Raw genomic sequence first — 57,671 nt, forward strand, 5'->3', positions numbered from 1 at the left:
TCAGTTGGTGAACATGGGCAAGCTGCAAGGCTACCTGGCGCTCAACCAACTGGTGAGCCTGCCAGCTGAGCAGCAACAACTGCGTGATGCGCTGAACAACCTCGCACAGCACTGGCAGCCGCTGCTGGACCTGGGCGTGCCGGCCAGCGCGCTGCAAGCCGAAGTCACGCAACTGCAAGCGCTGCCCACCGAAGACATCGATGCCGCACTGATCGGCCCATTGGCTGAGCCATGGCGCACCTTGTGGCTGGGGCCGGTGGACGGCGGCGTGGCGGCGATGGTCAGCCTGCAAGGCCTGAACAACCCGGCGCTGTTGCGCGTGCAAGCGCTGGATTTACCCGGCGTGCAACTGGTCGACCGGCTGGGTGATTTGAACCGGGTGTTTGCCGACACGCAGATCAGCGCGGCGCAATTGAAGTTGATGTCGTGTGTGCTGATTGTGCTGTTATTGATCATGCCGTTCGGCTTTGGCGGTGCGTTGCGCATCGTCGCCCTGCCGTTGCTCGCGGCCTTGTGCAGCCTCGCCAGCCTCGGTTGGCTGGGCCAGCCGCTGACCTTGTTCAGTCTGTTCGGCCTGCTGTTGGTCACCGCCATCAGCGTCGACTATGCGATCTTGATGCGCGAGCAGATCGGCGGCGCGGCCGTGAGTCTTTTAGGTACGCTGCTGGCGGCGCTGACGACCTGGTTGTCGTTTGGCCTGCTGGCGGTGTCGAGTACACCCGCCGTGAGTAATTTCGGCCTGTCGGTCAGCCTTGGCCTGGCGTTCAGCTTTATGCTGGCGCCTTGGGCCGGGCATCAGAAGCACGCCTTATGAATGTGTTAATCGCCAAAGTGGCAAGGAGCCCTCGTGCCCACAGTTGAAATGGAACGTCGCCAGGTGGTGGTGATCGGTGCCGGGCCATCCGGCGCCATCGCCGCCGCGCTGTTAAAGCGCAACGGGCATGATGTATTGATTATCGAGCGCGAGCATTTCCCGCGTTTCTCGATTGGCGAAAGCCTGCTGTCGCACTGCATCGACTTTATCGAAGAGGCCGGCATGCTCGACGCCGTGCAGGCTGCGGGTTTCCAGGTAAAAACCGGCGCGGCGTTCGCCTGGGGCGAGCGCTACAGTGCGTTTGATTTCAGTGACACCTTCAGCAACGGCAAGCCCACCACCTTCCAGGTGCAGCGCGGCGAGTTCGACAAGTTGCTGGCCGATCAGGCGGCCTTGCAGGGCGTAGAGATTCGCTACGGCGAAAGCATCGTCGGCGTGGATTTCGCCGGTGAAAGCCGCTACCTGCATGTGCGCCGCGAGAACGGCAGCGACTATCACCTCAAGGCCAAGTTCGTGCTCGATGCCAGCGGCTACGGCCGCGTGTTGTCGCGCCTGCTGGACCTGGAAGCGCCGTCGAATTTCCCGGTGCGCCAGGCGGTGTTTACCCACGTTGAAGATCACATCACACACCCAGGTTTTGATCGCAGCAAAATCCTTGTCACCACTCACCCGACCCAGCGCGATATCTGGTTCTGGACCATCCCGTTCAACAATGGCCGCTGCTCGGTGGGCGTGGTCGCAGCCAAGGAGCATTTCGACGGTCTCGACAGCGACCTCAACGCCTGCCTGCGCGGTTTCATCGCTGAGACGCCAAGCCTCGCCGGCGTGTTGCAAAACGCCGTGTGGGATACGCCCGCACGCACCCTCGGCGGCTATTCGGCCAACGTCAAAACCCTGCATGGCCCATGCTTTGCGCTGCTGGGCAATGCGGCGGAGTTTCTCGACCCGGTGTTCTCTTCCGGCGTGACCATCGCCATGCGCTCGGCGAGCATGGCCGCAGGTGTGCTCAGCCGCCAACTCAAGGGCGAAACCGTCGACTGGCAAACCGAGTTCGCCGAGCCGCTCAAACGCGGGGTCGACACCTTCCGTTGCTATGTCGAAGGCTGGTATGCCGGCACCTTCCAGGACGTGATTTTTCACCCAGGCAGCTCACCCGAGATTCGCCGGATGATCAGTTCGATCCTCGCCGGTTACGCCTGGGATGAGCGCAACCCATTTGTCAGCGAGCCCAAGCGGCGGCTGCGGATGCTCTCGGAAATTTGCGCGGGGGAGCCGGTATGAGTAGCCAATACCTGAGTAAAAACTACGTCGAAGAAACCAGGTTCGGCTTCTGGTTCCTCCGCAGCCACACCTGGCAGCATCACGTGTTGCGCGTGGCGATCAATGACCTGCGCAGCTTGTTCACCGACCCGCTGCCCGTGGCGCCGGTGTTGCTGGATGCCGGTTGCGGCCAGGGCAAGTCGTTCCAGTATTTGCAGCAGGTGTTCGCGCCACAGCGCTTGATCGGCCTGGATGCCGACCCGCACAGCCTGGAGCTGAGCCAGGCGGAAGCCAAGCGCCAAGGCTTGGCCATCGAGCTGATCGGCAGCGACTGCGCCACGCTCCAGGTGCCGGACGCAAGCGTCGACATCCTGTTCTGCCACCAGACCTTTCACCATCTGGTGGAACAGCATCGCGCCTTGAAAGAGTTCTATCGCGTACTCAAGCCGGGCGGCTATCTGCTGTTTGCCGAATCCACCGAAGCCTATATCGACACTTGGGTGATTCGCTGGCTGTTCCGCCACCCGATGCACGTGCAGAAAAGCGCTGAAGAATACCTGGAGATGCTGCGCGAGCAGGGTTTTGAGTTCGGCCCGCAGAACGTGTCGTACCCGTATTTGTGGTGGAGCCGCTCCAGCGATTTCGGCCTGCTGGAGCGCTGGGGCCTGCGCAGCCCACCGCCGGTTGGCCAGCGCGAAGAAACCCTGGTCAACTGCGTGGCGCGTAAACCTTTAGCGAGCGCCGAAACATGATTCGTATGCTGTTGATGGGTTGCCTGTTGCTGCTGAGCGCCTGCGTCAGCCAGCCGCCACTGCCCGAAAAAACCCCGGCCCTGGCCTTGCCCATGCAATTGCACGTGCAGCGCCGCGCCGACGGCCAAACCCAGGATTGGCTGCTGGTGATCCAGCGCGAAGGCACGGCCATTCGTTGGTCGATGATGGACCCGTTGGGTATTCCCCAGGCCCGGCAAAAGCTGATCAATGGCCAGTGGCAAGCCGACGGCTTGCTGCCGCCCAATCCGCAGGCGCGTGAGCTGTTTGCGGCGCTGTTGTTTGCGCTGACCTCGGCCGATGACGTGCCCACGCTGTACCCGCGTGCCCAGGCCATGGACCTGACGCGCACGCTGCCAGGGCATTGGCAGATTGTCTATCAGTCCTCCGAGGTGTTCAGCGTGAACATGGCCGACCAGCCGTTGAGCTACCGCATCACCCCACTGGGGGCGGCGCGATGACGGCTTACCTGAATGCCCTGGGCGTGATCTGCGCCCTGGGGCGGGGCCAGGCTGAGGTCAGCCGCAACCTGTTTGCCGGCGATTGCTCCGGCATGCGCGCCGAAAGCGGTTGGGTGCCGGAGCGTGTGCTGCCAGTGGGCGGCGTGCGCAGTGAGCTGGTGGCAATCCCGGCTGAGCTACGCCCGCAGAGCAGCCGCAATAACCAATTGCTGCTGGAAGCGGCCGTGCAGATTGAAAGCGAGCTGCGCCGGGCGATCCACACCTACGGCGCCTCGCGGGTCGGCATTGTGCTGGGCACCAGCACCTCGGGCATCGATGAAGCCAGTCGCGGCATCGCGCATTACCTGCGTGGGCAGCAGTTCCCGGGCGACTATGACTACCAGCAACAGGAACTCAGCGCACCGGCGAATTTTCTCGCCGACTGGTTGCACGTCAGCGGCCCGGCCTATGTGATTTCTACTGCTTGCACTTCCAGCGCCCGTGCGTTGATGAGCGCCCAGCGCCTGCTCGACCTGGGTGTGTGTGATGCGGTGATCTGCGGTGGCGTCGACAGCCTGTGCAAGCTGACGCTGAACGGCTTTACCGCGCTGGAAGCGGTCTCCAGCGAGCGTTGCAATCCGTTTTCGGTTAACCGCAACGGCATCAATATCGGCGAAGCGGCGGTGCTGTTCCTGATGACTAAAACGCCTGCGCCGATTGCCTTGCTCGGCAGCGGCGCCAGTTGCGATGCGCACCATATCTCCGCGCCCGAGCCCACCGGCAAAGGTGCGTTGCAGTCGATGCGCAAGGCCTTGGCCAGTGCCAAACTTGAACCGGAACACATCGGTTACCTGAACCTGCACGGCACCGCGACCCAACACAACGACGCCATGGAAAGCCTGGCCGTCGCCAGCCTGTTTCCTCAAGGCGTAGCCTGTTCGTCGACCAAGCCCATGAGCGGTCACACCCTCGGTGCCGCAGGCGCGCTGGAAGCGGCGTTCTGCTGGTTGAGCCTGATCCATGACCGTGTACCGCCGCATGTGTGGGACGGCCAAGCCGACCCGGCGCTGCCCGCGTTGCAGTGGGCACAGACCGGCGACACCTTGAAAAAACGCTGCCTGATGAGCAACTCGTTTGCCTTCGGCGGCAATAACGTCAGCCTGATAATCGCGGAGGCCCCATGATCGATTGGCCACTCGCCGAGCTGCTGCCCCACGCGGGCGACATGATCCTGATCGACCAAGTGCTGTCGTTCGATGAAGAGCAGGTTCACACCCGCGCCACCGTCAAGCCCGGCGGCCTGTTCAACCGGCCGGACGGCAGCCTGCCCGCCTGGGTCGGCATCGAGCTGATGGCGCAGAGCGTCGCCGCCTATGCCGGCTGCCGCGCGCGCCGGAACGGCGAGGCAGTGGAACTGGGTTTCCTGCTCGGCACGCGCAAGTTTGAATGCAACGTGGAGCATTTCCCGGCCGGTGCCGAGCTGCGCATCCACGGCCTGCGCTCGCTGGAAGACGACAACGGCATGGGTGTGTTCGAATGCCACCTGACCGGCGACGGTATCCAGGCCAGCGCACGCTTGAACGTATTTCGACCGCCCCAGGCGGCCAACTATTTAGAAGAACCGAAGGACGCAACGCCATGACTGAATCCGTACTGGTCACCGGCTCCAGCCGTGGCATCGGCCGCGCCATTGCCCTGCGCCTGGCCCAGGCCGGGCATGACATCGTGCTGCATTGCCGCAGTGGCCGCGCTGAAGCGGACGCGGTAAAAGTCGAGGTCGAGGCATTGGGCCGCAAGGCGCGGGTGCTGCAATTCGATGTGGCGGATCGCGCCAGCTGCAAGGAGATCCTTGAGGCCGACGTGGAGCAATATGGCGCCTATTACGGCGTGGTGCTCAACGCCGGCCTGACCCGCGACGGCGCTTTCCCGGCCCTCTCGGAAGACGATTGGGATGTGGTGATGCGCACCAACCTGGATGGTTTCTACAACGTGCTGCACCCGGTGATGATGCCGATGATTCGTCGTCGCGCGGCCGGACGCATTGTGTGCATCACCTCGGTTTCCGGCTTGATCGGCAACCGTGGCCAGGTCAACTACAGTGCCTCCAAAGCCGGGTTGATCGGCGCAGCCAAGGCCCTGGCGATTGAACTGGGCAAGCGCAAGATCACCGTCAACTGCGTGGCCCCCGGCTTGATCGACACGGCGATGCTGGATGAAAACGTGCCGGTCGAAGAACTGATGAAGATGATTCCGGCGCAGCGCATGGGCACCCCGGAAGAGGTCGCCGGTGCAGTGAACTTCCTGATGTCGGCCGAGGCCGGCTATATCACGCGCCAAGTGCTGGCCGTGAATGGGGGCTTGTGCTGATGAAGCGCGTCGTCGTCACCGGCATGGCCGGCATGACCTCCCTGGGCAGCGATTGGGACACCATCGCCGCCAACTTTCGCGCCAACCACAGCGGCATCCGGCGCATGGATGAGTGGGACCGTTTTACTGAATTGAACACGCGTCTGGCCGGGCCGATCGACGATTTCGTCGTGCCTGCGCACTGGACGCGCAAGCAACTGCGCAGCATGGGCCGCGTCTCACGCCTGGCGGTATGGGCGGCGGAACAGGCGTTGCAGGACGCCGGGTTGCTCGGCGATGAATCGATCAAGGACGGGCGCATGGGCGTGGCCTGTGGCTCATCTACCGGCAGCACCGATGAGATCAAGGCGTTCGGCAATATGCTGCTGAACTCGGTGGCCGAGGGGCTGAATGCCAACTCCTATGTGCGCATGATGCCGCACACCACGGCGGCAAATATCAGCATCTTCTTTGGCCTCACCGGGCGGCTGATCCCCACCTCCAGCGCCTGCACCAGCGGCAGCCAGGGCATTGGTTACGCCTACGAGGCGATCAAGTTCGGCCGCTTGCCGTTGATGCTTGCCGGCGGCGCCGAAGAGCTGTGCCCCACCGAAGCCATGGTGTTCGACGCGCTGTACGCCACCAGCCTGAAAAACGACGCGCCGCAGACCAGCCCGCGCCCTTACGACAGCGGCCGTGACGGCCTGGTGATCGGCGAAGGCGGTGGCATGCTGGTGCTCGAAGAGCTGGAACACGCCTTGGCACGCGGTGCGCATATCCACGCCGAACTGGTGGGTTTTGGCAGCAACGCCGACGGCCAGCACACCACGCGCCCGGAGCAGAAAACCATGCGCCGCGCCATGGAGCTGGCGCTGGAAGATGCCGGGCTTGAGCCATCCGCCATCGGCTACGTCAACGGCCACGGCACCGCCACCGACCAGGGCGACATCGCCGAAACGCTGGCCACCAGCAGCCTGTTCGGCAGCCGCATGCCGATCAGTTCGCAGAAGAGCTTTCTGGGCCACACCTTGGGCGCGTGCGGCGCGCTGGAGTCGTGGTTCAGCATCGAAATGATGAACCGCGACCAGTACGTACACACCTTCAATCTGGATGCTGTCGACCCGCAATGCGGCGAACTGGATTACCTGCAAGGTGGGTTTCGCGAGATGCACAACGACTATGTGATGAACAACAATTTTGCCTTCGGCGGCGTCAACACTTCGCTGATCTTTCGCCGCTGGTCCTGATTTTTTAATTGATTGGAGAAAACGGAATGTCTTCCTTGCTACGCGCCACCCTGATCACTCTGGCCCTGCTAACCACCGCCGGTTGCACCAGCAAACCCGTGCTTAACACCCAGCACGATTTGCCGGCCACGGCCCAGCTCAGCGAAGAGAAAATCAAACAGGTGATCGTCGCGGCCCTGCAAAAACGCGAGTGGACCGTGCAACGCCTGAGCCCGCAACTGGTGCAGGCCGAAATCACCGTGCGTAACCAATTCCACGCCGAAATCGATATCCGCTACACCCGCACCAGCTACGCCATCACCTACCGCGACAGCCGCGACCTGGGCTACAAGGACGGCAAGATCCATCGCAACTACAACCGCTGGGTGAGCATGCTGGACCGCGACATCATGGCGGGCTTGCAGAGTGCGGGTATCAATGGCGTGGAGGCGTTGAAGCAGAACTGAGGCTTTGCGTTCTGCAGAAACGACAAAGGGCGCCTTTCGGCGCCCTCTTCACAAACAGGTCGGCTTGTCATCGCCACTTCCTGCCCGGCTCTGCGATGGCTGGTTACCCAGGATCCTCAGAGTCTCACAAGCCCCTTTCGGGAACCTGGCCAGTATGCCTGAAAACAGGTCACCTGCAATCGGTGGCAAAGCGCCGCCGTCCTTACGACTGGTACAGTACATGTGGCGAGCGGGCTTGCCCCGCGTTGGGTTGCGCAGCAGCCCCAATAAAATCACCGCGTTATTTCATGCAGATCACGGTGTCAGGTTTTGGGGCTGCTTCGCAACCCAACGCGGGGCAAGCCCGCTCGCCACAACAAGCCCGCTCGCCACTAGCAACTCCACAAAAGCTTTGGCCATCGGCGTTTGCGCCCCCTTGCGTTGCACCAGCCACACCGCCGTCACGGCCTCCCGATCAAGCAAGGTGCGATAGACCACGCCATCAATGCGGATGCGCTGGTAAGACGCCGGCAGTACCGACACCCCCAACCCCGCCGCCACCAGGCCGATGATGGTCATCGCCTCCCCGGCCTCCTGGGCGAAGTGCGGGCTGAAGCCGGCATCGCGGGCCAGGTTGAGCAACTGAGCGTAGAGGCCGCTGCCGTAGGTGCGTGGGAAAAATACAAACGGTTCCTCAGCCAGTTGCGCCAGGTGCAGGCCGCGCTCGCTGCCTTCCACCAACGGATGGCCAGCGTTCAATACCGCGACCAAAGGCTCGCGCATCAACTCGATCACGCTTAGAGAATCCGGCAACGGCAGCGGGCGCATCAGGCCCACCTGAATCGACTCATCCACCAGCGACTCGGCCACCTCGGTGCTGCTCATTTCCTGCAAATTCAGGTGCACCGCCGGGAAGGCTTTACGAAACGCAAAGATCGCCTGTGGAATGCCGGAGTTGAATGGCGCCGACGAGGTGAAGCCGATCTTCAATTCGCCTAACTCGCCCAGTTGCGCGCGGCGCGCCACGTCGGCGGCTTTATCCACCTGCTCCAACACCAAACGCGCCTCGTGCAGGAACAATCGGCCGGCCTCGCTCAGCTCAACCCGACGATTGGTGCGCTCAAACAAGCGTGCGCCTACCTCCTGTTCCAGCGCCTGGATCTGCTGGCTCAACGGCGGTTGAGAGATGCCCAGCACCTGCGCGGCGCGGCCAAAATGCAGCTCTTCGGCGACGGCAATGAAGTACCGCAAGTGACGCAATTCCATGCAAACCTCATTAGGTCGTAAAACCTCTTAAACAGGTCGAACAATATATTGGAAAGAATCATTAGGCAGCTATATTCTTTTTCGTATTGCCAGTCCTGGCAGGCTTTTCCTCCCCGAGGTCCCCGTGAAATCTGCTGTCGCGCCATTCGCTCAAGAAGTCCCGCCCACCGCCTTGGATGAGGTGGTCGCTCAGCTCAATGACGCGTACATCGAAAAAGGCACGCCGATGTTCATGCGCACGGTGCTGGCGCTGTTCTCCGGCGGGTTTGCCACCTTTGCCCTGCTGTACTGCGTGCAGCCGATGATGCCGGCGCTGTCCCACGAGTTCTCCATCAATGCGGCGCAAAGCAGCCTGATCCTCTCTGTCGCTACAGCGATGCTGGCGCTGGGCCTGCTGATCACCGGGCCGATTTCCGACCGTTTGGGACGCAAGCCGGTGATGGTTGCTGCATTGTTCTGTGCCGCGCTGGCCACCATCGTCAGCGGCTTGATGCCGACCTGGGAAGGCATTCTGCTGATGCGTGCGCTGGTGGGCTTGTCGCTAAGCGGCCTGGCGGCCGTGGCGATGACTTACCTGAGCGAAGAGATCCACCCGCAGCACATCGGCCTGGCAATGGGCTTGTACATCGGCGGCAACGCGATTGGCGGCATGAGCGGGCGCCTGATCATCGGCGTGTTGATCGACTTTGTGAGCTGGCACACCGCAATGCTGATCATCGGCGCGCTGGCCCTGATCGCGGCCACGGTGTTCTGGAAAATCCTCCCCGAATCGCGCAACTTCCGCGCCAGCAGCCTCAAGCCGCGCAACTTGGTGGACGGTTTTGTCATGCATTTCAAGGACGCGGGCCTGCCGTGGTTGTTCCTCGAAGCCTTCCTGCTGATGGGCGCGTTCGTGACGATGTTCAACTACATCGGCTATCGCCTGCTGGCTTCACCCTACGAGCTGAGCCAGGCCGTGGTCGGCCTGCTGTCGCTGGTGTACCTGTCGGGCATCTACAGCTCGGCCAAAATCGGCTCCCTGGCTGACCGCCTCGGTCGCCGTCGCGTGCTGTGGGGCACCATCGTCTTGATGCTGTCGGGGATGCTGCTGACCCTGTTCTCCCCGCTGTGGCTGGTGGTGCCGGGCATGCTGATTTTCACCTTCGGCTTCTTCGGCGCGCATTCGGTGGCCAGCAGCTGGATTGGGCGGCGGGCAGTGAAGGCCAAAGGGCAGGCGTCGTCGCTGTACCTGTTTTGCTACTACGTAGGGTCGAGTGTCGCGGGGACGGCGGGCGGGTTCTTCTGGCACTTTGCCGGGTGGAACGGGATTGGCGGGTTTATCGTGGCGCTGTTGATTGGCGCGCTGCTGGTGGCGCTGAGGCTGGCGAAGTTGCCGCCGCTGGGGCACGCTAAAAGCGCGTAACACCTGCGCCTCTGGCGGTTCTGGCGGGCCAAGGTACACTGACGGCATTCGTCAGTCTTGGTAAAGGAAAGCCAGAATGCGCCTGGACCAGCTTCATATTCAAAATTTTCGTTGCTACGAAGATGCCACTTTTGAATTCCAGCCGGGGTTTAACCTGGTGGTGGGGGTTAATGGGAGTGGTAAGACTTCGTTGTTGCAGGCGGTGGCGGCGAGCTTTATCGACGTGGGGAACGCCACTGGTAACTACACCTCCGAGAAGTCAGATGACTATGTACGATTTGTAATAGATACCTTTGAGAACAGAACGCGCTTTGAGCGCCGATATCCAATGCGCCTTGAGGCACAAGGAGATGTCTTTTCCCATACCTCTTGGGCATCACAAAAGCTAAGAGTAGACGAAATTGTTTTTCCTGATTCGGAACTCGTTGGAGCGGTAAGAGAAGGAATTGAAGGCCTTAATACAGGGATAGAAACGGACCTTCCAGTTCTAGCCTTCTATCGTGCGGACCGCCGCTGGATTGCTCCCAACACTTCCGCAACGGAAGCTATAACTGATCGACTGTCGAGGTTAGACGGTTATAAAGCATGGTCCGATGCGGCAGCAGATCTACGCGACCTAGAAAGCTGGATTATCGGAAAGACGCTAGAGCAACTTCAAAAAGCTTATCGTGCTGGAGGCCCGCCAGAGAACGGCTTTGATGACGAATTACGATGGGTCAACTCTGCACTTAGATTTGCCATTCCGCAATCCGTAGGCATTTACTACGACATAGAGCTTCGAACTTTATTGGTCGATTTCGGTGACGGAAAAATACTTCCATTTAATAATCTTAGCGATGGCCAGCGGGGGATGATTGCCCTGTTTTCAGATATCGCCCGTCGCATCTGTATTCTTAACCCGCATATGGGAAGTGAGGTTCTAAAGAATACTTCCGGCGTCATCATCATCGACGAGCTGGATATTCACCTACACCCTGCCTGGCAACGCACTATTGTTCCAGCGTTGAGAGGTGCGTTCCCGAGAGTCCAATTCATTGCAGCCAGTCATTCTCCACAAATTATTGGCAGCCTTCAGACAGAAGAAGTCATCCTCCTGAACGACGGCAACGCCTCTCATCCCAAGGTTACCTATGGTCTCGACTCCAGTGGTGTACTTGAAGAGGTAATGGGCGTTAGCAAGCGCGTCCCCGAGATTGCTACCGATCTTTCAGTGTTGTTCTCAACTTTAGAAGACAACGAACTTGAGAAAGCCAAGGTCCAACTTCAGGCCCTGAGAGAAAAAGCCCCCGATCTCCCAGAGTTCGTGAGAGCTGAAGCTCTCTTGCGGCGTAAGGAGATAATTGGCCGATGAAGCGCATTATCAAAGGAACTGAGCCCGCTTCATTTACCGAGTGGAAGGCCTTAGCCAATGAAGAATGGACCCCCACCTATTCAGAACTTCGGCATCCGCAGAAACAAGAACTGCATACCAGCCTGCTAACTGAGCAGGGTCATGCCTGTTGTTATTGCGGAGACAAAATCAGCCAGGGCTCAAGCCACATCGAACACTTTCGTCCCCAGAAAAACTTTGAGCATCTGGACTTGGAGTACACCAACCTCCACGCGTCCTGCCAGGGTGAAACCGAAACGCCCACGCCAGCCCATTGTGGACATCGTAAAGGGAGCGACTTTTACGAAGAGTCACATGTGTCTCCACTGGAAGAGGGCTGCGAAAGTCGCTTCAGATTTACTTTACTAGGTGAGATTGAAGGCAACAACCACGACGCGCCTGCCGAAGCCATGATCAAGCTGCTCGCACTCGATATCGAGTTCTTGAACAGCCGCCGCAAGGAAAAACTGGAAGGTATTTTCGACAACAATTTTCTAGCTGATTTCACGATTGATGAGTTGGAGAAAATCATCCAGCGATCCCGTCAGCCTGTCGGCGGGCAACACGAAGCTTTCGACCATATCGTTGCACGCTACGCGGAGCAGTTACTCGGACATTGATGTAAACAAAAAACGCCCGGCATATACCGGGCGTTTTTATTGGACAACAATCACTCGTGGTATTGCGCCGACAGCTCATGCACTGCGCGCAGGAACGCGCCAGCGTGCTCCGGGTTCACTTCCGGGGTGATGCCATGGCCAAGGTTGAACACGTGCCCGCTGCCCTTGCCATAGCTGGCCAGGATGCGGCCGACTTCGGTGCGGATCGCTTCCGGGTTGGCGTAGAGCACGGTTGGGTCCATGTTGCCTTGCAGCGCCACGCGGTTGCCCACGCGCTGGCGGGCTTCGCCGAGGTCGCAGGTCCAGTCCAGGCCCAGTGCATCGGCACCGGCATCAGCAATGCTTTCCAGCCACAGGCCGCCGCCTTTGGTGAACATGATGACCGGCACTTTGCGGCCTTCGTGTTCGCGGATCAGGCCACTGACGATTTTGCGCATGTAGGCCAGGGAGAACTCCTGGTAAGCCGCCGACGACAGGTTGCCGCCCCAGGTGTCGAAGATCTGCACCGCTTGCGCGCCGGCCATGATCTGGCCGTTGAGGTAGCTGGTTACCGACTGCGCGAGCTTGTCCAGCAGCAGGTGCATGGCTTGCGGGTTGTCGTAGAGCATGGCCTTGGTTTTTCGGAAGTCTTTCGACGAACCGCCTTCGACCATGTAGGTAGCCAGTGTCCACGGGCTGCCGGAGAAGCCGATCAGCGGCACACGGCCGTTAAGCTCGCGGCGGATGGTACTCACGGCGTCCATCACGTAGCCGAGGTCTTTGTGCGGGTCCGGGATCGGCAGGGCTTCGATATCAGCCAGGGTGCTGACGACTTTTTTGAAACGCGGGCCTTCGCCGGTTTCGAAATACAGGCCTTGGCCCATGGCGTCAGGGATGGTGAGGATGTCGGAGAAGAGGATGGCAGCATCCAGTTGTGGGTAGCGGTCCAGCGGCTGCATCGTGACTTCGCAGGCGAACTCCGGGTTCATGCACAGGCTCATGAAGTCGCCGGCATTGGCGCGACTGGCGCGGTATTCCGGCAGGTAGCGACCGGCCTGACGCATCATCCACACGGGCGTGACGTCTACGGGTTGCTTGAGCAGGGCGCGAAGGAAACGGTCGTTCTTGAGGGCAGTCATGTCGGCATCCGCAAAAAAAGTGCGGGCATTTTCTCAGAGCGCGACGCAAAAGGCACGGAGTGAGCCGTGCCTTTTGTCTATCGGGTCAATTTGTCGCGGTAATGCCGTCGCAAGATCGTTCCCACGCTCCGCGTGGTAACGCCTCCTGTGACGCTCCGCGTCGCGCCAGTCGGGACGCAGAGCGTCCCTGGCTGCATGCCCACGCAGAGCGTGGGAACGATCATCAGACCTGCAGGTAATCCAGGATGCCTTCGGCGGCGTTGCGGCCTTCGAAGATCGCGGTCACTACCAGGTCAGAGCCGCGCACCATATCGCCACCGGCAAAGATTTTCGGGTTGCTGGTCTGGTGCTTGTACTGGCCTTGTTCCGGGGCGACTACGCGGCCCTGGCTGTCGGTCTGGATTTCGAACTGCTCGAACCACGGCGCCGGGCTTGGGCGGAAACCGAAGGCGATGACCACGGCGTCAGCCGGAATGATCTCTTCGGAACCCGGGATCGGCTCGGGGCTGCGACGGCCACGGGCGTCCGGCTCGCCAAGACGAGTCTCGACCACCTTCACGCCTTCGACACGGTCTTCACCGACGATGGCGATCGGCTGGCGGTTGTAGAGGAATTTCACGCCTTCTTCCTTGGCGTTCTTCACCTCTTTGCGCGAACCGGGCATGTTGGCTTCGTCACGGCGATAAGCACAGGTCACCGACTTGGCGCCCTGGCGGATCGAGGTGCGGTTGCAGTCCATCGCGGTGTCACCACCGCCCAGCACCACGACTTTCTTGCCTTTCATGTCGACGAAATCTTCCGGCGACTTTTCAAAGCCCAGGTTGCGGTTGACGTTGGCGATCAGGAAGTCGAGCGCGTCATACACGCCCGGCAGGTCCTCACCGGCAAAGCCGCCCTTCATGTAGGTGTAGGTGCCCATGCCCATGAACACGGCGTCGTATTCGGCGAGCAGTTGCTCCATGGTGATGTCTTTGCCGATTTCGGTATTGAGACGGAACTCGATACCCATGCCGGTGAAGACTTCACGACGGTGGCTCAGCACGGTTTTTTCCAGCTTGAACTCGGGGATGCCGAAGGTCAGCAGGCCGCCGATTTCCGGGTTCTTGTCGAACACCACCGGGGTCACGCCGCCGCGCACCAGCACGTCGGCACAGCCCAGGCCCGCCGGGCCTGCGCCGATGATCGCAACGCGTTTGCCGGTCGGCTTGACCTTGGACATGTCCGGGCGCCAGCCCATGGCGAACGCGGTGTCGGTGATGTACTTCTCCACCGAACCGATGGTCACCGCGCCGAAGCCGTCGTTAAGGGTGCAGGCACCCTCGCACAGACGGTCTTGCGGGCACACCCTGCCGCAGACTTCCGGCAGGGTGTTGGTCTGGTGCGACAGCTCGGCGGCGGCGAGGATGTTGCCCTCGGCCACCAGCTTGAGCCAGTTGGGAATGAAGTTGTGCACCGGGCACTTCCATTCGCAATACGGGTTACCGCACCCCAGGCAGCGGTGGGCCTGGTCGGCCGAGTGCTGGGGTTTGAAGGGTTCGTAGATTTCCACGAACTCTTTCTTGCGTTGACGCAACAGTTTCTTCTTCGGATCTTTGCGCCCGACATCGATGAACTGGAAGTCGTTATTCAGACGTTCAGCCATGTTAAAACCTCATCAAACTCTTCAGGCGCATATCACTGCGGGTTGGCACGGATGCTGGAAAGCAACGATTTCAGGTTGGCAGCCTTGGGCTTGACCAGCCAGAAACGACGCAGGTAATCATCGAGGTTTTCGGCGAGGTTACGGCCCCATTCGCTGCCGGTCTCCTCGACGTACTCGTCCAGCACGTGCTGCAAGTGGTTCCGGTAGGATTCCATGGCTTCGCCGCTGATCCGCTGGATCTCGACCAACTCGTGGTTGACCTTGTCGACGAAGGTGTTGTCCTGGTCGAGCACGTAGGCGAAACCGCCGGTCATGCCCGAACCGAAGTTGTAACCGGTCTTGCCCAGTACCGCGACAAAGCCACCGGTCATGTACTCGCAGCAGTGATCGCCAGTGCCTTCCACCACGGTGTGGGCACCGGAGTTACGCACGGCGAAACGCTCACCGGCAGTACCGGCAGCGAACAGCTTGCCACCGGTGGCACCGTACAAGCAGGTGTTGCCGATGATGGCACTGTCCTGAGTCTTGTAAATGCTGCCTTTAGGCGGAACGATCACCAGCTTGCCACCGGTCATGCCCTTGCCCACATAGTCGTTGGCGTCGCCTTCGAGGTACATGTGCAGGCCGCCGGCGTTCCACACGCCAAAGCTCTGGCCGGCAGTGCCGTTGAAGCGGAAGGTGATCGGCGCTTTCGCCATGCCTTGGTTGCCGTGCTTGCGCGCGATTTCGCCGGAGATGCGTGCGCCGATCGAACGGTCGCAGTTGCAGATATCCAGGGCAAAGTCGCCACCGCTGGCGTCATTGATCGAGGAACTGGCCAGCTCGACCATCTTCTCGGCCAACAGGCCTTTGTCGAACGGCGGGTTGCGGTCCACCTGGCAGAATTGTGGCTTGTCTGCCGGGATGTGATCGCTGCCCAACAGCGGCGTCAGGTCCAGGTGCTGTTGCTTGGCGGTCTGGCCTTCGAGGATGTCGAGCAGGTCGGTACGACCGATCAGTTCTTCCAGCGAACGCACGCCCAGCTTGGCCAGCCACTCACGGGTCTCTTCGGCGACGTAGGTGAAGAAGTTCACCACCATGTCGACGGTGCCGATGTAGTGATCCTTGCGCAGCTTCTCGTTCTGAGTGGCGACGCCGGTGGCGCAGTTGTTCAGGTGGCAGATGCGCAGGTATTTGCAACCCAGGGCGATCATGGGCGCAGTACCGAAGCCGAAGCTTTCGGCGCCGAGGATCGCGGCCTTGATCACGTCCAGGCCGGTTTTCAGGCCGCCGTCGGTCTGTACCCGCACCTTGCCGCGCAGGTCGTTGCCGCGCAGGGTCTGGTGGGTTTCGGCCAGGCCGAGCTCCCACGGCGCGCCGGCATACTTGATGGACGTCAGCGGCGAAGCGCCGGTGCCGCCGTCATAACCGGAGATGGTGATCAGGTCGGCATAGGCCTTGGCCACACCGGCGGCAATGGTGCCTACGCCGGCTTCTGCGACGAGTTTCACCGAGACCAGCGCCTGCGGGTTGACTTGTTTCAAGTCGAAAATCAGTTGCGACAAGTCTTCAATCGAATAGATGTCGTGGTGCGGCGGCGGCGAAATCAGGGTGACGCCCGGCACTGCGTAACGCAGCTTGGCGATCAGACCGTTGACCTTGCCGCCAGGCAGCTGGCCGCCTTCGCCGGGCTTGGCGCCCTGGGCAACCTTGATCTGCAGCACTTCAGCGTTGACCAGGTATTCCGGGGTCACACCAAAGCGGCCAGTGGCGACCTGCTTGATTTTCGAGCTTTTGATGGTGCCGTAGCGCGCCGGGTCTTCGCCGCCTTCGCCGGAGTTGGAACGCGCACCCAGGCGGTTCATGGCTTCGGCCAGGGCTTCGTGGGCTTCAGGCGACAAGGCGCCCAAAGAGATACCGGCGGAGTCGAAGCGCTTGAGGATCGATTCCAATGGCTCGATTTCGCTGATGGCCAGCGGCGTATCCAGGGTCTTCACCTTGAACAAATCGCGGATCATCGACACCGGGCGGTTATCCACCAGCGCGGTGTATTCCTTGAACTTGGCGTAGTCGCCCTGCTGCACAGCGGCTTGCAGGGTGCTGACCACGTCCGGGTTGTACGCGTGGTATTCGCCGCCGTGCACGAACTTGAGCAGGCCGCCTTGCTGGATCGGCTTGCGCGCGCTCCAGGCTTCGGCTGCCAGGGCTTTCTGTTCGGCTTCGATGTCGACGAAACGTGCGCCCTTGATACGGCTCGGCACACCACGGAAGCTCAGTTCGCAAACCTCTTCGGACAGGCCGATGGCTTCGAACAGCTGTGCGCCACGGTAAGACGTGACCGTGGAGATGCCCATCTTCGACAGGATCTTCAGCAAGCCCTTGGTGATGCCCTTACGGTAGTTCTTGAACACCTCATAGAGGTCGCCCAGCACTTCACCGGTACGGATCAGGTCACCGAGCACTTCGTAGGCCAGGAACGGGTAAACCGCCGAGGCGCCGAAACCGATCAAAACGGCGAAGTGATGCGGGTCGCGGGCAGTAGCCGTTTCCACGAGGATGTTGGAGTCGCAACGCAGGCCTTTTTCGGTCAGGCGGTGGTGCACCGCGCCGGTGGCCAAGGAGGCGTGGATCGGCAGCTTGCCCGGCGCGATGTGGCGGTCGGTCAGCACGATCTGGGTACGACCGGCGCGCACAGCTTCTTCGGCCTGATCGGCGACGTTGCGCACAGCGGCTTCAAGGCCGAGGCTCTCGTCGTAGTTCAGGTCGATGATCTGGCGGTCGAAGCCTGGGCGATCCAGGGTCATCAACGAGCGCCATTTAGCCGGAGAAACGACCGGCGAGCTGAGGATCACACGGGAGGCGTGCTCAGGCGATTCCTGGAAGATGTTGCGCTCGGCACCGAGGCACACTTCCAACGACATCACGATGGCTTCGCGCAGCGGGTCGATCGGCGGGTTGGTGACCTGCGCAAACTGCTGACGGAAATAGTCGTACGGCGTGCGCACGCGCTGGGACAGCACGGCCATTGGCGTGTCATCGCCCATGGAGCCGACCGCCTCATAGCCTTGCTCGCCGAGCGGACGCAGCACTTGGTCGCGCTCTTCGAACGTGACCTGGTACATCTTCATGTACTGCTTGAGCTGGTCGACGTCGTAGAAAGCCGAACCGTGGTCGTTGTCTTCCATGGTCGCCTGGATGCGCAGGGCGTTCTTGCGCAGCCATTGCTTGTACGGGTGACGCGACTTCAAGCGGTTATCGATGGCGTCGGTGTCGAGGATCTGCCCGGTTTCAGTGTCCACGGCCAGGATCTGGCCTGGGCCTACACGGCCCTTGGCGATCACGTCTTCAGGCTTGTAGTCCCACACGCCGATTTCCGACGCCAGGGTGATAAAACCGTTGGTGGTGGTAACCCAACGCGCCGGGCGCAGGCCGTTACGGTCGAGCAGGCACACCGCGTAGCGGCCGTCGGTCATGACCACGCCAGCCGGGCCGTCCCACGGTTCCATGTGCATCGAGTTGTACTCGTAGAATGCACGCAGGTCCGGGTCCATGGTCTCGACGTTCTGCCACGCTGGCGGAATGATCATGCGCACGCCACGGAACAGGTCGATGCCGCCGGTGACCATCAGTTCGAGCATGTTGTCCATGCTGGAGGAGTCGGAGCCCACGCGGTTGACCAGCGGGCCGAGCTCTTCGAGGTCCATCAAATCGTTGGCGAACTTGGTGCGACGGGCCACAGCCCAGTTGCGGTTGCCGGTGATGGTGTTGATCTCGCCGTTGTGGGCGAGGAAGCGGAATGGCTGAGCCAGCGGCCATTTCGGCAGGGTGTTGGTGGAGAAGCGCTGGTGGAACACGCAGATTGCGGTTTGCAGGCGCTCGTCGCTCAGGTCCGGATAGAAGGCGGTCAGATCCGCCGGCATCATCAGGCCTTTATAAATGATGGTCTTGTGCGAAAAGCTGCAGATGTAGTGGTCGGTGTCAGCGGCGTTGGAGACCGACGAACGACGACGCGACGTGAACAGCTTGATCGCCATGTCCTGATCGCTGAGGCCATCGCCTGCGATGAACACTTGTTCGATCTGCGGCAGGCGCTCCAGGGCCAGGCGGCCGAGCACGCTGGTGTCGATCGGCACTTTGCGCCAGCCAACCAGTTGCAGGCCGGCGGCCAGGATCTCGCGGTTCATGTTCTCGCGAGCGGCTTCGGCTTTCACCGGGTCCTGGTTGAAGAACACCATGCCCACGGCGTACTGCTTGGGCAGGTCGACCGCAAATTGCTCTTTTGCGACAGCGCGCAGGAACTGGTCGGGCTTTTGAATCAGCAAGCCGCAACCGTCACCGGTCTTGCCGTCGGCGTTGATCCCACCGCGGTGGGTCATGCAGGTCAGGGCCTCGATGGCCGTTTGCAAAAGGGTATGACTGGGCTCGCCCTGCATGTGGGCTATCAGGCCGAAACCGCAGTTATCCTTGAATTCATCGGGTTGGTACAGACCTGCTTTCATAGACACTTTCTCACCAGGCTGCCTCTTATACCGAGGCAAATTTCTTTTCAATTCAACCGGTTACCTTCCACGCCGAACGTACGCCGGCTTAGCGGGGGCAAAAGGGAGGTCATTGTACACACCGACACGAACGCTCACAAATTTAGCGACGAAATGTCGCAAATCTATGTCGCATTTATGAAAGGTTTAAAGCGATATGCTGTGCTAGTCAAAACTTTTTTAATTCTGACTGCTACGACTCAAAAGCTACGTGACGCAGACACCACAAAGCGCGCGGCCTTCAGGGCTGCACGCTATGTTGTTTTTTTGAGGTGCTGAGAGAGCGGCCTGGGTAAGGCCGCCGGGTCTTCAGCGAGCTGTTGCGAGTTCTTGTTGAACGCTGCCGACAGTGCGAGGCCAAGGTTTACCAGCCTGAACCTTCGCTGGCAAGGCCTTGATCGCAGAATCAGCTGCGGCACGGCTTGGGAAGCTGCCGTAGGTGATCACGTAGAGAGGCTTGCCGTTGAGCACTTTCTTGAAATAACGGTACTGGCCGCCCTGCTCTTTCACGAACGCCTGGGCGTTGGCTTCGGAGCTGGTGCCCAGGATCTGCACCACGAAATTACCCGTTGGCTGGCTGGTGTACCAGCTGCTACCGGCGGCGGCAGGCGCAGCGGCCTTGGCAACGGCGGCAGGTTTTTCAGCAGGCTTGGCGGCCGGTGCCGGCTTGGCCACTGGCGCAGGCACAACAGGCTTGGCAACTGGAGCAGGCTTGGCAGTGGCGACGGTCGGCGCCGGCGTCGGCTTGGCGACCGGAGCGGCTGCCGGGCCAGCCGGGACGCCGGCAGGCGGTGCGGTGGTGGTCACGGTGGGCGGCGTGGCGCTGGAGCCTTCCACCGGCACACCGTCATCACCTTCGGAGATACCACCGGCGGCTTCAGCGAGCGGGCCGCGCATGACCGGCTGGCCGACCATCGGCAGGTTGGTCGGTTGGCCGGAGTTGGCGAATTCGACATTTGGCGTGGGCTTGCCCAGTGGCAACTGCGCCTGTTCGGTTGGCGCGCCGGCAGTGGCGGGTGCCTTGCTGCGACCCGGGATCAACCAGGCAGCAGCGACAGCGACCACGACAACGGCAGAAATCGCCAATACGTGCTTCTTAGGCATAGTAAACCCCATCTTTGGACGCTTAACCGCAGAGCGGCTGGCAATCATGGCTTCGATCAAGGCATCGCGGGCAACCTGGTTGATGGTGCCAGGCCAGCCGTCGGAGCTTTCGTGAATATCAGAGATCTGATTTGCCGTGAAAAGTTCGATACCGGCACCGGCGCCTTCGAGGCGTTGAGCCAGGTATTCGCGGGTTTCTTCCTCTTCGTAAGGCTGCAGCTCGATGACGTGGAACAGCTCCTGCTCGCCACTGATCTGCTCCAGATCAGCGATCAGCGACGACTCGCCAAACAGGAACACATGCGGGCGACCTTCCGGCGTACCGGCAGCCAGCGCCAGCAGCGCTTCCAGGGCAGATTCGTCGAGCTGCTCGGCATCGTCCACCAGCAAGTAGACTTCCTGGCCGGTCAGACCCAACTGCACAACCTGCTTGAGGATCGCGTTCGGCTCGGCATTGGCAACGTTCAGCGCCTGGGCCACTTGACGCAGTACGCCGGCCGCATCACCGGCACCACGGGCCGATACCACCACGCTCTGTACCGATTGCTTGTTGGTGCTGGCAACCAGCGCCTGGCGCAGCAGGGTCTTGCCGCTGCCCAACGGGCCGGTCACTACCAGCAACAGTTGGCTGTAGCGCGCCAGGTGGTGCAACTGACCGAGCACCGGCTTGCGCTGGGCCGGGAAGAATTTGAAGCCCGGCACCCGTGGAGCAAAAGGGTCGTGGCTTAACTGGTAGTGGCCGAGGAACGCCTCGTCGGCATGCAAACTAGTCATCGGGATCTTATTAACCTTTAAGCTGGGCCAGGGCGCGGTAATCCGCTCCCAGCGTGGCCTGTAAAATCTCTTTCGGATAATCGTCGGTCACTACCGCTTCACCCATATGGCGCAGCAGCACCAGTCGCAGGCGACCGTCGATCACTTTCTTGTCGATTGCCATATGTTCGAGGAAATCCGCCTCGGTCATCTCTTCCGGCGGAATAACCGGCAAACCGGCGCGCTGGAACAGATGGATGCCGCGATCACGCTCCTGGGCGCTGATCCAGCCCAGGCGCTGCGACATTTCCAGTGCCATTACTGTGCCAGCCGCCACGGCTTCCCCGTGCAACCACACACCATAGCCCATGTGCGTTTCGATCGCATGGCCGAAGGTGTGGCCAAGGTTCAGGGTGGCGCGCACACCGGACTCCCGTTCGTCGGCATTCACCACCAGCGCCTTGGCGGCGCATGAGCGGGAAATCGCTTCGGTCAGTGCCACCTGGTCCAGGGCACGCAGGGCGTCCATGTGTTCTTCGAGCCAGGTCAGGAACGGCTCGTCACAAATCAGCCCGTACTTGATGACTTCCGCCAAGCCGGCCGACAGCTCGCGCGGCGGCAAGGTGTTGAGGGTCGCGGTGTCGATCAGCACGGCTTGTGGTTGGTAGAACGCACCCACCATGTTCTTGCCCAGCGGGTGGTTGATGCCGGTCTTGCCGCCCACCGACGAATCGACCTGGGACAACAAGGTGGTCGGCACCTGGATAAAGTCCACGCCGCGCTGGTAGCACGCTGCGGCAAAGCCGGCCATGTCGCCGATCACACCGCCGCCCAGGGCGACCACCGTGGTACGCCGGTCATGCCGTGCAGTCAGCAGGCCGTCAAAGATCAGTTGCAGGGTTTCCCAGTTCTTGTGGGCCTCACCGTCAGGCAGGATCACCGAAATCACCGAGTAGGCCGCAAGGCTGCGGCTCAGACGCTCAAGATACAGCGGCGCGACCGTTTCATTGGAGATGATCGCCACTTGCCGACCGGCAATGTGCGGTGCGAGCAACTCGGGCAGGTCCAACAGACCTTCGCCAATATGGATTGGGTAGCTGCGCTCGCCTAGATCGACCTTAAGTGTCTGCATGTGTCCCCGCGTGAAGAAATATGTACGATCGGCAACGCTCGGAATTTCGTCGCCTGATGGCTCTGCGCCATACCCCGGAGGTTGATGGCGCGCCGCCGAGAATAGCGCATTTCGGGCCTGGCTTTAACGGGGTGGCAACTGCTGCAAACGCTCAAGAATGTCGAGAACCACCATTCGAGGCGGCCGCTCATCGGTTTCGACCACCAGATCGGCGATTTCCCGATACAGCGGATCGCGCAGCGTGAGCAAGTCCCGCAAGGTTTTTGCCGGGTCTGCGGTGCGCAGCAATGGGCGATTGCGATCGCGGGCGGTACGCCCTACCTGCTGCTCGACCGATGCATGCAAATAGACCACGCGACCACCGGCATGCAGCGCCCGGCGGTTTTCATCGCGCATCACTGCACCGCCGCCGGTGGCCAATACCACGCCATCGCAGCCGCACAGCTCGGCAATCATCGCCTGCTCGCGGTCGCGAAAGCCCAGTTCGCCTTCCTTATCGAAGATCCATGGGATATTGGCACCCGTGCGCAATTCAATTTCCTTGTCGGAATCTTTGAACGGCAGGCGCAGCTCTTTGGCCAGCAAACGGCCGATGGTGCTTTTTCCAGCCCCCATCGGTCCTACAAGAATCAAATTTCGCACAGAATCAACGACTCACAGCAATCGCCTGGTTATTCATAATACGCGGAGTCAGGAATACCAGCAGCTCGGATTTTTTCTCCGCCAGCACATCGCGCCGGAAAAGGCGGCCAAGATACGGCACATCGCCCAAAAATGGCACTTTATCTACCACTTTGCTTTGGGTATTGGAGAAAACCCCGCCAATGACGATGGTCTCGCCATCCTTGACCCGCACCTTGGCGTTGACCTCGTTTTTCTTGATCGGCGGTACGTCGTTGAGCTTGTTCAGGTAGTCAGGCTCATCCTTGGTGACCTTGACCTCCATGATCACCCAGCCGTCAGGGGTGATTTGCGGGGTCACCTCCAGCGACAGCGAGGCCTCCTTGAACGACACCGAAGTGGCCCCACGCGAGCTGGACTCCTGATAAGGAATCTCGGTGCCCTTGAGGATGCGCGCGGTTTCCTTGTCGGAAGTGACCACCTTGGGCTGTGAGACGATCTCGCCGTTGCCGGTTTTTTCCATGGCCGTCAGCTCCAGGTCCAGCAACAGGTTGTCGGTAATAAAAGCGATGCCCAGGCCAGCCGTACCGGTAAGCGAGCCCATATCGACAAACGGCGAACTGGGCGGATTCTCCGGTGGCTCCGCGCCCTCGGCCAACTCTTTGCTGATACCGCCCGCGCCCCAGTTGCCGCGATTGAGCCGCCCGCCCCAGCGCACACCCAGGCTTTTGTCGTAATCGACATTGGCTTCGACAATCCGCGCCTCGATCATCACTTGGCGTACCGGCACATCCAACTGCGTCACGATGCGCCGCAGCTCGTCAATCCGCTCGCGGGTCTGGTAGGCGATGATGTTGTTGGTGCGATCATCGACCGCCACCGAGCCGCGCTCATCGGTAAAGCCGTCAACGCCTGTCACCGACTGAAACAGCTTGGCCAGGTCCGCCGCCTTGGCGTAATTGACCTGCAACAGCTCGCGCCGCAAGGGCGCCAGCTCTTCCATCTGCTTGCGCGACTCCAGCGCCAGCAGCTCGCGGGCCGCCAACTCTTCGGCAGGCGCCACCAGCAAAACGCCGGCCTTCACGCGCTTATCCAAGCCTTTGGTTTGCAGCACCAGATCCAGCGCCTGATCCCAGGGCACGTCCTTGAGCCGCAAAGTGATCGAGCCTTGCACTTCATCACTGGCCACCAGATTAAGCCCGGCCACATCCGCAATTTGCTGCAACACGGCGCGCAAATCGATGTTCTGGAAGTTGAGGGTCAGCGTGTCGCCGTTGTAGGCGCCACTGGGAACCACGCTGCCAGGAGGCGGCAGTTGGATCAGATCGACGCGATTGGGCACAGCAAATGCCATCGGTGCCGTGAACGCTATCCATAGCGCCACACCGAAGGACGAGAAAGTCCTTTTCATTGTTTGATTCCGTTATGAGTTGACGTTTAACACCAGGGTTCGCGAACGCGCAAGCCATGCGCCCTGTTCGTCCGGGAACAGTTCGACCAGTTCGATATGGCCGGAATGAATGGCCGTGACCCGGCCATGGTTAGGCCCCAGGTAGTCGCCAACCGCCAGCCGGTGCACGCCAGAAGGTGTGCGCAGCAGGGCGAAGGTTTGCAGGCCATGGGGCAGTGCTTCGACCGACACCGCATTGATTGAAAGCGTGCCGACCATTTCGAACTGGTCGACGGCCAGGCCTTCCAGCGTGCCGCGCTTGCGCGCCAGGTCCGGCGCAAGAGCGGGTTGGCCCGGCATGTGGTCGACCTGCGCCGCAGGCGGCTGGAACGGGTCACGCAGGGACGCAGCGTCGTAGACAAAGTGCGACCCCGGCTCGACAGCCGCCCCGGACGTGCCGCGCGCGGACATGCCACGATAAGTCTTGGCCAGCAAGTCAAGGCGCAATAACGCCCCTTCAGATCGAAGCACCACATCATGCACAGTGACGATCCGCGGCAAGCCACCCAGGGCACTCACGAAGCTCGCCAGGTCGTGGTAGGCGCCAAACACACCGACTTGTACCGGTTCCTCGATGTAGAACGGCTGCGCCTGTTCATCCAGCACCGTGACACCTTCGACCACCAAACCGTTGGCCGCCGCCAGCCGCGCCATGTCTTCGAGCAAGCCCGGCATGTCCGATTCGCCGGGCAACTGCCGTAACAGCTCGGCAACCTGCGCCTGCACTCTCTGGGCCTGATGGGCACGTACCTCAAGATCGGCGGCCAGGCCGGTCTTTTGCGTCAGTTGCTGTTGCAACGTCAGCGTCTGCACTTGCAGCCCGTGCAACTGTTCGCGTGCCGGGGCCAGCAGCCAACCATCGCCCACTCCCCACACCAATCCCCCCAACGCGCAGCCGAGCAGAATCCTGGCCGGTAAGGGCCATTTGGCAGCGTTGTGAGAAAGCGTGGAAAAGTCGAGCCTGGGCAGGCTCAAGGCTGGGCCTCGGTGGATTCCCCTTGGCGCACCATCAACTGGAATTCGTTGCCGCCCCCTTGGCCCTGCGCACGCACATGCTGCAACCGGGTTGCGTGGGCACCTTCAGAGGCTTCGAGGCGGCGCATCAGCTGAGCGATATCCTGGCTGGACTCGGCACTGCCACTGACACTCACCGTATTGCCCTTGGCAACCACCTCATGCAGGTGCACCCCATCGGGCACGGCACGGGCGAGCTGGTCCAATAGTTGGGCGCCGGCCGAGCGGGATTCCTGCAGGTCCTGTACGACCTTCATTCGGGCGGCCAATTGCTGGCTCTGCTCCTGCAAGTCATCGATGGTCTTGAGGCGCGAGTCCTGGATGGCGACGTTTTTGTTCAATTGGCTGTTGCGCGTCACTTGCCGGTCGATCGCCTGATCGATGACCTGGTCCGCCAGCCACACCGCCGCGAGAGCCACACCGGCGAACCCCAGCAGAAATATCAGGAAGTACTTGCGCCGCCGTTCTGCCTGCGCCTGGCGCCAAGGCAAAAGATTGATTCGTGTCATCCAGCGAAACTCCTCAGGGCCAGCCCGCAAGCAATTCCCATCCCGTGAGCATCCACGGCCCATTGTGCGCCATCGACTCGATGGCCCGGCATGAAGCTGGCGAAATCCTGACGGCAAGCGCGCTCCAATGCAAACCCTTCGACGTCCACCACCCGCGCAACCAGCCCGGCCAGGGCCAAAACCGCGGCGCGGGCCTCGACCTGCTCCTTAAGGCACGCAGCCAGCACCACCTCGACCCGCGCCGAGTCCTGGGGCGAAGGGCCGCGCACCTGAAAGTCGATGGCAACGTCATCCAGTGGGTAAGGAATGTACTGGTCGGCTTCCATCTGGATCATCCACGCCATCTCCTCGTCACTGAGCCCCGCCTCCATGTCGATCACCCGCGTGATGACCGACGGCCCCGACACCGCCACTGCCGCCTGCCGGGCGGACGTGTGCAACCGTGACAACGCCTGTTGCAGCGCCTGCGCCACCCCTTCAAGGTCCAACAATGTGCCGTCGACGACCGCATTGGCGGGCAGCCCCTGCGTGACGTATGCCTTGACGCGGTAAGCGCCGGCGGTGTGGTCCAGTTCAATCAGCTTGATACCGGTGTCATTGATGTCGACGCCCAACAGGGTGTCGGCTTTACGCCTGAAAAATCCCTTTCGCATAAAACTCCCTAAAACTTTGCCTGTCATACCGCCTGATTGCCGCTGGGAATCGTGCATTCGGTCGACTTGTTTGGCCGCCACGAATGACGCCCCAGGCCGAAAATGCTTTAATGCCCAGCGTTTTTTCCCGCTTTTTCCTGCTGCTCGGGTCGATCCATCGTTTGCCATGCATGCCCCGACGCGTAACTCATTCTTTTCTCTGGAAATCCAAAAGCCTTGATTCGTCTGCTGAAGTTTTTCGGGTACTCCATTGTCGCGATCGTCTGCGGGCTGCTGCTCGTACTCAGCGGGGCCTACCTCTACCTTAGTCCGGGTTTGCCTTCCGTAGAGGCACTCAGAAGTATCCAGTTGCAGATTCCTTTGCGGGTCTACAGCAGCGATGAAAAACTGATCGCGGAGTTCGGCGAAATGCGCCGCACACCGATCCGTTTCGCCGACATTCCACCCAATTTCATCAACGCCCTGCTCTCGGCTGAAGACGATAATTTCGCCAACCACTACGGCGTCGACCCAAGCAGCCTGGTGCGCGCAGCGACCCAGCTGGTAAAAAGCGGACACATTCAATCCGGCGGCAGCACCATCACCATGCAGGTGGCGAAGAACTTCTTCCTCACCAGCGAGCGCAGTTTTTCGCGCAAGGCCACCGAAATTCTGTTGGCGCTGCAGATCGAACGTCAGCTGACCAAGGACGAAATCCTTGAGCTGTACGTCAACAAGATCTACCTGGGCAACCGCGCCTACGGGATCGAGGCCGCTTCGCAGGTGTACTACGGCAAGTCGATTCGTGACGCCAGCCTGGCGCAGATGGCAATGATCGCCGGCCTGCCCAAGGCGCCGTCGCGCTTCAACCCGCTGGCCAACCCGGCGCGCAGCAAGGAGCGTCGCGACTGGATCCTGGGGCGCATGTACAAGCTGGGCAAAATCGACCAGGCCGCCTACGAGAGCGCCGTGGCCGAGCCGCTGAACGCCAGCTACCACGTGCCGACACCGGAAGTGAATGCGCCATATATCGCTGAAATGGCGCGAGCCGAGATGGTTGGCCGTTATGGCAGCGAGGCCTACACCGAAGGCTTCCGCGTGACCACGACTATTCCGAGCAACCTGCAGGAAATCGCCAACAATTCCGTACGCGACGGTTTGGTGACCTACGACCAGCGCCATGGCTACCGTGGCCCCGAATCGCGCCTGCCGGGCAAGACCCTGAGCGCCTGGACCACCGAGCTGGGCAAACAGCGCCCGATCAGCGGCCTGGAGCCCGCCATCGTCACCCAGGTGAAGAAGGATGGCGTGCAAGTGCTCACCCGCAGCGGCGAAGGCCATGTGTCGTGGGACAGCATGAAGTGGGCACGCCCGTTCCTGAACACCAACAGCATGGGCCCGATGCCCAAGCAGCCGTCGGACGTGGCGCAGGTCGGTGATTTGATCCGCGTGCAGCGCCAGAAAGACGACAGCCTTAAATTCAGCCAAGTGCCTGTGGCCCAAGGCGCCCTGGTGTCCCTGGACCCGCAGAACGGTGCGATCCGTGCACTGGTCGGCGGGTTTGCCTTCGAGCAGAGCAACTACAACCGCGCCACCCAGGCCAAGCGCCAGCCTGGCTCGAGCTTTAAGCCGTTCGTGTACAGCGCCGCGCTGGATAACGGCTACACCGCCGCCAGCCTGGTCAACGACGCACCGATCGTGTTTGTCGACGAGTACCTGGACAAGGTCTGGCGCCCGAAGAACGACACCAACACCTTCCTCGGCCCGATCCGTATTCGCGAGGCACTGTACAAGTCGCGCAACCTGGTATCGATCCGCCTGCTGCAGGCCATGGGCGTGGGCAAGACCATCGACTACATGACGCGCTTCGGCTTCGCCAAGTCGGACCTGCCGCCTAACCTGTCCCTGGCGCTGGGCACCGCGACCCTCACGCCGATGGAAATCGCTACCGGCTGGAGCACCTTTGCCAACGGCGGCTACAAGATCACGCCGTACCTGATCGACAAGATCGAAAGCCGCAATGGCGATACCCTGTTCACCGCCAACCCGCCACGCGTGCCGGGCGACGTGGTCAACGGTGTGGCTGCACCCGATGGCATTGCAGCACCGAACAACGGTGGCATCACCATTGAGCCGACACCAGGCGCAGCACCGGCCGCCAATGCCACCGTGCCCACCGAACCACAGGCACCGGCAGTGGCCGAGCGCGTGGTGGATGGCCGTACCACCTACATCCTCAACAGCATCCTGGAAGACGTGATCAAGAAAGGCACCGGCCGCCGCGCCCTGGCCTTGGGCCGCGCAGATATCGCCGGCAAGACCGGTACCACCAACGAATCCAAGGACGCCTGGTTCTCCGGCTACAACGCCGATTACGTGACCACCGTGTGGACCGGTTACGACCAACCGGAAAGCCTGGGCCGCCGTGAGTTTGGTGGCACCGTCGCACTGCCGATCTGGATGAGCTACATGGGCGCGGCCTTGAAGGACAAGCCGCTGCATACCCAGGCCGAGCCGGAAGGCATCCTCAGCCTGCGGATCGACCCGGTGAGCGGCCGTGCAGCATCGCCAAGCACGCCGAATGCGTACTTCGAGCTGTTCAAGAGCGAAGACACGCCGCCGTCGGTCAACGAGCTGGGCAACGGCGTTGCACCGGGCAGCCCGCTGCCGGCGGATGAGGCGGCGCCGATCGATTTGTTCTAGTGAAATCAGTGGCCCGGCACAGCTCCCATGTGGGAGCTGGCTTGCCTGCGACGGCGGTGTATCAGCCACTGATTCACCCCCTGATACACCGCCATCGCGGGCAAGCCCGACTCCCACAGGGTTTACCTGGCGCCTGAAGACCGCATTCAGCCAGCCACAAAAAAAGCCCCGACTCGCAAGAGCCGGGGCTTTTTGTGGGTGCGCTACAACGGCTTAACCGTTGAACACATCATCCACGCTTTGCAGCGGGTAGTGCTTCGGATACGGCAGGGTGGCCACACCGGTCTCGATGGCGGCTTTGGCCACGGCATCCGAGATCAGGGTGATCAGGCGCTTATCCATTGGTTTCGGGATGATGTACTCACGACCGAATGCCAGCGGGGCACCACCGTAGGCATCGCACACGTCCTGAGGTACCGGCAGCTTGGCCAGTTCGCGCAGGGCGTTGGCGGCCGCCACTTTCATCTCTTCGTTGATGCGCTTGGCGCGAACGTCCAGGGCACCACGGAAGATGAACGGGAAGCCCAGCACGTTGTTGACCTGGTTCGGGTAGTCCGAACGGCCGGTGGCCATGATCACGTCGTTGCGAGTGGCGTGGGCCAGCTCAGGCGAGATCTCCGGGTCCGGGTTGGAGCAGGCGAACACGATCGGGTTGGCCGCCATGGACTTCAGGCCTTCGGCGCTCAGCAGGTTCGGGCCGGACAGGCCAACGAACACGTCGGCACCGTCGAGGGCGTCAGCCAGGGTGCGCTTGTCGGTAGCGTGGGCAAACATCGCCTTGTACTGGTTCAGATCGGTACGCTCGGACTGCACAACGCCCTTGCTGTCGACCATGAAGATGTTTTCAAGCTTGGCGCCCATGCTCACCAGCAACTTCATGCAGGAGATGGCGGCAGCACCAGCACCCAGGCAGACGATCTGTGCGTCAGCCAGGGTTTTGCCGGCGATTTCCAGGGCGTTGATCATGCCGGCCGCAGTAACGATTGCGGTGCCGTGCTGGTCATCGTGGAATACCGGGATGTCGCACTGTTCGATCAGGGCCTTTTCGATCTCGAAGCACTCAGGTGCCTTGATGTCTTCCAGGTTGATGCCACCGAAGGTGATGGAAATGCGCTTTACGGTGTCGATGAAAGCTTGTGGGCTTTCGGAGTCGACTTCGATGTCGAAAACGTCAATGCCGGCAAAGCGCTTGAACAGCACGCCTTTACCTTCCATGACTGGCTTGGACGCCAATGGGCCGAGGTTGCCCAGGCCGAGAATCGCGGTGCCATCGGAAATCACTGCAACCAGGTTGCCTTTGCCGGTGTACTTGTACGCCAGTTCAGGGTCGCGGGCGATTTCACGTACGGGCTCGGCAACGCCAGGGCTGTAGGCCAGCGACAGGTCGCGGGCAGTGGCAGTGGCTTTGGTGAGCTCTACACTCAGCTTTCCTGGACGAGGATGGGCATGATATTCGAGAGCGGCAGTTTTCAAATCAGACATATCGGCATTCCGCTTTTACTGTTGGTCGACGGACCGCCGAGGATACGCGTGTGAGAAAGTCCCCACAAGACTGGTCAGTCACTCCCGTCAAGGGCCGTGCACTAAGACTTTCGGCCAAGAGCCACGGGATATAAGGGTTTAACTGTTCACAATCGAGATAAAAAATGTCTACAATTTTTTATTAAAATTGCTTTGAGTGCAGCACAATCAAATCGCAGGTGCAAAAAAGGCGCCCACAAGGGGCGCCTTTTTCAACAGCTTGCAAAAACCCTGAGGGCTTTTGAGCCTTACTCTGCAGCAGCAGGCTTCTTGCCGAAAGCACCAAAGCGATCTGCGAAGCGCTGTACACGGCCGCCGGTGTCCAGAGTTTTCTGCTTACCGGTGTAGAACGGGTGGCACTCGTTGCATACGTCAGTACCCAGTGGCTTGCACAGGTTCGAACGTGTTTCGAACTTGTTGCCGCAGCTGCAGGTTACTTCGATAGTTTCGTACGCTGGATGGATATCGGCTTTCATGGTGACTTCCTCGGGCTAGCGTGCCGCCACTCGACACTATTGTCGAATACCGCACGTAATTAGGCCGCGGATTCTACCAGACCTTTTTAAACGCGCAAGCGGCGCCTCCCGTGGTTTACCCACATAAAAGCCCCTTTCATCAGAAAAACCTCGGCATACCCAAGGCTGCCCCTGTCTGCTAGGCTCCCGCCCCTGCGCCACCGCCTGCCTTTATATGAGACTCCCCGCGTGCCCGACGCCATTTTGCGCCTAGCCCTGCCCTCGCCCCTGCGCCGCCTGTTCGACTACCGGGCCCCGGCCGGCGTGTTGCGGGCGCAGTTGCAGCCAGGCATGCGCGTGCGCGTGCCGTTTGGCCGTCGCGAGATGATCGGCATTCTGATCGAAGTGGCCGATCACAGCGAAGTCCCTGCCGAAAAGCTCAAGCCGGCCCTGGCCATCCTCGATGCCACGCCACCGCTGCCGCCCGCGCTGTTCAAGCTATGCCTGTGGACCGCCCAGTATTACCAGCACAGCCTCGGCGATACCCTGAGCTGGGCGCTGCCGGTGCTGCTGCGCCAGGGCGAGCCGGCTGAAGCACGCCAGGAGCGTTTCTGGTCGATGGTGCCCGGCGCGCGCCTGGATGACCCGCGCATCGCCCGCGCCCCGCGCCAGCGTGAAGCCCTCGCGACCCTGGCCCAGCACCCCCACGGCGTGGCCCACCAACTGTTAAGCAAGCTGATGCTGAGCAAAGACAGCCTCGACCTGCTGCTGGCCAAGGGCTTGGTGCAGGTGGAAATCCGCAAGCACGCGCCGGACCCGCGCCACGACCATTGGCTGGCCCAGCCGGAATTACCGCTGAACCCCGAGCAACGCGCCGCCTATGAAGCCATTCGCGCCGGTTTCGACAGTTTCCACGCCTTCCTGTTGGCCGGTGTCACCGGCAGCGGCAAGACCGAAGTGTATTTGCAGCTGATCCGCGAAACCCTGCAAGCCGGCAAGCAGGCACTGGTGTTGATCCCGGAGATCAACCTGGGCCCGCAAACCCTGGCGCGCTTCGAACAGCGCTTCAACGCCCGCATCGCGCTGGTGCATTCGGCGGTCAACGACCGTGAGCGCCTGGAAGCCTGGCTGGCGGCGCGGGACGGCGAGGCCGACATTATTATCGGCACCCGCTCGGCACTGTTCACGCCGATGAAGAACCCTGGGCTGATCATCATCGACGAGGAGCACGACGGCTCCTATAAACAGCAGGAAGGCCTGCGTTACCACGCCCGCGACCTGGCGCTGGTACGCGCGCGCCAGGAAGACATCCCGATTGTGCTCGGCTCGGCCACACCGTCCCTGGAAAGCCTGCACAATGCCTACACCGGCCGTTATGGCCTGCTGCGCCTCAATGAGCGCGCAGGCGGCGCCAAGCAACCACGCTTCCTGCGCCTGGATGTAAAAAGTCGCCCGCTGGACAGCGGCATTTCCGGGCCGATGCAGCAAGCCATCGGCCAAACCCTCGCCGCCGGCCAGCAAGTTCTGGTATTTCTCAACCGTAGGGGCTTTGCGCCGACACTGTTGTGCCATGACTGCGGCTGGATGTCCGAGTGCGAACGCTGCGATGCACGCATGACCGTACACCAGCGCCACGGCGAACTGCGCTGCCACCACTGCGGCCATGTGGAGCGCGTGCCGCGCCATTGCCCACAATGCGGCAAAGTGGATTTGCGCCCTGTGGGTGCGGGCACCGAACGCGCCGAGGAACGCCTGGGCATTCTGTTTCCGGATTACCCGGTGCTGCGCGTCGACCGCGACAGCACTTCGCGCAAAGACGCGATGAACCAGCTGTTTGCGACCATCCAGAAAGGCCAGCCGTGCATCCTGATCGGCACGCAGATGCTCGCCAAAGGGCACCACTTCCCACGGGTCACGCTGGTGTCGATCCTGGACGCCGACGGGGGCTTGTTCTCCGGCGACTTCCGCGCCAGCGAACGCATGGCGCAGTTGATCGTGCAGGTGGCAGGCCGTGCCGGGCGCGCCGAAGAGCCGGGCAAGGTGATTATCCAGACGCACCTGGCCGACCACCCTTTGCTGATTCAGCTGACAGAACAGGGCTACTTCGCTTTCGCCGAACAGGCCCTGAGCGAACGCCGCTCCGCCGGCCTGCCGCCGTTCGCACATTTGGCACTGTTGCGCGCTGAAGCGCACAAGCCAGGGCAGGCCGAAAGTTTTCTCGACGAGGCCTGCAGCGCCGCCGAACGTTTGCTCGGCGAATTGGGTCTGACCGGCATCGAATTGCTCGGCCCGGTGCCCGCACCGATGGAGCGCCGCGCCGGGCGGTATCGCGCTCAGCTACTCTTGCAGGCAACCTCCCGCGCACCGCTGCATCGGCTACTAAGTAGCTGGATGCTTGCCCTGGAGCAAATGCCCAGCGGCCGCCAAGTGCGATGGTCGTTGGATGTGGACCCGGTAGACCTGTATTGACTGCAAAATCACAATCGCAGGCAAGCCAGCTCTCACATTTTGAAATGTGAACACCTTTAAATATGGGAGCGGGCTTGCCCGCGATGAGGCCCGCAGGTCTACCAACCTGTCTGAACGGTTGGCAAGCCCGCCCTCGCCACGGATAATGCCCAGTTTTTCCACCTGCGCATCGCGCGCCGCCGCTTGCGGTCGAAAGAGAACACCATGAAAGACACCATTCGCCAGCTGATCCAACAAGCCCTCACCCAACTCGTCAACGAAGGTGTGTTGCCTGAAGGCCTGTCGCCGGCGATCCAGGTGGAAAACACTCGCGACAAGACCCATGGCGATTTTGCCAGCAACATTGCGATGATGCTGTCCAAGCCCGCCGGCATGAAACCGCGCGACCTGGCGGAGAAAATCATCGCCGCGCTGCCGACCGACGAGAGTGTGACCAAGGCCGAAATCGCCGGCCCGGGCTTTATCAACTTCTTCCAGAACACCCAGGCCCTGGCTTCGCGCCTGGACGCGGCCCTGGCCGACACCAACATTGGCGTGCGCAAGGCCGGCGAAGCCCAGCGCGTGGTCATCGACCTGTCGGCGCCGAACCTGGCCAAAGAGATGCACGTCGGCCACCTGCGCTCCACCATCATCGGCGACGGCGTGGCGCGTGTGCTGGAGTTTCTGGGTGACGACGTGATCCGGCAGAACCACGTGGGCGACTGGGGCACCCAGTTCGGCATGCTGATGGCCTACCTGCAGGAAAACCCGATCACCAGCAACGAACTGGCCGACCTGGAAAACTTCTACCGCGCCGCCAAAAAGCGCTTCGACGAATCCGAAGAGTTCGCCGACCGCGCCCGTGGCCTGGTAGTCAAGCTGCAAGCCGGCGATGAAGAATGCCTGGCGCTGTGGGGCCGTTTCCGTGAGATTTCGCTGTCGCACTGCCAGGAAATCTACGAACTGCTCAACGTGAAGCTGACCATGGCCGACGTGATGGGCGAAAGCGCCTACAACGACGACCTGATCAACGTGGTCAACAACCTCAAGGCTGCCGGCCTGTTGGTTGAGAGCAACGGCGCGCAGTGCGTGTTCCTCGAAGAATTCAAGACCGCCGATGGCGAGCCGCTGCCGGTGATCATCGTCAAGGCCGACGGCGGCTACCTGTACGCCACCACTGACCTGGCAGCCGTGCGCTACCGCAGCGGCGTGCTCAAGGCCGACCGCGCGCTGTACTTTGTCGACCAACGCCAGGCCCTGCACTTCCAGCAGGTGTTCGAAGTGGCGCGCCGCGCAGGCTTCGTGACCCACCCGATGCACATGGAGCACATGGGTTTTGGCACCATGAACGGCGCCGATGGCCGCCCGTTCAAGACCCGCGACGGCGGCACCGTGAAGCTGATCGACCTGCTCAACGAAGCCCAGGAGCGTGCCTACAACCTGGTGAAGGAAAAGAACCCTGAGTTGGCCGAGGCCGACCTGCGCAACATCGCCCGCGTAGTGGGCATTGGCGCAGTGAAGTACGCCGACCTGTCCAAGCACCGCACCAGCGACTACAGCTTCAACTTCGAACTGATGCTCAACTTCGAAGGCAACACCGCGCCGTACCTGCTGTACGCCTACACCCGTGTGGCCGGTGTGTTCCGCAAGCTGGGCAAGGATTTCAGCGAGGTTGAAGGCCGGATCGTGCTGGATGCCCCGCATGAACAGGACCTGGCGGCCAAGCTGGCGCAGTTCGGCGAAGTGCTCAACAGCGTCGGTGAAAAAGGCACGCCGCATATCCTCTGCACGTATTTGTACGAAGTTGCCGGCCTGTTCTCCAGCTTCTACGAGAACTGCCCGATCCTTACGGCAGACGACGACGCCCAAAAGCAAAGTCGCCTGCGCCTCGCCGCACTGGCTGGACGGACCCTCAAGCAAGGCCTGGAACTGTTAGGCCTGGAAACCCTGGAGCGTATGTAAGTTGGCTGCCAAGAAAAAACCTGCACCCAAGCGCGGCGCCAGCCGCTATCAGGCACCGGCGAAGAAGCCAATTCCGGGCTGGCTGTGGATGGCTATCGGCCTGGCGGTCGGCGCGTTTGTGGTGATCCTGATGAAACTGGAGCCCGGTAAGGGCGATGACGTCAAACGGGTCAAGCAAGAACAGCAGAAAGCCACGAAAATGGCCGAAGCCAATAAAACAGCGCCAAGCCCGACCGCACCCGTGAAGCCGAAATACGACTTCTACACGCTGTTGCCGGAATCGGAAGTGATCGTGCCTCCGGACGCCGTGCCGGAGAAAACCCTGCCGACGCCGCAAGTGCCGACCACACCGGTGACACCAGCGGAAGCGGCGAAAATCGACACCGCACGCGCTCAAGCCGCGTTGGCCGGTATCACTCCGCCGCCACCGCCACCGGTGGCGACCACCAAGGCGGCGCCGGTAACCAAGTTCTTCCTGCAAGCGGGCTCGTTCCCGAAACAGGCGGATGCGGATCGTGTGCGTGCGCAGATCATTCTGTTGGGCCAGTCGGTGACGGTAGAGTCCGGCACGGTGAAGGATGCGACCTGGTATCGCGTGTTGGTGGGGCCGTTCAGTAACCGTGAACAGCTGACCGTGGCGCAGAAGCAGCTGGCGGGTGCAGGCTTTAGCAACCTGTTGTTACAACAACGCCAGAGCCGTTGAGTCTCTGAGCATGATCGTTCCCACGCTCCGCGTGGGAATGCCGCCACGGACGCTCTGCGTCCGCTTTGTGACGCGGAGCGTCACAGGATGCGTTCCCACGCAGAGCGTGGGGACGATCATTTCGCATAAACACCACTCGTCCGCACACACGTCCTACGGTTGAAATCCCCCCCGCCACCCCCATATGAGATTCCATCAGGGCATTTTCGCCCCGCTGCGTGGAGACTCTCCCCTTGACCACCATCGTTTCAGTACGTCGCCACGGCAAAGTCGTCATGGGCGGCGACGGCCAGGTTTCCCTGGGCAACACCGTGATGAAAGGCAACGCCAAGAAAGTGCGTCGCTTGTACCACGGCCAGGTTCTCGCCGGTTTCGCCGGCGCCACTGCCGACGCCTTCACCCTCTTCGAACGCTTCGAAGGCCAGCTGGAAAAACACCAGGGCCACCTCGTTCGCGCCGCTGTCGAACTCGCCAAAGAATGGCGCACCGACCGCTCCCTCAGCCGCCTGGAAGCCATGTTGGCGGTCGCCAACAAAGACGCGTCCTTGATCATCACCGGTAACGGCGATGTGGTTGAACCCGAGCACGGCCTGATCGCCATGGGTTCCGGCGGCGGCTACGCCCAGGCGGCAGCCAGCGCCCTGTTGAAGAAAACCGACCTGTCGGCCCGCGAAATCGTCGAGACCGCCCTGGGTATCGCCGGCGATATCTGCGTGTTTACCAACCACAACTTCACCATTGAGGAGCAGGACCTCGCCGAGTAAGCCGTAGGCTTATTCCGCTTGAGGCCGCCAAACACTATGTCCATGACTCCCCGCGAAATCGTCCATGAACTTAATCGCCATATCATCGGCCAGGACGATGCCAAGCGCGCCGTTGCCATTGCGCTGCGTAACCGCTGGCGCCGGATGCAACTGCCCGAAGAACTGCGCGTTGAAGTAACGCCCAAGAACATCCTGATGATCGGGCCGACAGGCGTGGGTAAAACCGAAATCGCCCGGCGCCTGGCCAAGTTGGCCAACGCCCCGTTCATCAAGGTCGAGGCCACCAAGTTCACCGAAGTGGGCTACGTAGGCCGTGACGTCGAGTCGATCATCCGTGACCTGGCCGATGCCGCCCTGAAAATGCTGCGCGAACAGGAAGTGACCAAGGTCAGCCACCGCGCCGAAGACGCCGCCGAAGAACGCATTCTCGATGCCCTGCTGCCGCCGGCACGCATGGGTTTCAACGAAGACGCCGCGCCAAGCTCGGATTCCAACACCCGCCAGCTGTTCCGCAAGCGCCTGCGTGAAGGCCAGCTGGACGACAAGGAAATCGAGATCGAAGTGGCCGAAGTGTCCGGCGTCGACATCTCCGCACCGCCTGGCATGGAAGAAATGACCAGCCAGTTGCAGAACCTGTTCGCCAACATGGGCAAGGGCAAGAAGAAAAGCCGCAAGCTCAAGGTGAAGGACGCGCTGAAGCTGGTGCGCGACGAAGAAGCCGGGCGCCTGGTGAATGAGGAAGAGCTCAAGGCCAAAGCCCTGGAAGCGGTGGAGCAGCACGGTATCGTGTTTATCGACGAGATCGACAAGGTGGCCAAGCGCGGCAACTCCGGCGGCGTCGATGTGTCCCGCGAAGGCGTACAGCGCGACCTGCTGCCGCTGATCGAAGGCTGCACGGTGAACACCAAGCTGGGCATGGTCAAGACCGACCATATCCTGTTTATCGCCTCCGGCGCGTTCCACCTGAGCAAGCCCAGTGATCTGGTGCCGGAGCTGCAAGGCCGTCTGCCGATTCGCGTGGAACTCAAGGCGCTGACCCCCGGCGACTTCGAGCGCATCCTCAGCGAGCCGCACGCTTCGCTCACCGAGCAATACCGCGAACTGCTGAAAACCGAAGGTTTGGGCATCGAATTTCAGCCGGACGGCATCAAGCGCCTGGCGGAGATTGCCTGGCAGGTCAACGAGAAGACCGAAAACATCGGCGCCCGTCGCCTGCATACGCTGCTTGAGCGTCTGCTGGAGGAAGTGTCCTTCAGTGCCGGCGACATGGCCGGCTCGCAGAATGGCGAAGCGATCAAGATTGACGCTGAGTACGTCAATAGCCACCTGGGCGAATTGGCGCAGAACGAAGATCTGTCTCGTTATATCCTGTAAGCCTCACTCAGGACCGCTTTGCTTTACTGTGGGAGCGGGCTTGCTCGCGAATGCGGTGTATCAGTATCAGATGTGCTGACTGACACACCGCATTCGCGAGCAAGCCCGCTCCCACATTTTGAAGCCGGTTCCTTCAGGATCATCGCCAATGTCGAAATTCCCTACTGCTGTAAATTTGCACAAAACCTCCAACACCCTCGGCCTCACCTACGGGCCGGACGAGGTGTACCAACTTAGCGCCGAACTGCTACGCACCCACTCGCCTTCCGCCGAGGTCCAGGGCCACGGCAAACCCATCCTGCAATTCGGCAAGCTCAACGTGCGGCTGACCAAGATAGAACCCGCCGGCCAGTACGCACTGAAATTGACCTTCGATGACGGCCATGACAGCGGACTGTTCACCTGGGACTACCTCTACCAATTGGCCGTGCGCCAGGAAGACCTGTGGGCCGACTACCTCGCCGAACTCAAAGCCGCCGGCAAAACCCGCGACCCGAGTGAGTCGGTCGTGCGGCTGATGCTCTAACTCAGGCGTCTTGCGCTTTAGAGGGCATTTTCTAATTTCATCTGCTTGAATGCCCTGTCACGTGGTCAACGATTGGCCCGCTTGCGAAAAAAATTAAACTCGGGTAACCAATGGAACTGGCAAGTTCCCTGCATTTGACGATGCGGTATCAACGGTCATCCGAGTCGCAGTACCAGGCTGGTGTCGTGTATCGAAATTGGGTGCGCAGCAATCGCCGGTACTCGTCTTTCGGACAATGGAGCGTCGTAGATGAGTAACAAGAATAACGATGACTTGAAACGCCAGGCCTCGGAAAACACCCTGGGGCTGAACCCGATCATCGCGTTACGCAAAAAGGATTTATTGGCCTCAGCGAAGATGGTGCTGACCCAAGCCATCAAGCAACCGTTGCACAGCGTCAAACACATCGCGCATTTTGGCGTGGAATTGAAGAACGTGATGTTCGGCAAGTCCGCACTGACCCCCGAAGGCGATGACCGTCGCTTCAACGACCCGGCGTGGAGCCAGAACCCGCTCTACAAGCGCTACCTGCAAACCTACCTGGCGTGGCGCAAGGAACTGCACGACTGGATCGGCGACAGCAACCTGTCGGAACAGGACATCAGCCGCGGCCACTTCGTGATCAACCTGATGACCGAAGCCATGGCCCCCACCAACAGTGCGGCCAACCCGGCGGCAGTCAAACGCTTCTTTGAAACCGGCGGTAAAAGCCTGCTTGATGGCCTGTCCCACTTGGCCAAAGACATGGTGCACAACGGCGGTATGCCGAGCCAGGTCAACATGGGCGCCTTTGAAGTCGGCAAGACCCTGGGCACCACCGAAGGCGCTGTGGTGTTTCGCAATGACGTGCTGGAACTGATCCAGTACAAGCCCATCACCGAGCAGGTGCACGAGCGCCCACTGCTGGTGGTGCCGCCGCAGATCAACAAATTCTATGTATTCGACCTGAGCCCGGAAAAGAGCCTGGCGCGGTTCTGCCTGCGCAATGGCCAGCAGACGTTTATCGTCAGCTGGCGCAACCCGACCAAGGCGCAACGCGAGTGGGGCCTGTCGACCTATATCGAGGCGCTCAAGGAAGCGGTCGATGTGGTCACGGCCATTACCGGCAGCAAAGACGTGAACATGCTCGGCGCCTGCTCCGGCGGCATCACCTGCACCGCCCTGCTGGGCCACTACGCGGCGCTGGGGGAGAAGAAGGTCAACGCCCTGACCCTGCTGGTGAGCGTGCTGGACACCACGCTGGACACCCAGGTGGCGCTGTTCGTCGACGAACAGACCCTGGAGGCGGCCAAGCGCCACTCCTACCAGGCCGGCGTGCTGGAAGGCCGCGACATGGCCAAGGTGTTTGCCTGGATGCGCCCCAATGATCTGATCTGGAACTACTGGGTCAATAACTACTTGCTTGGCAACGAGCCGCCGGTGTTCGACATCCTGTTCTGGAACAACGACACCACGCGCCTGCCGGCCGCCTTCCATGGCGATTTGATTGAGCTGTTCAAGAACAACCCGCTGGTGCGCGCCAATGCCCTGGAAGTGTGCGGTACGCCGATCGACCTCAAGCAGGTGACCGCCGATATCTATTCCCTGGCCGGCACCAACGACCACATCACGCCGTGGCAGTCGTGCTACAAGTCGGCGCAGCTGTTTGGTGGCAAAGTGGAATTTGTGCTGTCCAGCAGTGGGCATATCCAGAGCATCCTCAACCCGCCAGGCAACCCCAAGGCGCGTTACCAGACCAGCGATGGTTTGGCCGGCAAGCCGCTGGAGTGGCAGGAGAATGCCACCAAGCACACTGACTCGTGGTGGCTGCATTGGCAGGTGTGGCAGGCCGAGCGGGCGGGCAAATTGAAGAAAGCACCTACAAGCCTGGGTAATAAAGCCTATGCAGCAGCTGAGGCGGCGCCGGGTACTTATGTGCACGAACGATAAACGAAACACTGTTTTGTAGCTGGAATGCGGTCAACTGTGGGAGCGGGCTTGCTCGCGAAGGCGGTGTGTCAGCCACCGAATGCATCAACTGACACACTGCTTTCGCGAGCAAGCCCGCTCCCACATTGACCGGGTTCCGACAGGGAAATATCGCGCCATTTCGCAGGGTAAGCCCATGCCGCAACCGTTTATCTTCCGTACCATCGACCTGGATGGCCAGACCATCCGTACGGCGGTACGCCCGGGCAAGCCTCACTTGACGCCGCTGCTGATCTTCAACGGCATCGGCGCCAACCTGGAGCTGGTGTTTCCGTTCGTCCAGGCGCTGGACCCGGACCTGGAAGTGATCGCCTTCGATGTGCCGGGTGTGGGGGGGTCCTCAACACCCAGCGTGCCCTATCGCTTTCCCGGTTTGGCCAAGCTCACTGCACGCATGCTCGATTACCTGGACTATGGCCAGGTGAATGCGGTGGGTGTGTCCTGGGGCGGCGCGTTGGCGCAGCAGTTTGCCTATGACTACCCTGAGCGCTGCAAAAAACTGATCCTCGCGGCCACGGCAGCCGGGGCCTTTATGGTGCCGGGCAAACCCAAGGTGCTGTGGCTGATGGCAAGCCCCAGGCGCTATATTCAACCGTCCCACGTGGTCCGCATCGCACCGATGATTTATGGCGGCTCGTTCCGCCGCGATTCCAAACTGGCCGCCGAACATGCGAGCAAAGTGCGCTCGGCGGGCAAGCTCGGTTATTACTGGCAGCTGTTTGCCGGCCTTGGCTGGACCAGCATTCACTGGCTGCACAAGATCCGCCAACCGACCCTGGTGCTGGCGGGCGATGACGACCCGCTGATCCCGCTGATCAATATGCGCATGCTCGCCTGGCGCATTCCCAACGCACAGTTGCACATCATCGATGATGGCCACTTGTTCCTGATTACCCGCGCCGAAGCCGTGGCGCCGATCATCATGAAGTTTCTTGAGGAGGAGCGCCTGCGTGCGGTGATTCACCCACGACCCGCGGTGTAAGGACTACGCCGCCGCGCAACTTGCCAGGAACCGGCTATGGTTCTGAATTGGCGTGCCTGTTGATGGCTTGACGAAGGAGTGTTGGCTCATGCGAGAAAGACCCGTGACGAACCCGGCGCCCACCCCAGCCGCGTTTATCAACGCGCAAAATGCGATCAGTGGCCTGCGGGGCCGGGATTTACTGGCGACCCTGCGCAGCGTCGCCAACCATGGCTTGCGCAACCCGCTGTACACCGCTCGGCACGCCCTGGCCCTGGGCGGCCAACTCGGTCGCGTGCTGCTGGGTGAAACCGTGCATGCCCCCAACCCCGCTGACAGCCGCTTCGCCGACCCGACCTGGGCGCTTAACCCGCTGTACCGGCGCAGCCTGCAAGCCTATCTGAGCTGGCAGAAACAAACGCGTGACTGGATCGACGACAGCTCGATGAGCGCCGATGACCGCGCCCGCGCGCACTTTGCCTTCTCACTGATCAACGATGCGGTCTCGCCCTCCAACACCTTGCTCAACCCGCTGGCCATCAAGGAGCTGCTTAACTCCGGCGGCAACAGCGTGGTGCGCGGCGTGAATAATTTGTTTAACGATTTGTTGCACAATAATGGCCTGCCCAGCCAGGTCAGCAAACACGCTTTTGAAGTGGGCAAAACGGTGGCAACGACCGCAGGCTCTGTGGTGTTTCGCAACGAGCTGCTGGAACTGATCCAGTACAAGCCCATGAGCGAAAAGCAGTACGCCAAGCCGTTGCTGATCGTGCCGCCGCAAATCAACAAGTACTACATCTTCGACCTCAGCCCCGCCAACAGCTTTGTGCAGTACGCCCTGAAAAACGGCCTGCAGACGTTTATGGTCAGCTGGCGTAACCCGGATGTGCGTCACCGCGAGTGGGGCCTGTCCACCTATGTGGCGGCGCTGGAGGAAGCGCTGAATGTGTGCCGTGCAATCACCGGTGCCCGTGAGGTCAACCTGATGGGCGCCTGCGCCGGTGGCCTGACCATCGCTGCGCTGCAAGGCCACCTGCAAGCCAAGCGCCAGCTGCGGCGCATCTCCAGCGCCAGCTACCTGGTGAGCCTGCTGGACAGCCAGATCGACAGCCCCGCCACCTTGTTCGCTGACGAACAGACCCTGGAAGCCGCCAAGCGCCGCTCCTACCAGCAAGGCGTGCTCGACGGCCGCGACATGGCCAAAGTCTTCGCCTGGATGCGCCCCAACGACCTGATCTGGAACTACTGGATCAATAATTACCTGCTGGGCAAAGAGCCGCCGGCGTTCGACATTCTCTACTGGAACAACGACAACACGCGCCTGCCCGCCGCGTTGCATGGCGACCTGCTGGACTTCTTCAAGCACAACCCGCTCAGCCACCCTGGCGGCCTGGAAGTGTGCGGCACGCCCATCGACTTGCAGAAGGTCACCGTGGACAGTTTCAGCGTGGCCGGCATCAACGACCACATCACGCCGTGGGACGCGGTGTATCGCTCCACCCAACTGCTGGGCGGCGAGCGGCGCTTTGTACTGTCCAACAGCGGGCATATCCAGAGCATCCTCAACCCGCCGGGCAACCCCAAGGCCAACTACGTCGAGAACCCGAAGCTGAGCAGCGACCCCCGCGCCTGGTATTACGACGCCCGTCACGTCGAAGGCAGTTGGTGGCCGCAGTGGCTTGCGTGGATCCAGCAACGGTCGGGCGTGCAGCGCGAGACCCTCACCGCCCTGGGCAACCAGAATTACCCACCGATGGAAGCGGCGCCAGGCACGTACGTGCGGGTGCGCTGAGCTCAACGATAAGATTAAGAAGACTGGATGAAGACCCGCGACCGTATCCTTGAATGTGCCCTGCAGTTGTTCAACCACAAGGGCGAACCGAACGTGTCGACCATGGAGGTGGCGAATGAAATGGGGATCAGCCCCGGCAACCTCTACTACCACTTCCATGGCAAGGAGCCGTTGGTGCTCGGGTTGTTCGAGCGCTTCCAGAATGAACTGGCGCCCCTGCTCGACCCGCCGGCGGATGCGCAACTCAAACCCGAAGATTACTGGCTGTTCCTGCACCTGATCATCGAGCGCATGGCCCATTACCGGTTCCTGTTCCAGGACCTGTCGAACCTGGCCGGGCGCCTGCCCAAGCTGGCCAAGGGCATTCGCAACTTGCTCACGGCGCTCAAGCGCACCCTGGCTTCACTGCTTGCGCGCTTGAAGGCAGCGGGGCAGTTGGTCAGTGACACCCAGGCATTGGGGCAATTGGTGGAACAGATCACCATGACCCTGCTGTTTTCCCTGGACTACCAGCGGATTCTCGACCGTGAGGGCGAGGTGCGGGTGGTGGTGTACCAGGTCATGATGCTGGTGGCGCCGCACCTGCTATTGCCGGCGCGGCAGGCGACTGAGCGGTTTGCGCTCAAATACCTGGATGACGCGGATTAAAAATGTGGGAGCAAGCCCGCTCCCACATTTGGCCTTAAATGTTCTTGAGAGAGTGCAAAAAAACGCCCGACCTTCACAGGCCGGGCGTTTTTTGTGCCCTGAAAAAATCAGGACTGACTGGATGGCGTCGGAGTTACCGGCGTTGCAGTCGGGGCGGTAGCAGCATGGGTCGGCGCGGACACCGAATTGGCTGTCGACGCGGTTGGCGCTGGGGTTGCAGGCTTGGCCGCAACAGCAGGCTTGGACGCTGCAGGCTTCTTGGCAGCTGCTGGCTTCTTCGCGGCGGCAGGTTTTGCCGCAGGCTTGGCAGCCACTGGTTTTGCTGCAGGCTTGGCAGCAGCTTTAGCGGCTGGCTTGGCAGCAGGTTTCGCAGCAGCGGTTTTAGCCGCAGGCTTGGCCGCTGGTTTCGCTGCCGCTTTGGCCGCTGGCTTAGCCGCAGGCTTGGCAGCGGCTTTAGCGGCCACGGGTTTTGCTGCAGGCTTGGCGGCCGGTTTGGCAGCCGCAGTTTTTGCAGCCGGTTTTGCCGCAGCTTTAGCCGGGGCCTTGGCCGCAGGTTTCGCAGCTGGCTTGGCCGCCGCTTTTACCAAAGGCTTGGCAGCGGTTTTAGCAGCCGGTTTAGCCGCCGCGGTTTTAGCCGCAGGCTTGGCAGCCGGTTTAGCGGCGGCGGTTTTGGCTGGAGCCACTTTAGCGCCGGTGAGTTTTTCGATTTGCCTGGTCAGGGTATCGACCTTGCTGTGCAGCGTCTTCAGTTCCGCTTTGCTGGGCACGCCCAGTCGCGAAATGGCACTGTTGAGACGCTTGTCGAAAGTTTCTTCCAACTTGCCCCAGGTGTCAGAAATGCTCGACTTGGCGGAGCCGGCAGAGGCCTTGGCCGCTTCAACTTTTTTACCAACCGTGGTCTTGGTCAACTTCTCGGCCTTTTCGCCGTCCTTGACCAATGTCTCGAAGTATTTGCCGCCGTCACTGCTAACCTTCGAGTACACGCCTAAACCAGCAAGCCAGATCTTACGGGAATATTTTTCAACCTCCCCGATCCACGAGCTGCCTTCTTTCTGAGTAGTCTTTTTAACAGCCATCCCGATGTCTCCTTAGTGTTTACGCGCGACACGTTCTAGCAATGTCGTCAGCTCTTCGAGCTTAGCAGAGAGTGTCTCCACGTCATGTTTAGACGCAATGCCGATTCGATTCAAGGCACTTGCAACACGCGTGTCAAAAGCTTTTTCAACTTTATCCAGTTGAACTTCAACCACACCTCTGACGCTGGAGACATTACTCTTTACTTGGTCAATCTGACTGTTGGCGGCATCAAGTTGTTCAACCACAACTTTTTTGCCTTTACTTTCAACATGTTGACCGGTCTTAACCAGCTCTTTGAAGTACTCGCTGCCTTCGCTGCCGACCTTGGCATAGGCGCCAAGTCCTGCCAGCCAGATCTTGCGGGCGTAGCTTTTAACGTCACTCAGGGCAGTGGACTGAAGGTCGATTTTTTTCTTCAAAATAACTTTGGCCATGGTGCACCTCACGCAGATCAGGGTCGAGGAACGGCCCGCAGGAGTTGAGGGCTTGGGCACAAAGTAGGCTGGAAAATTAGAATCGGCACCCTAAGAACACATCGATCAAGCCAGCGCCTTATCCAGGGCTTTCTCGATTTCAGACTTGATGGTGCCACTCATGGCCGACATCAACAGGCCCAATTCAACGTCAATGCGCAGCGATTCATCGGCGACTAACACCGTGCCTTTAACCCCGGAACGCTTGAGGTTCAGGCTATCGCCCGACCACGATGACTCAAGGCCATATTGCTCCTTGAGTTTGTGCGCCAACTTCTCGGCCTTCGCGCGTGCGCCTTCTTTACCCAGGGAATGTGCACGCTCAACGGTAATACGGGCCATTGCAATGACTCCTCTTTATATCGACTCAGAACACCTGCCATGCGGCAAAAGGTCTCGATGAACACCTATCTTACCTTCAGCCTTGCCAAGACAAAGCAGGCGGTGGGGATTATCATGTCCCGCATTCTCTTTTGGTGACAGCGATATGACTGATCAGCGCAAAGGCAGCGATGCCGAACCCACCACTCACTTCGGCTTCAAGAACGTTCCGGAAAGCCAGAAAGCGGAAAAAGTCGCTGAGGTGTTCCACTCCGTTGCGGCCAAGTACGACCTGATGAACGACGTGCTCTCGGGCGGCATGCACCGCCTGTGGAAGCGCTTCACCATCGAGTTGTCGGGTGTACGCACCGGCAACCGCGTGCTCGACATCGCCGGCGGCACCGGCGATCTGGCGGCCAAGTTCTCCAAGCTGGTCGGCCCGACCGGCCAGGTCGTGCTGGCGGACATCAACGGTTCGATGCTCAAGGTCGGCCGTGATCGCCTGCTGGATAAAGGCGTGGCCGGCAATATCGAGTTCGTGCAGGCCGACGCTGAAAAGCTGCCGTTCCCGGACAACCATTTCGACTGCGTGACCATCGCCTTCGGCCTGCGTAACGTGACCCATAAAGAGGACGCGATCCGCTCGATGCTGCGCGTACTCAAACCGGGCGGCCGCCTGTTGGTGCTGGAGTTCTCCAAGCCGACCAACGCGCTGATGTCCAAGGTCTACGACACCTACTCGTTCGCCTTCATGCCGTTGATGGGCAAGCTGATCACCAATGACGCCGAGAGCTATCGCTACCTGGCCGAATCGATCCGCATGCACCCCGACCAGGAAACCCTGAAGTCGATGATGGTGGAGGCCGGTTTCGACCGCGTGACCTACCACAACATGACCTCGGGCATCGTCGCCCTGCACCGCGGCATCAAGCCCTGATGCTGTTCGCAGGCCTCCTCGCCAGCGTCGAACATGGCATCAACCGTGTTCTGCGCCTGGACAGCACCGCCCTGGCGCGGCTTGCGCACCTGAACGGCAAGGTTATTGCCGTCGATTGCACCAGCCCCGCCCTGCAGCTGTATATCCTGCCCAGCGATGAAGGCCTGCTGCTCGCCGGCGATTGGGCCGCCGAGGCCGACTGCACCCTGCGCGCACCCGCCTCGAGCCTGTTGCACCTGGCGCTGAGCCGCAACAAGACCGCGATCCTGCACAGCCCCGACGTGGAGCTGGAAGGCGACAGCGCGGTACTGATGGACCTGGCCGCCGTGCTGCAAGACCTGGAACTGGATTGGGAATACGAGCTGTCACGCTGGATCGGCCCGGTGGCCACCCAGTTGATCAGCGGGCACCTGCGCAGCCGCTCGCGCTGGTACCAGCAAGGGTTCGCCAGCCTCAACCAGAACCTTGCCGAATACCTGAGCGAAGAATCGCGCACCCTGGTCGGAGATCGGGAAGCGCAAGCGCGCTTTCGCGAACTCGACAAGGCCAAAATCGACCTGGAACGCCTTGAGGCACGCTTCGAGCGCCTGAGCCGTTCCCTTGATCCAAGCGATAACGCATGAAGCTGCTCGCCGTCCGCCGTTTGTTTCGTATCCAGCGCGTCGTAATCCGCTACCGCCTCGATGACCTGCTGTTCGCCTTGCCGTTGCCGTGGTTTTTGCTGGCCGTGCGTTATGTGTTGCCGTGGCGCTGGTTCCCGCGCAAACCGCTGGCGTTGAGCCGTGGCGCGCGCCTGCGCCTGGCGTTGCAGGACCTGGGGCCGATCTTTATCAAGTTCGGGCAGATCCTCTCCACGCGCCGCGACCTGCTGCCCGAAGACATTGCCGACGAGCTGATGCTGTTGCAGGACCGCGTGCCGCCCTTCGACTCGCAACAGTCGATGAAGCTGATCGAAGAACAGCTGGGCAAGAAGATCAGCGAGGTGTTCAGCCGTTTCGACGTCGAGCCGCTGGCCTCGGCCTCGGTCGCCCAAGTGCACGCCGCACAATTGAAGACCGGCGAAGAAGTGGTGGTGAAGGTGATTCGCCCCGGCCTCAAGCCGATCATCGGCCAGGACCTGGCGTGGCTGTTTATCCTCGCCCGCGCCGCCGAACGCTTCTCCGCCGATGCGCGCCTGCTGCACCCGGTGGACGTGGTCGCCGACTACGAAAAAACCATCTACGACGAACTCGACCTGCTGCGTGAAGCGGCCAACGCCAGCCAGCTCAAGCGCAACTTCGAAGGTTCAGCGCTGCTGTATGTGCCCCAAGTGTATTGGGACTGGTGCCGCCCCAAAGTGCTGGTGATGGAGCGCATCTACGGCGTGCAGGTCACCGACCTCGCGACCCTGGCCGACCAGCGCACCGACATGAAGATGCTCGCCGAGCGCGGTGTGGAGATCTTCTTCACCCAGGTGTTCCGCGACAGTTTCTTCCACGCCGACATGCACCCGGGCAACATTTTCGTCAGCACCGTCAACCCGTGGAGCCCGCAGTACATTGCGATCGACTGCGGCATCGTCGGCAGCCTGACCCCTGAAGACCAGGATTACCTGGCGCGTAACCTGTTCGCCTTCTTCAAACGTGACTACCGCCGCGTGGCGCAATTGCACATTGATTCGGGTTGGGTGCCGGCCGAAACCAAGCTCAACGAATTCGAAGCGGCGATCCGCACCGTGTGCGAGCCGATCTTTGAAAAACCGTTAAAAGATATTTCCTTCGGCCAGGTGCTGATGCGCCTGTTCCAGACTGCGCGGCGCTTCAACATGGAAGTGCAACCACAGCTGGTGCTGCTGCAAAAAACCTTGCTCAATATCGAAGGTCTGGGCCGCCAGCTGTACCCGGACTTGGACCTGTGGAACACCGCGCAACCCTTTCTGGAACGCTGGATGCGCGAGCGCGTCAGCCCGAAAACCCTGTTGGGCAACCTGCACAGCCAGATGGAACAACTGCCGCACCTGGCCAACATGACCCGCGACCTGCTGGAGCGCATGTCCCAGCCCCACGCCAAGGACCCTGCGCCGCCGTGGCACAGGCGCAAGGACGACTGGTTCCTGCGCCTGCTGGGCGCCGCCCACTTGGTCGGCGGCGTGATGCTGGCGATTGGCGGGCCGCTGAACCAATTGGGCCATTGGCCGGCGGGCATCATGGTCGCCGTGGGTGTTTATCTGATCGTGCGCCGATAGCCGATCCGGTTATACACTGTCGCAAATTGCCGGAGCCGAACATGAAAGACTGGCTGGACGAGATCAAGTGGGACAATGACGGCCTGGTGCCGGCCATTGCCCAGGACTACAAGACCGGGCGCGTATTGATGATGGCCTGGATGAACCGCGAGGCCTTGAGCCTCACCGCCACTGAGCAGCGCGCCATTTACTGGTCACGTTCGCGTGGCAAACTGTGGCGCAAGGGCGAAGAGTCCGGGCACGTGCAGGCCCTGCACGAGATGCGCATCGACTGTGACGCCGACGTGGTGATCCTGAAGGTCGAGCAGATCGGTGATATCGCCTGCCATACCGGCCGTCACAGCTGCTTCTATCGCGTGTTCGAGAACGGCGAGTGGAAGGTTGTGGAACCGGTGCTCAAAGACCCGCACGCCATTTACTCCGCAGGACACTGAACATGAGCGATACCCTCAACCGTGTGGCCCAGGTGCTGGAAGACCGCAAAGGCGCGGATGCCGACAGCTCCTATGTCGCCAGCCTCTACCACAAGGGCTTGAACAAGATTCTGGAAAAACTTGGCGAAGAGTCCATCGAGACGATTATTGCCGCCAAAGATGCGCAAATCAGCGGTGATTACAGCGATGTAATCTACGAGACCGCAGACTTGTGGTTCCATAGCCTGGTCATGCTCGCCCAACTGGGGCAGCACCCACAGGCCGTGTTGGATGAACTGGACCGTCGCTTCGGCCTGTCCGGGCACGCCGAAAAGGCCTCGCGCCCGTCCGCCTGAATAACTTTTACAGAGGAATTGCAGCATGGGCATTTTTGACTGGAAACACTGGATCGTCATTCTGGTGGTCGTGGTACTGGTGTTCGGCACCAAGAAACTCAAGAACCTGGGCACTGACGTGGGCGAGTCGATCAAGGGCTTTCGTAAAGCCATGAACGACGATGAAAAGCCGGCCGACCCGATGGCCAACCCAGTGCCGCCGGCGCAGCCCGTTCACCCGCAGGCCACCCAGCCGATCACCGAGCGTCGTACCTTCGACGTGCAGGCTGAGAAAGTCCAAGAGCCGACCCGCAAAGACTCGTGAGCACTGACTAATGTTTGGTATCAGCTTCTCTGAACTGCTGCTCGTCGGCCTCGTGGCCTTGCTGGTACTGGGGCCGGAACGCCTGCCCGGTGCCGCACGCACGGCCGGCCTGTGGATCGGGCGCCTGAAACGCAGTTTCAACGCCATCAAACAGGAAGTTGAACGGGAAATCGGCGCCGACGAGATCCGCCGCCAGCTGCACAACGAACATATCCTGTCGTTGGAGCAAGAGGCGCGCAAGATTCTGTCGCCTGTTCAGGAGCCCGCCAAACCGGCCGAACCTGTGCCCGAAAACAGCATTGCTCCGGTCGCCGCAGTACCGCAAACCGCGCCCGCCCCGACTGAGCCAGCGCCGACGCCCGTGGCGTCGCCCGCTCCCAATGACCCTACATTGCCGCCGCGAGCCCCATGAGCGCTGATAAACCGGAAAACGACCAGCATATGCCGCTGGTCTCGCACCTCACCGAGCTGCGGACCCGCCTGCTGCGTTGCGTAGCGGCCATTTTCATCATCTTTGCCGGGCTGTTCGCCTTTACCCAGCAGATCTACACCTTCGTCTCCACGCCCTTGCGCCAGTACCTGCCGGCCGGCGCGACAATGATCGCCACCGACGTGTCGTCGCCGTTTTTGACGCCGTTGAAGCTGACCATGATGGTCTCGCTGTTCCTGGCGATCCCGGTGATCCTGCACCAGATCTGGGGCTTTATCGCGCCGGGCCTGTACAAGCATGAGAAGCGCATTGCGGTACCGTTGCTGGTGTCGAGCATCCTGCTGTTCTACACCGGCATGGCCTTCGCGTATTTCCTGGTGTTCCCGCTGATCTTCAAGTTCTTCGCCGCCGCCACCCCGGCCGGCGTGGAAATGATGACCGACATCACCAGCTACCTCGACTTCGTGATGACGCTGTTCTTCGCCTTTGGCGTGGCCTTCGAAATTCCGGTGGCCGTGGTGTTGCTGGTGTGGATCGGCGTGGTCGACGTCAAATACCTGAAAAAAGTACGCCCGTACGTGATCATCGGCTGCTTCGTGGTGGGCATGATCCTTACGCCGCCGGACATTTTCTCGCAGACCTTGCTGGCCGTGCCGATGTGGATGCTGTTCGAGATCGGCATCCTGTTCAGCAGCTTGATCACCAAGCGCGGCGAACACCCGGATGACCAACCCGCCGACGACGACCAGCCGCCAGCGACGCAACCGTGAACCTGCTGTTGCTTGAGGAGGCCGACTTTATCGCGGCCGACCGGGTGATCCTGCGTGATCGGCGCCTGGTGCATATGCAGGAAGTCCACCGCGCGGTGGTGGGCGACAACCTGCGGGTCGGCCGTATTGGCGGGCTGATGGGCAATGCGCAACTGCTGCGCCTGGAAACCGGTGAAGCCGAGCTGCAAGTGAGCTTCGACCAGCCACCACCGACCAAACTGCCGCTGACCCTGCTGCTGGCCCTGCCGCGCCCGAAGATGCTGCGCCGGGTGCTGCAAACCGTGGCGGCGATGGGCGTGCCGAAGGTGGTACTGGTCAACAGTTACCGAGTGGAAAAGAGCTTCTGGCAAACCCCGTTCCTGGAGCCTGAGGCGGTTCGCGAGCAGTTGATCCTCGGCCTGGAACAGGCGCGCGATACCGTGCTGCCCGAGATCATTATCGAAAAACGCTTCAAGCCGTTCGTCGAAGACCGCCTGCCGGCCATGACCGCTGGGACTCTGGGCCTGATCGGCCATCCCGGCGATTACCCGGCGTGCCCACGCGGGCTGGATGAGCCGGTGACCCTGGCCATTGGCCCCGAAGGCGGCTGGATTCCCTATGAAGTGGAGCTGTTGGCCAAGGCCGGCTTGCAACCGGTGCAACTGGGTACACGCATCCTGCGCGTAGAAACCGCCGTGACCGCCCTGCTCGCTCGGTTGTTCTGACACGACCTACAGACCCCGATCATTCCCATGCTCCGCGTGGGAATGCCGCCAGGGACGCTCTGCGTCCGCTCTTGGAAGCGGAGCGTCCCGGGATGCATTCCCACGCAGAGCGTGGGAACGATCAACACCTACAGAATTTTCCTGCGCTGCCGATAGCCTCTGAATAAGTCCAAGCCTTGTTCCAAAGGAGATCGCAGTATGTATCGTTGGTTAGCCGAAAAACTGGGGAATGTGAGCGTCAATCGCAAGCTGAGCATAGGCTTTGGCTTGGTGTTGATCCTGACGCTGGTGACCACCTTCACCGGTTGGACCGGCTTGGGCGACGTGACCAGTCGTGGCGACAAGCTGGGCTTTATCTCCAGCCTCAACGGCCTGACCAAAGACCTGCGCCTGGCGCGCCTGGACTTTGAAATGCGCCGGGGCGAACAAGGCACCGACGCCGTCAACAGCCTGCTGAAGCAACTGGACGATGGCCTCAAAACCGCCGAAACGCTGATCGAGCAACCCGACGACAAAGCCCTGGTCGAGCAACAGCAGCAAGCCCTGGGCCAATACAAAAAAGCCTTTGGCACTATGGTCCTGGCCGGCCTCAAGCGCGAGGGCGCACGCAGCAAGCTCGGTGACACTGCCGACAACGCCGTGGCCAAGATCAACGAAATCGAAGCGGCCCTGCTGCAAGGCGACAGCGTCACGCAGTTCAACAGCGTGGTCGACCTGAGCAAGCTGATCCAGCAGTCGCGCTTCCAGGTGCGCGGTTATACCTACAGCGGCAAGACCGAAGCCGAGCAACCAGCCCTGGATGCCATCGACAATGCCCTGAAGAAAATCACCGACCTGCAAGGCAAGCTGCCTGAGCAATACCAGGCCAACCTGCAAGAGGCCGGCGTGTCCCTGCAAGCCTACCGCGCCGCCGTCAGCCAGTACCGCGACTCCCAGGTGGCCAGCGCCGCCGCGCTGAAAATCATGACCGCCCAGGGCGATATCCTGCTGGGGCACAGCGAAAAACTCACCACCTCCCAGACCGCCGTGCGCGATGCCGATGCCGCCCACGCTAAACAGCTGTTGCTGCTGGCCACCGTGCTGGCGCTGATCTTCGGCATTTTCGCCGCCTGGGCCATCACCCGCCAGATCGTGATCCCGCTCAACCAGACCCTCCAAGTCGCCGAGCGCGTGGCCTCGGGCGATCTGAGCCATAACCTCAACTCCGCCCGCCAGGACGAGTTGGGCCAGTTGCAACGCGCCATGCAAAGCATGACCGTCGGCCTGCGCGAGTTGATCGGCGGTATCAGCGACGGCGTCACCCAGATTGCCAGCGCTGCCGAACAACTGTCGGCCGTGACCGAACAGACCAGCGCCGGGGTTAACAGCCAAAAGGTCGAAACCGACCAAGTGGCCACCGCCATGAACGAAATGGCCGCCACCGTGCAGGAAGTGGCGCGCAACGCCGAAGAAGCCTCCGAAGCTGCCGTGGCGGCGGACCAACAAGCCCGTGAAGGCGACAAGGTGGTGGGTGAAGCCATCGCGCAGATTGAGCGCCTGGCGACCGAGGTCGGTCATTCCACGGTGGCCATGGGCGACCTCAAGCGCGAAAGCGACAAGATCGGCAGCGTGCTCGATGTGATCAAGTCGGTGGCACAACAAACCAACCTGCTGGCGCTGAACGCGGCGATTGAAGCAGCGCGGGCCGGTGAGGCCGGTCGCGGCTTTGCGGTGGTGGCCGATGAGGTGCGCAGCCTGGCCCAGCGCACGCAGAAGTCCACCGAGGAGATCGAAGAACTGATCGTCGGCCTGCAAAACGGCACCCAGCAGGTGGCGGCCATCATGGACAACAGCCGTGGCCTCACCGACAGCAGCGTCGAACTGACCCGCCGCGCCGGCAACGCGCTGAGCAATATCACGCGTACGGTCTCGACTATCCAGGCGATGAACTCGCAGATTGCCACTGCTGCCGAGCAACAGAGCGCTGTGGCCGAGGAGATCAACCGCAGCGTGTTGAATGTGCGCGACGTGTCTGAACAGACCTCCTCGGCCAGCGAGGAAACTGCCGCCTCGAGTGCCGAACTGGCACGCCTGGGGATCTACTTGCAGTCTTTGGTCGGGCGTTTCCGCATCTGACCCGCACCTACGCGGCGGCCGGATCAAGGCCGCCGCAACTTATGAAATTTCCTACGTAGTTATCAGCCCGCCACGACCTCGAATCGATTTAGCGTTTCAGCTGTTGCGAAATGCTTCCCCAGATTTGGAGGTTCACCATGTTTCCTCGGCTGACCCGTTTGCTGGTCAACGCCAGCATCCGTCTCAAACTCGCACTGGGTTTCGGCCAAGTGTTGATCTTAAGCATCCTGATCGCCGCGACCGGCTGGCAGGCCTTGAAAGACGTGCTTTATCGCTCAAACAGCCTGACGACCCTTGGGCAACTGGCCCTTGACGCCGAGGCCATGCGCGCCGACAGGATTGTGTACCGCACCCTGACAGACGCCAGCAGCCTGGCCAAAATGCACGCGCAGACCGAAAAGATCGACCAGCGACTGGCCGACCTTTCAAGCCGCCTCAACGACCCGGCCGACGTGCAGCGACTGCAGGAAGCGACACGTTTGGTGGCGAGCTTCAAGACAGCGCTGGCGGACTTGCCCGCATTGATCGAGCAACGCGAGCGCATCCGCCCGGACCTCAAGAAAACCGCGCTGCAGGCCAGCGACAGCCTCGCCCAGTTCGCCAGCGATTTGCCCAACCAGGAAGACGAAAAAGCCTTGGACGCCATCGAAAACCTGCGTCAGGCCATGGAGCAGGCCGAAGATCGCGCTCAGAGCCCGGCCTGGGCCGCGGAGTCGCTGCAAGCCTATGCCGAGGCACTTATTCAGGCACTCGACGCCCTGAATGTGGCACAAGCGGCGGTAACCGCACTGCCCGTCGACGCGGCGCTGCTTAAAGCCGACCTGGCCAACTATCGCGAACAATTGACCAAGCTCAAGGAAGCACAGCTCAACACCGAGACCCTGCAAAACCGCTTTGAACAGCAGCTCAATGATTTGCGTGAGCAAAGCCATCAACTGAGCGTGGATCAGAACACCAAGCGTGACAGCGAAGCCGAGCAGACCCACACACGGCTGCTGAGCGTTACCGTGGCGGCCTTGCTGCTCGGTGCACTCGCCGCCTGGTGGATCGCTCGGCAAGTTGTCGTGCCTCTGCGCGCAATCCTTACGGCCGCCCACCGTATTGCTGACGGCGACCTGAGCCGGGACATTGAAGAGGACCGTCGCGACGAGCTGGGCCAGTTGCAGCAGAGCATCGGGCAAATGACCCGCAACTTGCGCAACCTGATCAGCGGTATCGGCGACAGCACCCGGCAGATCGCCAGTGCCGCAACGCAGTTATCCGCCGTCACCGAACAGACTCGCGCCGGAGTCAACGACCAGAAGGAGGAAACCGATCAGGTGGCCACCGCAATGAATGAAATGCTCGCCACTGCCCAGGAGGTCGCCCGGCACGCCGAGCAGGCGTCCGTGGCGGCCAATGAAGCGGACCAGGAGGCTGGCGCCGGCGAAAAAGTGGTGACCCAGGCGATGGAGCAAATCGGCCACTTGGCCCATGAGATGGCGCGCTCGAGCCAGGCGATGATTGCGCTGCAACACGAAAGCCAGAAAATCGGCAGCGTGCTCGACGTGATCAAGTCAGTGTCCCAGCAAACCAACTTGCTGGCCCTGAACGCAGCCATTGAAGCGGCGCGCGCGGGCAGTGCCGGCCAGGGTTTTGCGGTAGTCGCCGACGAAGTGCGCAGCCTGGCCCAGCGCACCCAGGAATCTGCCGAAGAAATCGAAGGCTTGATCCTCGGCCTGAATACCGGCACCCAGCAGGTCGCAGACATCATGGACAGCAGCCGTAGCCTGACCGACAACAGCGTCGGCCTGACCCGCGATGCGGGCGATGCCCTGGCCGCGATTGCGCGCACCGTGTCGATCATCCAGGAAATGAACCCGCAGATTGCCGCTGCTGCCGAGCAGCAAAGCGCAGTGGCGGAAGAGATCAATCGCAGTGTGTTGAAGGTGCGGGATGTCACCGAACAAACCGCTGCGGCCAGTGAGGAAACAGCCGCGGCGAGCGCTCAGTTGACCCGGTTGAGCCTGGATTTGCAGACGTTGGTGGGTAAATTCAGGCTTTGAGGCGTCACTAACGTCGGGACGCGGAGCGTCCTAGGAGGCTTTCCCACGCGGAGCGTGGGAACGATCATTAGAGGACCTGGCGCAGGAAGGCTTGGGCGCGCGGGTCTTTCGGTGCATCGAAGAACTCGGCCGGGGCCGCATCTTCGAGCAATTTGCCGTGGTCGAAGAACAGCACGCGGTCTGCCACTTCACGGGCAAAGCCCATCTCGTGAGTGACGCAGACCATCGTCATGCCTTCCAGGGCCAGGGTCTTCATCACGTCCAGCACTTCGCCGACCATTTCCGGGTCCAGCGCCGAGGTGGGCTCATCAAACAGCATCACCTTGGGCTCCATGGCCAACGCGCGGGCAATGGCTACCCGCTGTTGCTGGCCACCGGACAGGCGCGACGGGAACTCGTTGGCCTTCTGCGCAATACCGACCTTTTCCAGCAGCGCCAAGGCCTTGGCTTCACGCTCTTGCTTGCCACGCTTGCGCACGACTTTTTGCGCCAGGCACAGGTTTTCCAGCACCGTCATGTGCGGGAACAAATTGAAGTGCTGGAACACCATGCCGACTTCACGGCGGTAGGCATTCACGTCGGTTTTCGGGTCGGCCAGTTGCAGGCCGTCGATGCTCACCGAGCCCGAGTCGAATTCTTCCAGGCCGTTAAGGCAGCGCAGGAACGTGGACTTGCCCGAACCTGACGGGCCAATCACCACCAGCACTTCGCCCTTGGCGACTTGGGTGGTCACGTGGTCCACGGCGCGCACTACCTGGCCACGGGTGTCGAAGACTTTTACCAGATCGCGGACTTCAATCACTTTGCGCGAGCCTCCGCTCAAGCCGGCTGGCCATTTTCGACAGCGGCAGGTTGATCAGCAGGTACAGGCCTGCCACACAGAACAGGATTTCAAAGGGCGAGAACGAGGTGGTGATCACTTCGCGGCCGCTTTTAAGCAGTTCGGTAATCGCGATCACCGAGACCAGCGAGGTGTCTTTCACCAGGCTGATAAATTGCCCGGCCAATGGCGGCAGCACGCGCTTGAACGCTTGCGGCAACACCACGTGGCGCATCGACTGGCTGGCGCTCAACCCCAGGGAGCGGGCGGCTTCGTTCTGGCCACGGGTGATGGACTGCACACCGGCGCGCACGATTTCCGCCACGTAAGCGCCGGTGAACAGCGACAGCGCGGCAATCCCGGCAAATTCGCGGGACAGGTTGAGCACCGTGCCGATGAAGAAGTA

52 protein-coding genes (2 of these 52 cut by a window edge) are annotated in these 57,671 nt (G+C 61.1%); 34 read left to right on the top strand and 18 right to left on the bottom strand.

Annotated elements, in window-relative coordinates; genetic code table 11:
- The 9 genes in view from BFP92_RS19685 to BFP92_RS19725 are tightly spaced (at most 33 nt apart) and all read left to right on the top strand, a layout consistent with a single transcriptional unit that may run on beyond the window.
- Nucleotides 1–814, top strand: the final stretch of a protein-coding gene (locus BFP92_RS19685; RefSeq protein WP_065930743.1) for an MMPL family transporter. Its footprint begins 1,499 nt before the window's first position; 814 of the gene's 2,313 nt are visible here — the last part of the coding sequence; its start codon lies off the left edge, out of view; its stop codon occupies nucleotides 812–814.
- Nucleotides 815–847: 33 nt separating this feature from the next.
- Complete coding sequence (locus BFP92_RS19690) at nucleotides 848–2,095, top strand: NAD(P)/FAD-dependent oxidoreductase (protein ID WP_083221763.1); 1,248 nt, start codon at nucleotides 848–850, stop codon at nucleotides 2,093–2,095.
- Nucleotides 2,092–2,826, top strand: coding sequence for a class I SAM-dependent methyltransferase (locus tag BFP92_RS19695; protein WP_065930745.1), 735 nt, complete (start codon nucleotides 2,092–2,094; stop codon nucleotides 2,824–2,826). Before BFP92_RS19690 ends, BFP92_RS19695 begins: the two co-directional genes overlap by 4 nt.
- Nucleotides 2,823–3,305, top strand: coding sequence for a hypothetical protein (locus BFP92_RS19700; RefSeq protein ID WP_065930746.1), 483 nt, complete (start codon nucleotides 2,823–2,825; stop codon nucleotides 3,303–3,305). The genes BFP92_RS19695 and BFP92_RS19700 overlap by 4 nt, the downstream gene beginning before the upstream one ends.
- Nucleotides 3,302–4,468, top strand: a complete 1,167-nt coding sequence (locus BFP92_RS19705; protein WP_065930747.1) for a beta-ketoacyl-[acyl-carrier-protein] synthase family protein — start codon at nucleotides 3,302–3,304, stop codon at nucleotides 4,466–4,468. Before BFP92_RS19700 ends, BFP92_RS19705 begins: the two co-directional genes overlap by 4 nt.
- Entirely contained in the window at nucleotides 4,465–4,926 is a 462-nt protein-coding gene (locus BFP92_RS19710; protein ID WP_065930748.1) for a hotdog family protein, read from the top strand. The genes BFP92_RS19705 and BFP92_RS19710 overlap by 4 nt, the downstream gene beginning before the upstream one ends.
- The gene (fabG, locus tag BFP92_RS19715; protein ID WP_056860606.1) at nucleotides 4,923–5,651 is read left to right on the top strand and encodes a 3-oxoacyl-ACP reductase FabG; all 729 of its coding nucleotides are present in this window, start codon (nucleotides 4,923–4,925) and stop codon (nucleotides 5,649–5,651) included. The genes BFP92_RS19710 and fabG overlap by 4 nt, the downstream gene beginning before the upstream one ends.
- Entirely contained in the window at nucleotides 5,651–6,877 is a 1,227-nt protein-coding gene (locus BFP92_RS19720) for a beta-ketoacyl-ACP synthase (protein WP_065930921.1), read from the top strand. Before fabG ends, BFP92_RS19720 begins: the two co-directional genes overlap by 1 nt.
- 26 nt (nucleotides 6,878–6,903) lie before the next feature.
- Complete coding sequence (locus BFP92_RS19725) at nucleotides 6,904–7,323, top strand: hypothetical protein (RefSeq protein ID WP_065930749.1); 420 nt, start codon at nucleotides 6,904–6,906, stop codon at nucleotides 7,321–7,323.
- 294 nt (nucleotides 7,324–7,617) lie between these two features.
- Here BFP92_RS19725 and BFP92_RS19730 read toward each other — a convergent pair whose 3' ends face one another.
- Nucleotides 7,618–8,568 carry a LysR family transcriptional regulator gene (locus BFP92_RS19730; RefSeq protein WP_065930750.1) on the bottom strand — a complete coding sequence of 317 codons (951 nt, stop codon included), beginning with the start codon at nucleotides 8,566–8,568 and terminating at the stop codon, nucleotides 7,618–7,620.
- A 124-nt stretch (nucleotides 8,569–8,692) separates the two neighbouring features.
- Here BFP92_RS19730 and BFP92_RS19735 point away from each other — a divergent pair, with 124 nt between their 5' ends.
- From BFP92_RS19735 to BFP92_RS19745, 3 genes are all read left to right on the top strand, one after another.
- Nucleotides 8,693–9,970, top strand: a complete 1,278-nt coding sequence (locus BFP92_RS19735) for an MFS transporter (protein WP_065930751.1) — start codon at nucleotides 8,693–8,695, stop codon at nucleotides 9,968–9,970.
- A gap of 76 nt (nucleotides 9,971–10,046) precedes the next feature.
- Nucleotides 10,047–11,321, top strand: a complete 1,275-nt coding sequence (locus tag BFP92_RS19740) for an AAA family ATPase (protein ID WP_065930752.1) — start codon at nucleotides 10,047–10,049, stop codon at nucleotides 11,319–11,321.
- Complete coding sequence (locus BFP92_RS19745) at nucleotides 11,318–11,959, top strand: retron system putative HNH endonuclease (RefSeq protein ID WP_065930753.1); 642 nt, start codon at nucleotides 11,318–11,320, stop codon at nucleotides 11,957–11,959. Before BFP92_RS19740 ends, BFP92_RS19745 begins: the two co-directional genes overlap by 4 nt.
- Nucleotides 11,960–12,009: 50 nt before the next feature.
- On the opposite strand, the gene hemE is transcribed toward BFP92_RS19745, so the two are convergent.
- The 10 genes from hemE to pilM form a co-directional block, all read right to left on the bottom strand.
- Nucleotides 12,010–13,077, bottom strand: a complete 1,068-nt coding sequence (hemE, locus tag BFP92_RS19750) for a uroporphyrinogen decarboxylase (protein WP_065930754.1) — start codon at nucleotides 13,075–13,077, stop codon at nucleotides 12,010–12,012.
- 223 nt (nucleotides 13,078–13,300) lie between these two features.
- Entirely contained in the window at nucleotides 13,301–14,719 is a 1,419-nt protein-coding gene (locus BFP92_RS19755) for an FAD-dependent oxidoreductase (protein ID WP_003187920.1), read from the bottom strand.
- Nucleotides 14,720–14,751: 32 nt separating this feature from the next.
- Nucleotides 14,752–19,197, bottom strand: coding sequence for a glutamate synthase large subunit (gltB, locus tag BFP92_RS19760; protein ID WP_065930755.1), 4,446 nt, complete (start codon nucleotides 19,195–19,197; stop codon nucleotides 14,752–14,754).
- 348 nt (nucleotides 19,198–19,545) lie between these two features.
- Nucleotides 19,546–21,114 (bottom strand): AAA family ATPase, encoded by a 1,569-nt coding sequence (locus tag BFP92_RS19770; protein ID WP_065930756.1) that lies wholly within the window; start codon nucleotides 21,112–21,114, stop codon nucleotides 19,546–19,548.
- A 10-nt stretch (nucleotides 21,115–21,124) separates the two neighbouring features.
- Nucleotides 21,125–22,225 carry a 3-dehydroquinate synthase gene (gene aroB, locus BFP92_RS19775; protein WP_017138566.1) on the bottom strand — a complete coding sequence of 367 codons (1,101 nt, stop codon included), beginning with the start codon at nucleotides 22,223–22,225 and terminating at the stop codon, nucleotides 21,125–21,127.
- 123 nt (nucleotides 22,226–22,348) lie between these two features.
- Entirely contained in the window at nucleotides 22,349–22,867 is a 519-nt protein-coding gene (gene aroK / locus BFP92_RS19780; RefSeq protein WP_017138567.1) for a shikimate kinase AroK, read from the bottom strand.
- Between the two features lie 4 nt (nucleotides 22,868–22,871).
- A complete protein-coding gene (locus BFP92_RS19785; RefSeq protein WP_065930757.1) occupies nucleotides 22,872–24,200 on the bottom strand; it encodes a type IV pilus secretin PilQ in 1,329 nt (442 codons plus the stop codon).
- Nucleotides 24,201–24,269: 69 nt separating this feature from the next.
- Nucleotides 24,270–25,271, bottom strand: coding sequence for a pilus assembly protein PilP (locus tag BFP92_RS19790; protein WP_065930758.1), 1,002 nt, complete (start codon nucleotides 25,269–25,271; stop codon nucleotides 24,270–24,272).
- Nucleotides 25,268–25,819: a PilN domain-containing protein gene (locus tag BFP92_RS19795; RefSeq protein ID WP_065930759.1), complete on the bottom strand. Its 552-nt coding sequence runs from the start codon at nucleotides 25,817–25,819 to the stop codon at nucleotides 25,268–25,270. The genes BFP92_RS19790 and BFP92_RS19795 overlap by 4 nt, the downstream gene beginning before the upstream one ends.
- A complete protein-coding gene (gene pilM, locus BFP92_RS19800) occupies nucleotides 25,816–26,472 on the bottom strand; it encodes a type IV pilus biogenesis protein PilM (RefSeq protein WP_065930760.1) in 657 nt (218 codons plus the stop codon). Before pilM ends, BFP92_RS19795 begins: the two co-directional genes overlap by 4 nt.
- A 216-nt stretch (nucleotides 26,473–26,688) precedes the next feature.
- Here pilM and BFP92_RS19805 point away from each other — a divergent pair, with 216 nt between their 5' ends.
- Nucleotides 26,689–29,154: a penicillin-binding protein 1A gene (locus BFP92_RS19805; protein WP_065930761.1), complete on the top strand. Its 2,466-nt coding sequence runs from the start codon at nucleotides 26,689–26,691 to the stop codon at nucleotides 29,152–29,154.
- Nucleotides 29,155–29,367: 213 nt separating this feature from the next.
- Here BFP92_RS19805 and BFP92_RS19810 read toward each other — a convergent pair whose 3' ends face one another.
- Nucleotides 29,368–30,636 (bottom strand): malic enzyme-like NAD(P)-binding protein, encoded by a 1,269-nt coding sequence (locus tag BFP92_RS19810; protein ID WP_056860619.1) that lies wholly within the window; start codon nucleotides 30,634–30,636, stop codon nucleotides 29,368–29,370.
- A 287-nt stretch (nucleotides 30,637–30,923) separates the two neighbouring features.
- Nucleotides 30,924–31,151 (bottom strand): 50S ribosomal protein L31, encoded by a 228-nt coding sequence (gene rpmE / locus BFP92_RS19815; RefSeq protein ID WP_017138574.1) that lies wholly within the window; start codon nucleotides 31,149–31,151, stop codon nucleotides 30,924–30,926.
- A 228-nt stretch (nucleotides 31,152–31,379) separates the two neighbouring features.
- Here rpmE and BFP92_RS19820 point away from each other — a divergent pair, with 228 nt between their 5' ends.
- The 10 genes from BFP92_RS19820 to BFP92_RS19865 all read left to right on the top strand — a co-directional run bounded on the left by BFP92_RS19820 (nucleotide 31,380) and on the right by BFP92_RS19865 (nucleotide 44,276).
- Nucleotides 31,380–33,599: a primosomal protein N' gene (locus BFP92_RS19820; RefSeq protein ID WP_065930762.1), complete on the top strand. Its 2,220-nt coding sequence runs from the start codon at nucleotides 31,380–31,382 to the stop codon at nucleotides 33,597–33,599.
- A gap of 204 nt (nucleotides 33,600–33,803) precedes the next feature.
- Nucleotides 33,804–35,540, top strand: a complete 1,737-nt coding sequence (gene argS, locus BFP92_RS19825; RefSeq protein ID WP_065930763.1) for an arginine--tRNA ligase — start codon at nucleotides 33,804–33,806, stop codon at nucleotides 35,538–35,540.
- A gap of 1 nt (nucleotide 35,541) precedes the next feature.
- A complete protein-coding gene (locus tag BFP92_RS19830; protein WP_056860622.1) occupies nucleotides 35,542–36,243 on the top strand; it encodes an SPOR domain-containing protein in 702 nt (233 codons plus the stop codon).
- Between the two features lie 233 nt (nucleotides 36,244–36,476).
- Nucleotides 36,477–37,007, top strand: a complete 531-nt coding sequence (hslV, locus tag BFP92_RS19835; protein WP_010563201.1) for an ATP-dependent protease subunit HslV — start codon at nucleotides 36,477–36,479, stop codon at nucleotides 37,005–37,007.
- A gap of 36 nt (nucleotides 37,008–37,043) precedes the next feature.
- A complete protein-coding gene (gene hslU / locus BFP92_RS19840) occupies nucleotides 37,044–38,381 on the top strand; it encodes an ATP-dependent protease ATPase subunit HslU (RefSeq protein WP_017138578.1) in 1,338 nt (445 codons plus the stop codon).
- A gap of 148 nt (nucleotides 38,382–38,529) precedes the next feature.
- Entirely contained in the window at nucleotides 38,530–38,907 is a 378-nt protein-coding gene (locus tag BFP92_RS19845) for a gamma-butyrobetaine hydroxylase family protein (RefSeq protein ID WP_065930764.1), read from the top strand.
- Between the two features lie 249 nt (nucleotides 38,908–39,156).
- Complete coding sequence (phaC, locus tag BFP92_RS19850) at nucleotides 39,157–40,836, top strand: class II poly(R)-hydroxyalkanoic acid synthase (protein ID WP_065930765.1); 1,680 nt, start codon at nucleotides 39,157–39,159, stop codon at nucleotides 40,834–40,836.
- Between the two features lie 175 nt (nucleotides 40,837–41,011).
- Nucleotides 41,012–41,857 (top strand): poly(3-hydroxyalkanoate) depolymerase, encoded by an 846-nt coding sequence (gene phaZ / locus BFP92_RS19855; RefSeq protein ID WP_017138580.1) that lies wholly within the window; start codon nucleotides 41,012–41,014, stop codon nucleotides 41,855–41,857.
- A gap of 88 nt (nucleotides 41,858–41,945) precedes the next feature.
- On the top strand, nucleotides 41,946–43,628 hold the full coding sequence (phaC, locus tag BFP92_RS19860) for a class II poly(R)-hydroxyalkanoic acid synthase (protein WP_065930766.1): 1,683 nt from the start codon (nucleotides 41,946–41,948) through the stop codon (nucleotides 43,626–43,628).
- A gap of 27 nt (nucleotides 43,629–43,655) precedes the next feature.
- Nucleotides 43,656–44,276 (top strand): TetR/AcrR family transcriptional regulator, encoded by a 621-nt coding sequence (locus BFP92_RS19865; RefSeq protein WP_056860627.1) that lies wholly within the window; start codon nucleotides 43,656–43,658, stop codon nucleotides 44,274–44,276.
- Between the two features lie 107 nt (nucleotides 44,277–44,383).
- Here the strand turns inward: BFP92_RS19865 and BFP92_RS19870 are convergent, their stop codons facing one another.
- The 3 genes from BFP92_RS19870 to BFP92_RS19880 form a co-directional block, all read right to left on the bottom strand.
- Nucleotides 44,384–45,352 (bottom strand): phasin family protein, encoded by a 969-nt coding sequence (locus tag BFP92_RS19870; protein WP_065930767.1) that lies wholly within the window; start codon nucleotides 45,350–45,352, stop codon nucleotides 44,384–44,386.
- 12 nt (nucleotides 45,353–45,364) lie between these two features.
- Nucleotides 45,365–45,787 (bottom strand): phasin family protein, encoded by a 423-nt coding sequence (locus tag BFP92_RS19875; RefSeq protein ID WP_065930768.1) that lies wholly within the window; start codon nucleotides 45,785–45,787, stop codon nucleotides 45,365–45,367.
- A gap of 105 nt (nucleotides 45,788–45,892) precedes the next feature.
- Entirely contained in the window at nucleotides 45,893–46,168 is a 276-nt protein-coding gene (locus BFP92_RS19880) for a polyhydroxyalkanoic acid system family protein (protein ID WP_017138585.1), read from the bottom strand.
- Nucleotides 46,169–46,313: 145 nt separating this feature from the next.
- Here BFP92_RS19880 and ubiE point away from each other — a divergent pair, with 145 nt between their 5' ends.
- From ubiE to BFP92_RS19935, 11 genes are all read left to right on the top strand, one after another.
- A complete protein-coding gene (ubiE, locus tag BFP92_RS19885) occupies nucleotides 46,314–47,084 on the top strand; it encodes a bifunctional demethylmenaquinone methyltransferase/2-methoxy-6-polyprenyl-1,4-benzoquinol methylase UbiE (protein WP_003171186.1) in 771 nt (256 codons plus the stop codon).
- A complete protein-coding gene (locus tag BFP92_RS19890; protein ID WP_065930769.1) occupies nucleotides 47,084–47,707 on the top strand; it encodes a ubiquinone biosynthesis accessory factor UbiJ in 624 nt (207 codons plus the stop codon). Before ubiE ends, BFP92_RS19890 begins: the two co-directional genes overlap by 1 nt.
- Nucleotides 47,704–49,308, top strand: a complete 1,605-nt coding sequence (ubiB, locus tag BFP92_RS19895; protein WP_065930770.1) for a ubiquinone biosynthesis regulatory protein kinase UbiB — start codon at nucleotides 47,704–47,706, stop codon at nucleotides 49,306–49,308. Before BFP92_RS19890 ends, ubiB begins: the two co-directional genes overlap by 4 nt.
- 41 nt (nucleotides 49,309–49,349) lie before the next feature.
- Entirely contained in the window at nucleotides 49,350–49,742 is a 393-nt protein-coding gene (gene hisI / locus BFP92_RS19900) for a phosphoribosyl-AMP cyclohydrolase (RefSeq protein ID WP_065930771.1), read from the top strand.
- A gap of 2 nt (nucleotides 49,743–49,744) precedes the next feature.
- Nucleotides 49,745–50,077: a phosphoribosyl-ATP diphosphatase gene (locus BFP92_RS19905; RefSeq protein WP_017138590.1), complete on the top strand. Its 333-nt coding sequence runs from the start codon at nucleotides 49,745–49,747 to the stop codon at nucleotides 50,075–50,077.
- Nucleotides 50,078–50,102: 25 nt separating this feature from the next.
- Nucleotides 50,103–50,381, top strand: coding sequence for a twin-arginine translocase TatA/TatE family subunit (locus BFP92_RS19910; RefSeq protein WP_056860633.1), 279 nt, complete (start codon nucleotides 50,103–50,105; stop codon nucleotides 50,379–50,381).
- A 10-nt stretch (nucleotides 50,382–50,391) separates the two neighbouring features.
- Entirely contained in the window at nucleotides 50,392–50,793 is a 402-nt protein-coding gene (gene tatB, locus BFP92_RS19915) for a Sec-independent protein translocase protein TatB (RefSeq protein ID WP_065930772.1), read from the top strand.
- On the top strand, nucleotides 50,790–51,581 hold the full coding sequence (tatC, locus tag BFP92_RS19920) for a twin-arginine translocase subunit TatC (RefSeq protein WP_065930773.1): 792 nt from the start codon (nucleotides 50,790–50,792) through the stop codon (nucleotides 51,579–51,581). Before tatB ends, tatC begins: the two co-directional genes overlap by 4 nt.
- The gene (locus BFP92_RS19925; protein ID WP_065930774.1) at nucleotides 51,578–52,285 is read left to right on the top strand and encodes a 16S rRNA (uracil(1498)-N(3))-methyltransferase; all 708 of its coding nucleotides are present in this window, start codon (nucleotides 51,578–51,580) and stop codon (nucleotides 52,283–52,285) included. The genes tatC and BFP92_RS19925 overlap by 4 nt, the downstream gene beginning before the upstream one ends.
- Before the next feature lie 198 nt (nucleotides 52,286–52,483).
- A complete protein-coding gene (locus BFP92_RS19930) occupies nucleotides 52,484–54,400 on the top strand; it encodes a HAMP domain-containing methyl-accepting chemotaxis protein (protein ID WP_065930775.1) in 1,917 nt (638 codons plus the stop codon).
- Between the two features lie 137 nt (nucleotides 54,401–54,537).
- Entirely contained in the window at nucleotides 54,538–56,445 is a 1,908-nt protein-coding gene (locus BFP92_RS19935) for a methyl-accepting chemotaxis protein (RefSeq protein WP_065930776.1), read from the top strand.
- A 67-nt stretch (nucleotides 56,446–56,512) separates the two neighbouring features.
- Here BFP92_RS19935 and BFP92_RS19940 read toward each other — a convergent pair whose 3' ends face one another.
- Both BFP92_RS19940 and BFP92_RS19945 read right to left on the bottom strand, forming a co-directional pair.
- Nucleotides 56,513–57,247, bottom strand: coding sequence for an amino acid ABC transporter ATP-binding protein (locus tag BFP92_RS19940; RefSeq protein ID WP_017138597.1), 735 nt, complete (start codon nucleotides 57,245–57,247; stop codon nucleotides 56,513–56,515).
- On the bottom strand, nucleotides 57,240–57,671 hold the 3' portion of the coding sequence (locus tag BFP92_RS19945) for an amino acid ABC transporter permease (protein ID WP_065930777.1). Its footprint extends 528 nt past the window's final position; only the last 432 of its 960 coding nucleotides appear in the window; the start codon falls outside the window, past its right edge; the stop codon is at nucleotides 57,240–57,242. The genes BFP92_RS19940 and BFP92_RS19945 overlap by 8 nt, the downstream gene beginning before the upstream one ends.

The organism is Pseudomonas sp. 58 R 3 (assembly GCF_900006605.1).
In the GTDB taxonomy this organism is placed as follows: Bacteria; Pseudomonadota; Gammaproteobacteria; order Pseudomonadales; family Pseudomonadaceae; genus Aquipseudomonas; species Aquipseudomonas salomonii.

Bases quoted from the DNA above. Each gene is read 5' to 3' on its own strand.
- BFP92_RS19785 (WP_065930757.1), bottom strand. From the start codon at position 24,200: ATGGCATTTGCTGTGCCCAATCGCGTCGATCTGATCCAACTGCCGCCT.
- ubiE (WP_003171186.1), top strand. From the start codon at position 46,314: ATGACTGATCAGCGCAAAGGCAGCGATGCCGAACCCACCACTCACTTC.
- BFP92_RS19720 (WP_065930921.1), top strand. From the start codon at position 5,651: ATGAAGCGCGTCGTCGTCACCGGCATGGCCGGCATGACCTCCCTGGGC.
- phaZ (WP_017138580.1), top strand. From the start codon at position 41,012: ATGCCGCAACCGTTTATCTTCCGTACCATCGACCTGGATGGCCAGACC.
- hisI (WP_065930771.1), top strand. From the start codon at position 49,350: ATGAAAGACTGGCTGGACGAGATCAAGTGGGACAATGACGGCCTGGTG.
- BFP92_RS19810 (WP_056860619.1), bottom strand. From the start codon at position 30,636: ATGTCTGATTTGAAAACTGCCGCTCTCGAATATCATGCCCATCCTCGT.
- BFP92_RS19740 (WP_065930752.1), top strand. From the start codon at position 10,047: ATGCGCCTGGACCAGCTTCATATTCAAAATTTTCGTTGCTACGAAGAT.
- phaC (WP_065930766.1), top strand. From the start codon at position 41,946: ATGCGAGAAAGACCCGTGACGAACCCGGCGCCCACCCCAGCCGCGTTT.
- argS (WP_065930763.1), top strand. From the start codon at position 33,804: ATGAAAGACACCATTCGCCAGCTGATCCAACAAGCCCTCACCCAACTC.
- BFP92_RS19865 (WP_056860627.1), top strand. From the start codon at position 43,656: ATGAAGACCCGCGACCGTATCCTTGAATGTGCCCTGCAGTTGTTCAAC.
- BFP92_RS19935 (WP_065930776.1), top strand. From the start codon at position 54,538: ATGTTTCCTCGGCTGACCCGTTTGCTGGTCAACGCCAGCATCCGTCTC.
- tatB (WP_065930772.1), top strand. From the start codon at position 50,392: ATGTTTGGTATCAGCTTCTCTGAACTGCTGCTCGTCGGCCTCGTGGCC.
- fabG (WP_056860606.1), top strand. From the start codon at position 4,923: ATGACTGAATCCGTACTGGTCACCGGCTCCAGCCGTGGCATCGGCCGC.
- BFP92_RS19710 (WP_065930748.1), top strand. From the start codon at position 4,465: ATGATCGATTGGCCACTCGCCGAGCTGCTGCCCCACGCGGGCGACATG.
- BFP92_RS19725 (WP_065930749.1), top strand. From the start codon at position 6,904: ATGTCTTCCTTGCTACGCGCCACCCTGATCACTCTGGCCCTGCTAACC.
- BFP92_RS19845 (WP_065930764.1), top strand. From the start codon at position 38,530: ATGTCGAAATTCCCTACTGCTGTAAATTTGCACAAAACCTCCAACACC.
- BFP92_RS19930 (WP_065930775.1), top strand. From the start codon at position 52,484: ATGTATCGTTGGTTAGCCGAAAAACTGGGGAATGTGAGCGTCAATCGC.
- hslU (WP_017138578.1), top strand. From the start codon at position 37,044: ATGTCCATGACTCCCCGCGAAATCGTCCATGAACTTAATCGCCATATC.
- BFP92_RS19745 (WP_065930753.1), top strand. From the start codon at position 11,318: ATGAAGCGCATTATCAAAGGAACTGAGCCCGCTTCATTTACCGAGTGG.
- hemE (WP_065930754.1), bottom strand. From the start codon at position 13,077: ATGACTGCCCTCAAGAACGACCGTTTCCTTCGCGCCCTGCTCAAGCAA.
- tatC (WP_065930773.1), top strand. From the start codon at position 50,790: ATGAGCGCTGATAAACCGGAAAACGACCAGCATATGCCGCTGGTCTCG.
- BFP92_RS19870 (WP_065930767.1), bottom strand. From the start codon at position 45,352: ATGGCTGTTAAAAAGACTACTCAGAAAGAAGGCAGCTCGTGGATCGGG.
- BFP92_RS19910 (WP_056860633.1), top strand. From the start codon at position 50,103: ATGGGCATTTTTGACTGGAAACACTGGATCGTCATTCTGGTGGTCGTG.
- BFP92_RS19705 (WP_065930747.1), top strand. From the start codon at position 3,302: ATGACGGCTTACCTGAATGCCCTGGGCGTGATCTGCGCCCTGGGGCGG.
- BFP92_RS19700 (WP_065930746.1), top strand. From the start codon at position 2,823: ATGATTCGTATGCTGTTGATGGGTTGCCTGTTGCTGCTGAGCGCCTGC.
- BFP92_RS19890 (WP_065930769.1), top strand. From the start codon at position 47,084: ATGCTGTTCGCAGGCCTCCTCGCCAGCGTCGAACATGGCATCAACCGT.
- gltB (WP_065930755.1), bottom strand. From the start codon at position 19,197: ATGAAAGCAGGTCTGTACCAACCCGATGAATTCAAGGATAACTGCGGT.
- BFP92_RS19755 (WP_003187920.1), bottom strand. From the start codon at position 14,719: ATGGCTGAACGTCTGAATAACGACTTCCAGTTCATCGATGTCGGGCGC.
- BFP92_RS19795 (WP_065930759.1), bottom strand. From the start codon at position 25,819: ATGACACGAATCAATCTTTTGCCTTGGCGCCAGGCGCAGGCAGAACGG.
- aroB (WP_017138566.1), bottom strand. From the start codon at position 22,225: ATGCAGACACTTAAGGTCGATCTAGGCGAGCGCAGCTACCCAATCCAT.
- BFP92_RS19695 (WP_065930745.1), top strand. From the start codon at position 2,092: ATGAGTAGCCAATACCTGAGTAAAAACTACGTCGAAGAAACCAGGTTC.
- phaC (WP_065930765.1), top strand. From the start codon at position 39,157: ATGAGTAACAAGAATAACGATGACTTGAAACGCCAGGCCTCGGAAAAC.
- BFP92_RS19905 (WP_017138590.1), top strand. From the start codon at position 49,745: ATGAGCGATACCCTCAACCGTGTGGCCCAGGTGCTGGAAGACCGCAAA.
- BFP92_RS19875 (WP_065930768.1), bottom strand. From the start codon at position 45,787: ATGGCCAAAGTTATTTTGAAGAAAAAAATCGACCTTCAGTCCACTGCC.
- ubiB (WP_065930770.1), top strand. From the start codon at position 47,704: ATGAAGCTGCTCGCCGTCCGCCGTTTGTTTCGTATCCAGCGCGTCGTA.
- rpmE (WP_017138574.1), bottom strand. From the start codon at position 31,151: ATGAAAGCCGATATCCATCCAGCGTACGAAACTATCGAAGTAACCTGC.
- BFP92_RS19880 (WP_017138585.1), bottom strand. From the start codon at position 46,168: ATGGCCCGTATTACCGTTGAGCGTGCACATTCCCTGGGTAAAGAAGGC.
- BFP92_RS19770 (WP_065930756.1), bottom strand. From the start codon at position 21,114: ATGACTAGTTTGCATGCCGACGAGGCGTTCCTCGGCCACTACCAGTTA.
- BFP92_RS19730 (WP_065930750.1), bottom strand. From the start codon at position 8,568: ATGGAATTGCGTCACTTGCGGTACTTCATTGCCGTCGCCGAAGAGCTG.
- pilM (WP_065930760.1), bottom strand. From the start codon at position 26,472: ATGCGAAAGGGATTTTTCAGGCGTAAAGCCGACACCCTGTTGGGCGTC.